General features: G+C 63.2%; 56 protein-coding genes and 2 pseudogenes (1 of these 58 running past the window's edge). 19 read left to right on the top strand and 39 right to left on the bottom strand.

What is annotated here, in order from left to right:
* Window positions 1–1,169 (bottom strand): annotated as a pseudogene (locus tag BM118_RS33035) (hypothetical protein); the annotation flags it as partial.
* 512 nt (window positions 1,170–1,681) lie between these two features.
* Between BM118_RS33035 and BM118_RS33040 the strand changes: the two are divergent.
* Both BM118_RS33040 and BM118_RS41880 read left to right on the top strand, forming a co-directional pair.
* Window positions 1,682–2,773, top strand: coding sequence for a helix-turn-helix domain-containing protein (locus BM118_RS33040; protein ID WP_092191164.1), 1,092 nt, complete (start codon window positions 1,682–1,684; stop codon window positions 2,771–2,773).
* A 42-nt stretch (window positions 2,774–2,815) separates the two neighbouring features.
* Window positions 2,816–3,259: a hypothetical protein gene (locus tag BM118_RS41880; RefSeq protein WP_244550290.1), complete on the top strand. Its 444-nt coding sequence runs from the start codon at window positions 2,816–2,818 to the stop codon at window positions 3,257–3,259.
* Window positions 3,260–3,311: 52 nt separating this feature from the next.
* Here the strand turns inward: BM118_RS41880 and BM118_RS33050 are convergent, their stop codons facing one another.
* The gene (locus tag BM118_RS33050) at window positions 3,312–3,569 is read right to left on the bottom strand and encodes a hypothetical protein (RefSeq protein ID WP_092191582.1); all 258 of its coding nucleotides are present in this window, start codon (window positions 3,567–3,569) and stop codon (window positions 3,312–3,314) included.
* 147 nt (window positions 3,570–3,716) lie between these two features.
* Here BM118_RS33050 and BM118_RS33055 point away from each other — a divergent pair, with 147 nt between their 5' ends.
* Together BM118_RS33055 and BM118_RS42615 are read left to right on the top strand one after the other, a co-directional pair.
* Window positions 3,717–4,115 (top strand): hypothetical protein, encoded by a 399-nt coding sequence (locus BM118_RS33055; RefSeq protein ID WP_177234915.1) that lies wholly within the window; start codon window positions 3,717–3,719, stop codon window positions 4,113–4,115.
* A gap of 82 nt (window positions 4,116–4,197) precedes the next feature.
* On the top strand, window positions 4,198–4,320 hold the full coding sequence (locus BM118_RS42615; RefSeq protein ID WP_271566199.1) for a hypothetical protein: 123 nt from the start codon (window positions 4,198–4,200) through the stop codon (window positions 4,318–4,320).
* A gap of 17 nt (window positions 4,321–4,337) precedes the next feature.
* Here the strand turns inward: BM118_RS42615 and BM118_RS33060 are convergent, their stop codons facing one another.
* The 10 genes from BM118_RS33060 to BM118_RS33110 all read right to left on the bottom strand — a co-directional run bounded on the left by BM118_RS33060 (window position 4,338) and on the right by BM118_RS33110 (window position 13,637).
* Window positions 4,338–5,351: a formate dehydrogenase subunit gamma gene (locus BM118_RS33060; RefSeq protein WP_092191170.1), complete on the bottom strand. Its 1,014-nt coding sequence runs from the start codon at window positions 5,349–5,351 to the stop codon at window positions 4,338–4,340.
* 43 nt (window positions 5,352–5,394) lie between these two features.
* A complete protein-coding gene (gene fdh3B, locus BM118_RS33065; RefSeq protein ID WP_011088224.1) occupies window positions 5,395–5,991 on the bottom strand; it encodes a formate dehydrogenase FDH3 subunit beta in 597 nt (198 codons plus the stop codon).
* 12 nt (window positions 5,992–6,003) lie between these two features.
* Entirely contained in the window at window positions 6,004–8,946 is a 2,943-nt protein-coding gene (locus BM118_RS41885; RefSeq protein ID WP_177234916.1) for a formate dehydrogenase subunit alpha, read from the bottom strand.
* Window positions 8,947–8,948: 2 nt separating this feature from the next.
* Window positions 8,949–9,167 (bottom strand): twin-arginine translocation signal domain-containing protein, encoded by a 219-nt coding sequence (locus tag BM118_RS33080; protein WP_092191174.1) that lies wholly within the window; start codon window positions 9,165–9,167, stop codon window positions 8,949–8,951.
* A gap of 29 nt (window positions 9,168–9,196) precedes the next feature.
* Complete coding sequence (locus BM118_RS33085) at window positions 9,197–9,976, bottom strand: molecular chaperone TorD family protein (protein ID WP_092191176.1); 780 nt, start codon at window positions 9,974–9,976, stop codon at window positions 9,197–9,199.
* 131 nt (window positions 9,977–10,107) lie between these two features.
* The gene (locus BM118_RS33090; protein ID WP_092191178.1) at window positions 10,108–10,734 is read right to left on the bottom strand and encodes a DUF3306 domain-containing protein; all 627 of its coding nucleotides are present in this window, start codon (window positions 10,732–10,734) and stop codon (window positions 10,108–10,110) included.
* The gene (locus tag BM118_RS33095) at window positions 10,731–11,246 is read right to left on the bottom strand and encodes a DUF3305 domain-containing protein (RefSeq protein ID WP_092191180.1); all 516 of its coding nucleotides are present in this window, start codon (window positions 11,244–11,246) and stop codon (window positions 10,731–10,733) included. Before BM118_RS33095 ends, BM118_RS33090 begins: the two co-directional genes overlap by 4 nt.
* Window positions 11,243–12,250, bottom strand: a complete 1,008-nt coding sequence (locus tag BM118_RS33100; RefSeq protein WP_092191182.1) for a DUF6352 family protein — start codon at window positions 12,248–12,250, stop codon at window positions 11,243–11,245. Before BM118_RS33100 ends, BM118_RS33095 begins: the two co-directional genes overlap by 4 nt.
* On the bottom strand, window positions 12,247–12,786 hold the full coding sequence (locus tag BM118_RS33105) for a DUF6505 family protein (RefSeq protein WP_092191184.1): 540 nt from the start codon (window positions 12,784–12,786) through the stop codon (window positions 12,247–12,249). The genes BM118_RS33100 and BM118_RS33105 overlap by 4 nt, the downstream gene beginning before the upstream one ends.
* Window positions 12,787–12,794: 8 nt before the next feature.
* Window positions 12,795–13,637 (bottom strand): biotin/lipoate--protein ligase family protein, encoded by an 843-nt coding sequence (locus BM118_RS33110; RefSeq protein WP_092191186.1) that lies wholly within the window; start codon window positions 13,635–13,637, stop codon window positions 12,795–12,797.
* A 64-nt stretch (window positions 13,638–13,701) separates the two neighbouring features.
* Here BM118_RS33110 and BM118_RS33115 point away from each other — a divergent pair, with 64 nt between their 5' ends.
* Window positions 13,702–15,672, top strand: a complete 1,971-nt coding sequence (locus BM118_RS33115; protein ID WP_092191188.1) for a 4Fe-4S binding protein — start codon at window positions 13,702–13,704, stop codon at window positions 15,670–15,672.
* 4 nt (window positions 15,673–15,676) lie between these two features.
* On the top strand, window positions 15,677–15,970 hold the full coding sequence (locus BM118_RS33120) for a hypothetical protein (protein WP_244550291.1): 294 nt from the start codon (window positions 15,677–15,679) through the stop codon (window positions 15,968–15,970).
* A gap of 59 nt (window positions 15,971–16,029) precedes the next feature.
* Here the strand turns inward: BM118_RS33120 and BM118_RS33125 are convergent, their stop codons facing one another.
* Complete coding sequence (locus tag BM118_RS33125; protein WP_092191190.1) at window positions 16,030–17,322, bottom strand: c-type cytochrome; 1,293 nt, start codon at window positions 17,320–17,322, stop codon at window positions 16,030–16,032.
* A 282-nt stretch (window positions 17,323–17,604) separates the two neighbouring features.
* Here BM118_RS33125 and BM118_RS33130 point away from each other — a divergent pair, with 282 nt between their 5' ends.
* A complete protein-coding gene (locus BM118_RS33130; RefSeq protein WP_092191192.1) occupies window positions 17,605–17,844 on the top strand; it encodes a hypothetical protein in 240 nt (79 codons plus the stop codon).
* Window positions 17,845–17,935: 91 nt separating this feature from the next.
* Here BM118_RS33130 and BM118_RS33135 read toward each other — a convergent pair whose 3' ends face one another.
* The 15 genes from BM118_RS33135 to madL all read right to left on the bottom strand — a co-directional run bounded on the left by BM118_RS33135 (window position 17,936) and on the right by madL (window position 33,140).
* Window positions 17,936–18,148, bottom strand: coding sequence for a hypothetical protein (locus tag BM118_RS33135; protein WP_092191194.1), 213 nt, complete (start codon window positions 18,146–18,148; stop codon window positions 17,936–17,938).
* 199 nt (window positions 18,149–18,347) lie between these two features.
* Entirely contained in the window at window positions 18,348–19,049 is a 702-nt protein-coding gene (locus BM118_RS33140; protein ID WP_092191196.1) for an HpcH/HpaI aldolase family protein, read from the bottom strand.
* 15 nt (window positions 19,050–19,064) lie between these two features.
* Window positions 19,065–19,868 (bottom strand): SDR family NAD(P)-dependent oxidoreductase, encoded by an 804-nt coding sequence (locus tag BM118_RS33145; RefSeq protein ID WP_092191198.1) that lies wholly within the window; start codon window positions 19,866–19,868, stop codon window positions 19,065–19,067.
* Window positions 19,869–19,875: 7 nt separating this feature from the next.
* The gene (locus tag BM118_RS33150; protein WP_092191200.1) at window positions 19,876–21,558 is read right to left on the bottom strand and encodes a hydantoinase B/oxoprolinase family protein; all 1,683 of its coding nucleotides are present in this window, start codon (window positions 21,556–21,558) and stop codon (window positions 19,876–19,878) included.
* A gap of 12 nt (window positions 21,559–21,570) precedes the next feature.
* Window positions 21,571–23,637, bottom strand: coding sequence for a hydantoinase/oxoprolinase family protein (locus BM118_RS33155; protein WP_177234917.1), 2,067 nt, complete (start codon window positions 23,635–23,637; stop codon window positions 21,571–21,573).
* Window positions 23,638–23,799: 162 nt separating this feature from the next.
* Window positions 23,800–24,738: a nitrogen assimilation transcriptional regulator NAC gene (nac, locus tag BM118_RS33160; protein ID WP_092191204.1), complete on the bottom strand. Its 939-nt coding sequence runs from the start codon at window positions 24,736–24,738 to the stop codon at window positions 23,800–23,802.
* A gap of 155 nt (window positions 24,739–24,893) precedes the next feature.
* Entirely contained in the window at window positions 24,894–26,102 is a 1,209-nt protein-coding gene (locus BM118_RS33165) for an aspartate transaminase (RefSeq protein ID WP_092191206.1), read from the bottom strand.
* A gap of 67 nt (window positions 26,103–26,169) precedes the next feature.
* Entirely contained in the window at window positions 26,170–26,910 is a 741-nt protein-coding gene (locus BM118_RS33170; protein ID WP_092191208.1) for a branched-chain amino acid ABC transporter ATP-binding protein, read from the bottom strand.
* Entirely contained in the window at window positions 26,903–27,673 is a 771-nt protein-coding gene (locus BM118_RS33175; protein WP_092191210.1) for an ABC transporter ATP-binding protein, read from the bottom strand. The genes BM118_RS33170 and BM118_RS33175 overlap by 8 nt, the downstream gene beginning before the upstream one ends.
* Entirely contained in the window at window positions 27,670–28,653 is a 984-nt protein-coding gene (locus BM118_RS33180; protein ID WP_177234918.1) for a branched-chain amino acid ABC transporter permease, read from the bottom strand. The genes BM118_RS33175 and BM118_RS33180 overlap by 4 nt, the downstream gene beginning before the upstream one ends.
* A gap of 46 nt (window positions 28,654–28,699) precedes the next feature.
* Window positions 28,700–29,572, bottom strand: coding sequence for a branched-chain amino acid ABC transporter permease (locus BM118_RS33185; RefSeq protein ID WP_092191214.1), 873 nt, complete (start codon window positions 29,570–29,572; stop codon window positions 28,700–28,702).
* Window positions 29,573–29,584: 12 nt separating this feature from the next.
* Window positions 29,585–30,772: an ABC transporter substrate-binding protein gene (locus BM118_RS33190; protein ID WP_092191216.1), complete on the bottom strand. Its 1,188-nt coding sequence runs from the start codon at window positions 30,770–30,772 to the stop codon at window positions 29,585–29,587.
* A 485-nt stretch (window positions 30,773–31,257) separates the two neighbouring features.
* The gene (locus BM118_RS33195; protein ID WP_049824014.1) at window positions 31,258–31,944 is read right to left on the bottom strand and encodes a GntR family transcriptional regulator; all 687 of its coding nucleotides are present in this window, start codon (window positions 31,942–31,944) and stop codon (window positions 31,258–31,260) included.
* Window positions 31,945–32,709, bottom strand: coding sequence for a malonate transporter subunit MadM (gene madM / locus BM118_RS33200; RefSeq protein WP_092191218.1), 765 nt, complete (start codon window positions 32,707–32,709; stop codon window positions 31,945–31,947).
* Window positions 32,706–33,140, bottom strand: coding sequence for a malonate transporter subunit MadL (gene madL / locus BM118_RS33205; RefSeq protein ID WP_092191220.1), 435 nt, complete (start codon window positions 33,138–33,140; stop codon window positions 32,706–32,708). The genes madM and madL overlap by 4 nt, the downstream gene beginning before the upstream one ends.
* Window positions 33,141–33,334: 194 nt before the next feature.
* Between madL and mdcA the strand changes: the two genes are divergently transcribed.
* Genes mdcA through BM118_RS33240 form a run of 7 tightly spaced genes read left to right on the top strand, consistent with a single transcriptional unit; the run spans window position 33,335 to window position 39,343 of the window.
* Entirely contained in the window at window positions 33,335–34,981 is a 1,647-nt protein-coding gene (mdcA, locus tag BM118_RS33210) for a malonate decarboxylase subunit alpha (protein WP_092191586.1), read from the top strand.
* 10 nt (window positions 34,982–34,991) lie between these two features.
* On the top strand, window positions 34,992–35,309 hold the full coding sequence (gene mdcC, locus BM118_RS33215; RefSeq protein ID WP_092191222.1) for a malonate decarboxylase acyl carrier protein: 318 nt from the start codon (window positions 34,992–34,994) through the stop codon (window positions 35,307–35,309).
* Window positions 35,306–36,220, top strand: coding sequence for a biotin-independent malonate decarboxylase subunit beta (locus tag BM118_RS33220; RefSeq protein ID WP_092191224.1), 915 nt, complete (start codon window positions 35,306–35,308; stop codon window positions 36,218–36,220). Before mdcC ends, BM118_RS33220 begins: the two co-directional genes overlap by 4 nt.
* The gene (gene mdcE / locus BM118_RS33225) at window positions 36,207–36,947 is read left to right on the top strand and encodes a biotin-independent malonate decarboxylase subunit gamma (RefSeq protein WP_092191226.1); all 741 of its coding nucleotides are present in this window, start codon (window positions 36,207–36,209) and stop codon (window positions 36,945–36,947) included. Before BM118_RS33220 ends, mdcE begins: the two co-directional genes overlap by 14 nt.
* Entirely contained in the window at window positions 36,940–37,587 is a 648-nt protein-coding gene (gene mdcG / locus BM118_RS33230) for a malonate decarboxylase holo-[acyl-carrier-protein] synthase (protein WP_092191228.1), read from the top strand. Before mdcE ends, mdcG begins: the two co-directional genes overlap by 8 nt.
* On the top strand, window positions 37,584–38,432 hold the full coding sequence (gene mdcB, locus BM118_RS33235) for a triphosphoribosyl-dephospho-CoA synthase MdcB (protein ID WP_092191230.1): 849 nt from the start codon (window positions 37,584–37,586) through the stop codon (window positions 38,430–38,432). Before mdcG ends, mdcB begins: the two co-directional genes overlap by 4 nt.
* Complete coding sequence (locus BM118_RS33240) at window positions 38,432–39,343, top strand: acyltransferase domain-containing protein (RefSeq protein ID WP_092191232.1); 912 nt, start codon at window positions 38,432–38,434, stop codon at window positions 39,341–39,343. Before mdcB ends, BM118_RS33240 begins: the two co-directional genes overlap by 1 nt.
* Before the next feature lie 137 nt (window positions 39,344–39,480).
* Here BM118_RS33240 and BM118_RS33245 read toward each other — a convergent pair whose 3' ends face one another.
* Genes BM118_RS33245 through BM118_RS33270 form a run of 6 tightly spaced genes read right to left on the bottom strand, consistent with a single transcriptional unit; the run spans window position 39,481 to window position 46,070 of the window.
* A complete protein-coding gene (locus BM118_RS33245) occupies window positions 39,481–40,572 on the bottom strand; it encodes an ABC transporter ATP-binding protein (RefSeq protein WP_092191234.1) in 1,092 nt (363 codons plus the stop codon).
* A 16-nt stretch (window positions 40,573–40,588) separates the two neighbouring features.
* A complete protein-coding gene (locus BM118_RS33250; RefSeq protein WP_092191236.1) occupies window positions 40,589–42,349 on the bottom strand; it encodes an ABC transporter permease in 1,761 nt (586 codons plus the stop codon).
* 11 nt (window positions 42,350–42,360) lie between these two features.
* The gene (locus tag BM118_RS33255) at window positions 42,361–43,371 is read right to left on the bottom strand and encodes an ABC transporter substrate-binding protein (protein WP_092191587.1); all 1,011 of its coding nucleotides are present in this window, start codon (window positions 43,369–43,371) and stop codon (window positions 42,361–42,363) included.
* 58 nt (window positions 43,372–43,429) lie between these two features.
* Window positions 43,430–43,843, bottom strand: coding sequence for a Rieske (2Fe-2S) protein (locus BM118_RS33260; RefSeq protein WP_092191238.1), 414 nt, complete (start codon window positions 43,841–43,843; stop codon window positions 43,430–43,432).
* A complete protein-coding gene (locus BM118_RS33265; protein WP_092191240.1) occupies window positions 43,843–44,946 on the bottom strand; it encodes an amidohydrolase family protein in 1,104 nt (367 codons plus the stop codon). The genes BM118_RS33260 and BM118_RS33265 overlap by 1 nt, the downstream gene beginning before the upstream one ends.
* Entirely contained in the window at window positions 44,943–46,070 is a 1,128-nt protein-coding gene (locus tag BM118_RS33270; RefSeq protein ID WP_092191242.1) for an amidohydrolase family protein, read from the bottom strand. Before BM118_RS33270 ends, BM118_RS33265 begins: the two co-directional genes overlap by 4 nt.
* A gap of 160 nt (window positions 46,071–46,230) precedes the next feature.
* Between BM118_RS33270 and BM118_RS33275 the strand changes: the two genes are divergently transcribed.
* Together BM118_RS33275 and BM118_RS33280 are read left to right on the top strand one after the other, a co-directional pair.
* Window positions 46,231–46,734, top strand: a complete 504-nt coding sequence (locus BM118_RS33275; RefSeq protein ID WP_092191244.1) for a MarR family winged helix-turn-helix transcriptional regulator — start codon at window positions 46,231–46,233, stop codon at window positions 46,732–46,734.
* Window positions 46,735–46,936: 202 nt separating this feature from the next.
* A complete protein-coding gene (locus BM118_RS33280) occupies window positions 46,937–47,287 on the top strand; it encodes a type II secretion system protein GspG (RefSeq protein ID WP_092191246.1) in 351 nt (116 codons plus the stop codon).
* 25 nt (window positions 47,288–47,312) lie between these two features.
* Here BM118_RS33280 and BM118_RS33285 read toward each other — a convergent pair whose 3' ends face one another.
* The 5 genes and pseudogenes from BM118_RS33285 to BM118_RS33305 form a co-directional block, all read right to left on the bottom strand.
* Window positions 47,313–48,533: an allantoate amidohydrolase gene (locus BM118_RS33285; protein WP_092191248.1), complete on the bottom strand. Its 1,221-nt coding sequence runs from the start codon at window positions 48,531–48,533 to the stop codon at window positions 47,313–47,315.
* The gene (locus tag BM118_RS33290) at window positions 48,530–49,702 is read right to left on the bottom strand and encodes an iron-containing alcohol dehydrogenase (RefSeq protein ID WP_092191250.1); all 1,173 of its coding nucleotides are present in this window, start codon (window positions 49,700–49,702) and stop codon (window positions 48,530–48,532) included. Before BM118_RS33290 ends, BM118_RS33285 begins: the two co-directional genes overlap by 4 nt.
* Before the next feature lie 9 nt (window positions 49,703–49,711).
* Window positions 49,712–51,098: pseudogene (locus tag BM118_RS33295) on the bottom strand (aldehyde dehydrogenase family protein).
* A 35-nt stretch (window positions 51,099–51,133) separates the two neighbouring features.
* The gene (locus BM118_RS33300; RefSeq protein WP_244550292.1) at window positions 51,134–52,441 is read right to left on the bottom strand and encodes a glutamine synthetase family protein; all 1,308 of its coding nucleotides are present in this window, start codon (window positions 52,439–52,441) and stop codon (window positions 51,134–51,136) included.
* 77 nt (window positions 52,442–52,518) lie between these two features.
* On the bottom strand, window positions 52,519–53,862 hold the full coding sequence (locus BM118_RS33305) for an aspartate aminotransferase family protein (protein ID WP_092191254.1): 1,344 nt from the start codon (window positions 53,860–53,862) through the stop codon (window positions 52,519–52,521).
* Between the two features lie 339 nt (window positions 53,863–54,201).
* On the opposite strand from BM118_RS33305, the gene BM118_RS33310 reads away from it, so the two are divergent.
* The 3 genes from BM118_RS33310 to BM118_RS33320 all read left to right on the top strand — a co-directional run.
* A complete protein-coding gene (locus tag BM118_RS33310) occupies window positions 54,202–55,038 on the top strand; it encodes a DeoR/GlpR family DNA-binding transcription regulator (RefSeq protein WP_092191256.1) in 837 nt (278 codons plus the stop codon).
* Between the two features lie 13 nt (window positions 55,039–55,051).
* Window positions 55,052–56,077, top strand: coding sequence for a helix-turn-helix domain-containing protein (locus tag BM118_RS33315; protein ID WP_092191258.1), 1,026 nt, complete (start codon window positions 55,052–55,054; stop codon window positions 56,075–56,077).
* A 65-nt stretch (window positions 56,078–56,142) separates the two neighbouring features.
* Window positions 56,143–56,762, top strand: the 5' portion of a protein-coding gene (locus BM118_RS33320) for an inositol monophosphatase family protein (RefSeq protein ID WP_092191260.1). Its footprint extends 172 nt past the window's final position; 620 of the gene's 792 nt are visible here — the first part of the coding sequence; it begins with the start codon at window positions 56,143–56,145; its stop codon lies off the right edge, out of view.

Genomic DNA, 56,762 nt, shown 5'->3' on the forward strand with positions numbered 1-56,762 from the left:
TTCTCCGCAACCGAGGCCTGGTTGCTGACGCCGAGCGAGGCCGGCTGCTCGTTCACGTCGGTGACGTTGATTGTCACGTCGGTCGTGGCTTCCTTGAAGCCGTCGCTGGCGTGAACGGTAATCTTGTAGGCATTGTCGTGATTTTGGTCGGCCGCGGCCTCGAAGTTGGGCGAGGCCTTGAAGGTCACGGCGCCGGTCGCGGAAATATCGAAAAGGGCGGCATCATCGCCGGTCAATGTAAAGTGAAGCGTATCATTCTCGGGATCTGTGGCGAGTGTCTGATACACGACGTTCGCAGCAACAGTGTTTTCCTTTTCGGACCCGGAAGACCCCGACGTGATGATCGGCGCAGAGTTATCCCTGACACCATTCACATCGCCCAGCGCAGCGTTGTCGATCTGGATCTTGATATCCGCTTTGCCGTCGCCAGTCGTGTCGACATAGAGGAAATGCGTGTTGCCGTTACTGTCTGCCTTGTCGGTCCAGACGCTGTGCGCGAGAGCGGAATTGGCCACACCCGACTGCGCATCACTCTGAACCGCCCCTCGCCAGACCAGATGATTCGGACCAGATCCGGTGAGCTGTGTCGTCCCGCCGGCCCCAACCTGGGTGTCCGCGAGCACCGTGAAATCGATCTTGTCCTTGCCGTGCTCGAAGTTCTGGATGATGTCCCAACCATTCGGCGAACTCACCGGAGCGGGCCCACCAGCTGCGTAGGGAGAATCGACCGCACCGCGGTAAAGGAAAATATCGGTGCCGACGAGCTTGTTGCCATCGATTCCACCGTACAGCACGTCGCCACCGTTGCCGCCGACGAGCGTCGTTGTGCCCTTGCCGCCGTGCAGAATGTCGGAACCGTTGTTTCCGTCCAGGTAGACGTTTCCGCTACCGGCCCACAGAATATCCTTGCCGTTGCCGCCGAAGTAGGCGTCGTTGCCCGAGCCCTTGCTGCCGTCGATCGTGTCTCCGGCATTGTTCGCGTAGACGATCGTGGCCTTGTCGTCGTTGTCTGCGATGGCCTGGCTTTGATTGCCCGTGATGGTCTTCGTGGTAACGCCGGCATCGTAGTTGGAGACTGTTTCGGTGCCGTCGCTGTACACGGTGATCAGAACAGTGCCGACATTGTAGGAATAAAGTATGGCCTTGTTGCCGGGGTTGTTGCTGGGCATATCAAAAGACTCCGCTAAAATAAGGTCGCGTCAGACGCAACAGCGACGTTCCAAAGTCATTCCAATTGCAAAGAAGGCAGTTCGGTCATCGACCAGCGGGCGCGCCATTGCGCCAGCGGCGTTTCACGCCGTTGGGACTACGTGATGGATGGATGCGAGTGACGCCCGGGAGCGGGTGGCCTGCAAATCAGGCCTCCAGGACGTCTCGATTCAAAAAACACTCAGCCCCTCAGCAAAGCGCCTTAACCAATTATTAGGCAAAGGCTATCGTGCACGTTCGCGTTGAGGCAATAGTTTGAAAGTCGGACGTCGCGATTTTGTTCGCTCAAAAAGACACGCTTCGCTCAACGCTGAGCGGCTCATTGCAGCACCCCAATACCAATTTCTGTTAAACCGCATTATGGTACCGCCGTGATTCTGGCTCGAAAAAAACGCACTTATTCCCTCGTCCGCATCGCGATTCACGCAGAGCGTGCGCCAGGCAGGCGCGCAAAGAGAAGCAGCGCGCCGACATGAGCAAGCCGGAGAATCTCGACGGAATGCCAAGATTGCTGCTGGATGGGATCTCGATCGGCGCCCTGCTGTTCGACCCTCATTCAGGCCGCATCGCATGTGCAAACGACGCAGTGCAAAAAACTCTGAATTATGGTGCGGAGGAACTACCTCAGCTTTCGCTGCACAATCTCGTACATCCCGAACACCGCGACGTGTGGTTCGCGAGCCTGAGAAGCCTGTTGAACAGGATGTCCGATCAATGCCGCTTCGATGCCAGGTACCTGACGAAGGACGGTCGTTTCGTGCGCATGAGGACTGTGCAGTCCGGCATCAGGGGTGAATGCGGTGCAGTGGAGTGGATCAGTTGTCTGCTCGAGGAAGCCCCTGCGAAACCGGACGAAGCCGCCTGCACCCCGGCAGGCGTCACGATCTGGCGCTGGCGCGTTCCCGAGCAGCCCGATGGAGCGGGTGCATATAGCGTGCTGGCTGGACCGGTGCCGGCCTCGCCCGAGGCCACCATCGAAACGCTGACCAAGATGATCCATCCCGACGATCTCGATCAGGTGCGAGGCCTGCTGCGGCGCGGGCTCAGCGGGGCGGCAGGCATGCTCGCATGCCGGCAGCTCGACGGCGATGGCCGTGTGCGCTGGACCCAGCAGGCGGTGAACCCGGTGAGCGAAAGCCGCGGGCAGGTGACGCACTTGATCGGAATAAGCGTCGATATCACCGAAAGACGAGGACGCAACGAGACGTCCGAGAACATGCTTCGCTTCATCCAGCACCTGCAAACCCATTGGAACAGGCCGCTGGTCATCGCCGACGTCGCCCGCCAGCACGGCGTCAGCCTGCGCACCGTTCAGAAGCATTTTGCTTTGCGCGGGATTACGGCTGCTGATTTTCTGAAGCGCATCCGCCTCGTTCATGCCTACGACATGCTGGAAGAGGCCGGTTCGCGGACGACCGTCACCAAGGTCTGCGCGAAATGCGGCTTTGGCAATCTCGGTCACTTTGCGCGTGACTACCGCAGCGAGTTCGGCGAATTGCCCTCCGACACGCTGCTGCGGGCCAAGATGCACCACCGCACCCTGTCACGGGAAAGCAACAGATGAGCGCCAAGCACGCCCCGACGGCATCGTGGGAGACACTGCGGTTTGACGCTGTTGGTGATTTTTGCTCTGTTAGCCGGTGATTTTAAGAATCCATTGGGGGCAACGATGCGCAATTTGATGGCCAAGGGTCTCGCGGCAGCCATTGTCATGGGAGGCGGCTTGGCCGGCAATCCTGGCGCGGCCGCCGCCGCCGACATGGCGCTGCGGGCTTCACCGGGCGCGATCGGCAGCTGCTCGGAACTCGTCTTCAGCTGCGAAAACGGCAGGCAATACCCCCTGTGCCCGATCGCGGTGTCCGTTGCCGGTGAGGTTGTGACGGCATCGCTGCATACGGGCCACTCCGGCGGCGTGCGTGTGCGTCTGGTCCCGATGGGAGTCGGATATCGCTATGCCGGTCCCGGCGTCTGGGTCGACGGCTTCCGCGGCAATGCCTTGCTCAATTTCGGCAAGCACAGCCAGATCGCCTGCACGATCGAGAACTACTGATCGACAGGACCGAGCGGCGCCTCCGCAAGGCGCCGCGCATCGGCCCCGCCCGTCACCCCTTCGCGCGAACGACCACTGCCCGCGCTCGCGGGTACATGTAAGCCTTGGGACGGACGTAGACCGGACAATAATTGTCCCACTGGTATTGCTGCCAATTCCATTTCCAGCAGCCGGCCGCGATCTCGGGATCGGGATACCAGTTCAGGCGATACGGTTCATCGCCGAAAGGGTACGGCCTCACCTGCGCGCTGGCGGGCAATGCATACAAACAGACGGCAGTTGCGATCGCAACAAGACATGACTTGTACATGACTTTCTCCGAATATGTCGGCATAGTGTCAAACCGATAGGTCGGGATCAAGCTCGGAAACCTCGGTCAGTCCCGGCACTCCCCTCCTCGGCCAGCGGCCAGCCACGAGGCCATTCGCCTGGTGCCCGGGCCTCTTTTGGAAGTTTGTTGACCGGACGCGCCGATCGCGAGCGTTCGGAGCATTGCATTCGAAGTGATTTACCCGCCAGCCCTACGACACAAGCATTGTTCATGAAACAATCTATTTCCCTCAATGCGAAGCTTCGGTGGCCGGACGTCAAGGACCACTACGTCGTCATCTATGAGGGGCATGTGATCGGCAACGTCCATCGGTCCGGAGACAGCTGGGCCTGGTCGATCAGCGTCCCCATGGGCTTGCCTGACTGGTCGGTCGGGAACGCTTCCAGTCTGCACGAAGGCATCAAGACACTCGGTAACGCCTGGGCCGGCATATTGAAGTCGACAAGCGCCGAGCGCCTGCAGCGGGCGTGGGATCTGGAACGAGCTGCGGAAAGCCGAAACACCGGCTTCGCATCCAACATCTAGCTGCGGCCCGCGTTGACCTGCCTAAGCGCAGCGTTTATTCGCGGCCAGAAGTCCTGTATAACGCTCGTGAGGAGGAATCGCGATGAAAGCTTTCATCCTTGCCTGTGTTGCGACGATCGTAATCACGGTGGCTGGAGTTGCCGTGCTCGACAGCGTACAGCAACCCGTCGCAGAAGCGTTTGCGACGACGGGCGTGCGTCTTTAAGCAAGGCTCCGTCGGCTCTATTCGGCTGCGGACGCAGCCTGGCGAGGCCGCGGCTGAGAATCGTTCGGGCCGCTCCGTGCCAACTCCTGGTCGAGCCACAGGCTATGGTGCTCGCGCGCCCAGTTGACATCCACTTCACCTGATCCCATCGCCTCGAAAGCCCCCTCCATCCCGATTGTGCCGATGTAGATGTGAGCGAGCATCGCGGCGATAAACAGCACGGCCACGACGGAGTGAACGATCTGGGCAATCTGCATGCCCTCGATTCCCGTCGCGTAGAATGGGAACATCAGCTGATACCCGGTCGCGGCGACGAGGCCACCGCCGATCACAACAATCCAGTAGATCCCCTTTTGCCCCGCGTTGAAGCGGCGAGCCGGCGGATGATCGTGACCGATCAGGCCGCCTCCGCGCTTGATCCACTCCAGATCCACCTTGTCGGGGAAATTGCCGCCGATCCACATCAGAAAGATCAGCACGACGCCAATCGTGAAGGGAAAGCTCAGGTAATTGTGCGCGAATTTCGCCCATTGCGACCATTCAGAGAAGGCGTCAAATCCGATCAGCGGAAGCAGCAGCGGCCGCCCGAACGTGATGTTCAGTCCCGAGATCGCCAGGATCACGAAGCAGGTCGCGGTCATCCAGTGCACGCCGCGCTCAAAGGTGTTAAACCGTACGATGGTGCGGCCGGATCGTCCGCTTTCGAGGCGGATCATGCCGCGTGTCAAATAGAAGATCACCAGCACCGCCAGCATGCCGAGCACGGCAACGCCGCCGATCCACCGCAGCACGACGTTGCGGAATTCACGCCACTCGCGGCCAGCAGGTTGCATCAGCACGCTGGAGCGCTGGTCGGGGATGCTGACGCGTCCCTGGATCCGGTCCATCTCCTGCAGCAACTGGCGCTCGTTGACCGAGCTCGCCGTCGGATTGATCTGCTGGGCCAGCGACGGTGCCGGAGCCGCCATGATCAACAAAAGCAACGCCCACGCGCCGATGGCTGGTCGAATGAACCTTGCAAATGAGGACATGGACTCCTCCCCGGCATTTGTGCCGCGTCGCCCGCGGCCTGCTTCAGGACTCGATCGTCTCGCGATATGCAGTCTTCCAGCCCCAGGCTCCTGAGCCGTAGCCACGCTTCAGCACACGCTCCTTATAGATCTGGGCGATGATCTCGCCGTCGCCGGCGAGCAGCGACTTGGTCGAGCACATCTCGGCACACAGCGGCAGCTTGCCCTCGGCCAGGCGGTTCGCACCGTATTTCTCGTACTCCTCCTTGCTGCCATCGGCCTCGGGGCCGCCGGCGCAATAGGTACATTTGTCCATTTTTCCGCGCGAGCCGAAATTGCCGACCTTCGGATATTGCGGCGCGCCAAACGGACAGGCGTAGAAGCAGTAGCCGCAGCCGATGCAGAGATCCTTGGAGTGCAGGACCACGCCATCGGCGGTGGTATAGAAGCAGTTCACCGGGCACACCGCCGCGCACGGCGCATCCGTGCAGTGCATGCAGGCCATCGAGACCGATCGTTCGCCCGGCTTGCCATCGGCGATGGTGACGACCCTGCGGCGGTTGATGCCCCAGGGGACCTCGTGCTCGTTCTTGCAGGCCGTGACGCAGGCGTTGCACTCGATGCAACGGTCGGCGTCGCAGAGAAACTTCATACGTGCCATCGTCGTTGCTCCTTATGCCGCCGCGATCTGGCAGAGAGTGACCTTGGCCTCCTGCATATTCGTCGCGGGATCGTATCCGTAGGTGGTGATCGTGTTGGCGCTTTCACCGAGCACGATCGGGTCGGTGCCCTTCGGGTAGTTGCCGCGGAGATCCTTGCCCGCAAGCCAGCCACCGAAGTGGAAGGGCATCCAGGCAACCCCCTTGCCGACGCGCTCGGTGACGAGCGCCTTCATCCTCGCCCGGGAATTGTTCTCGGCACCCGTGACCCAGACCCAGCCGCCGTCCTTGACGCCGCGCTCGGCGGCGTCGGCAGGATTGATCTCGATAAACATGTCCTGCTGCAATTCGGCGAGCCACGGGTTGGTCCGGGTCTCCTCGCCGCCGCCCTCATATTCGACCAGCCGGCCGGACGACAGGATGAGCGGGAACTGTTTTGCAATTCCCTTCTCCACCGCAGCCTTCTGCACGGAGAAGCCGATATTGGGCATCCGGAACTGCTTGGCGTCGGGCAGCGTCGGGTATTTGGCGACGAGATCGACGCGCGGCGTGTAGATCGGCTCGCGGTGAACCGGGATGGGATCGGGCAAGCCGAAGGCATTCATGCGCGCCTTGCCGTTGCCATAGGGAACGCAGCCATGCGCCAGTGCGACGCGCTGGATGCCGCCCGACAGGTCGAGCGACCACGACACCGCGTCCGGAGTGGCGGGGTTGACCCTGTTGATCACGGCCATTTCCGCTTCGGTGAGCTCGGTGTCCCAGCCGAGCTTCTTCAAGCTCGCGAGCGTGAATTCCGGATAGCCGTCCTGGATGCCCGACCCCAGCGAGTATGAGCCGTCCGCGAGCAGGCTCACCTTACGCGTCGTGCCGTCCGGCAGCTTCTCCTCGCGCTCGATGCCGAACCGCGGCCGGAACGTGCCGCCGCCATCCATCACATGCAGATTGGTATTGTAGAGTAGCGGCGTTCCGGGATGCTTGACCTCCGGTGATCCCCAGCATGGCCAGGGCAGGCCGTAATAGTCGCCGCCGACCTCGGGATCGTCCTTCGGCGCGCGCATGGTCAGCATGTCGAACTTCGCCTGGTTCTTCATGTGCGCCTTGAGGCGCTCGGGCGATTGCCCGCAATAGCCGGTCGACCAGCTGCCGCGGTTCATCTCGCGAAGCACATCCTCCGCTTCAGGAAGATTGTTCTCGACCTTGATCTTCTTGAACATTTGGTCGGCGAAGCCGAACTTCTTGGCCAGGCGGTAGATGATTTCGAGATCATCCTTCGACTCGAACACCGGCTTCACGATCTGCTCGCCCCATTGCAGCGAGCGGTTGGAGGCGACCCGCGAGCCCTTGCACTCGAATTGGGTGGCGACCGGGAGAATGTAGACGCCATCCTTGCGCCCCGCCTCGACTGCGAGCGAGGCCCAGGTCGTCGGATGCGGATCGGCGATGACGAGCAGCTCCAGCGCCTTCAGGCCATTGAGGGATTCAGGGATACGGGTGATGCTGTTGGAGGCGTGTCCCTGCACGAACACCGCCTTCACGCTGTCCTTCTGCGCGACCTGATCCTTCGGCAGCGTCACCGCCTCGAACCAGCGGGTCAGCGGAATGCCGGGGGTTTCCATGATCTGCTTGGAATCGAACCGCGACTTCAGGAAGTCATAGTCGACCTCCCAAACCCGCGACCAATGCTTCCAGGCGCCCTCGGCGAGACCGTAGTAGAACGGCAGCGTGACGATATCGAGCCCGACGTCGGTCGCGCCCTGCACGTTGTCATGGCCGCGGAAGATGTTGGCTCCCATGCCCGCGCCGCCGACATTGCCGGTCATCAGCAGCAGGATGCAACTGGCACGCACGTTGGCGGTGCCGACGGTCTTCTGGGTCTGGCCCATGGCCCAGATCAGCGTGGCCGGCTTCTCGGTGGCAAACATCTTGGCGACGCGCTTGAGCTGCTCGCCGGGAATGCCGGTGACGCGCTCGACTTCTTCCGGATTCCACTTTTCCACTTCCTTGCGGAGATCGTCGAACCCGTAGACCCGCTGCCGGATGAACTCCCTGTCCTCCCAGCCGTTCTGGAGGATGTGCCACATCATGCCGTAAAGCACGGGGATGTCGGTGCCCGGCCGCATCCGCACGTACTCCGTCGCGTGCGCGGCGGTGCGCGTCAGGCGCGGATCGATGACGACGAAGTTGGCCTTTTGCAGTTCCTTGCCCTCGAGCAGGTGCTGCAGCGAGACCGGATGCGCCTCTGCCGGATTGCCGCCCAGGATGACCTGCGTCTTCGCATTGCGGATATCATTGTAGCTGTTGGTCATCGCGCCGTAGCCCCAGGTGTTGGCGACGCCGGTGACGGTGGTCGAATGGCAGATGCGGGCCTGGTGATCGGTGTTGTTGGTTCCCCAGAATGCGCCAAGCTTGCGGAACAGGTAGGCGCCTTCATTGGTCATCTTGGCCGAGCCAAGCCAATAGACGGAATCGGGGCCCGACTTCTCACGTACGGTTTGAAGTTTGTCGCCGATCTCGTTGATTGCGGTATCCCAGGACACGCGGGTCCACTGCCCTCCGACGAGCTTCATCGGATAGCGCAGCCGTCGCTCGCTGTGCACGAGCTCGCGCACGGATGCGCCCTTGGCACAATGCGAGCCGCGATTGATCGGAGAATCCCAGCTCGGTTCCTGGCCGATCCATACCCCGTTCAGGACCTCGGCCGTCACCGTGCACCCAACCGAGCAATGCGTGCAGATGCTCTTGCGGACGCTCGCACCTGCGGTGAGCGGACCGGCCATCGCCGCCGCCGCCTTGCGCACGCCGCCGACCGGCAGCGTGCCGAGCGCGGCAAGCGCGCCACCGGCGAGACCGGATTTGCGCAAGAAGCTGCGGCGGTCGAGACCGCCGGCCTGCCCCGCAAGGGACTCGGCAACGGAACCATGGCGCAGGGAACGGTGGTTTGCTCGCTTGATCAGCACGGTCAACCTCCCTTAGCCGGATAACGATTGACGCGATAGAAGGCCTTGACGTGATCGGTTTCCTTGTAGCGCGCCTTGCGCTTCTCATCGTTGGTTTCGCTATCAGCCTGCGCAGACCCGACCAGCGGTGTCGCGAGCGTCGCACCGGCGCCCACCGTGCCGGCGCCGACCTTGCGCAGGAAATCGCGGCGCCCGACTGTGGCTTTCCTGTCTTCACTCATCGCATCTCTCCTGGACCCGCCGGTGCAGGTCAGTTGGCGAACGTGAATGCCTCCGTCTCGATCTCGATAAAGGCGCGACCGAGCGCGCCGACCGCACGATAGAAGACGGCACTCTCCGCGCCCTCGATGTCGGCGAACAGCCGCCCTATCCAGGGCCCGACGTGTTTGTCAAAGAATGCGCGCTGCGCCTCGAACGACGCAGGGAAGCGGCCTCCCGCGAAACCTGCCATGATCTCGCACAGGATGGCGGCGTGATCTTCCGGCTCCGAATTATTCGCGGCGCGCTCGATCCCGGACGCGGCGAGATCGGCGCGCAGGCGCGACAGCGGCCGCTCGTTGAGAAATCCCGTCAGATAGTAGGAGGCATAGGGCAAGAGCTCGCCGCGGCCGAGACCGACGAACAGATCGAAATATTCGCGTTCGGCCTCTGCTGCGTCTGCATTGGCGGCGGCCGCGGCCAGCTCAGCATGCGCGCGCCCGAGTGGCGTCGCATCACCGGTCAATGCGGCCAGTTGATCGAGCAGCCTTCTTGACGGTGCTGCGGACAAGAGGGTCGCGAGCAGCAGATATTCCTGCGCACGCGCCGCATCGACGGGTTCAATCAGCCCTTCGGACAGAAGCGGCTCGCCGTACAGATCAGGCCGCAGGTCTTTGCGCGATACGCCGGTAGCCGCTTCGACCGCAATCACCCGTTGTGCGGGCACCTGGTTCCAGTTCGAAACGGAGGGTTGGCTGATGCCGATTTTGCGCGCAAGCCCAGCAACGCCGCCAGCGGCGTAAATGGCTCGCTCAAGGCCATCATCACGCACGTGGACCTCCCATCCAAGTCCCAGGTGCTGATTTTGCTTTTGCTACAAAGCACTAGACGAAGCGTAGTCCCGGCCCAACGGAGGGTCAATCGCCTCCCATAGTCCGAGGCTATGGCCTTTCGTCGGGGGCCCTAGCGGGGCAACGCGCCGCCATGCGTGCGGCGGGGAATCGACAGTTGTTCGCTTCCAGTGTTTTCGGCGATCGTTAGTTGCGTTGCAGCAGGAACAGGTGCGGGCTCGGTGGGCGCAGCTTCTTCGGCGACGATCTCGACATTCGGTCTCTCGACCTGGCGCAATTCCCGCGAAGAATCCGTGACTTCAACCGGAGTCTCAGACAGCGTCTCGACTGACTTGCCAAGGCCGCCGACGATTCTGTCCACGAACGCGGCCAGCTCTGCTTCCGAACAATCCAGCGGACCAAAGCCCGGCATCGCGGTCGGATCGTTGAAGTCCCATGCGCTTTCCGCAAGCCCCACGAAGTCGCGAATGGCGGGATCAGCGCTCCAGGCGCGACGAAGCGCCGCACGCGTCAGCTCCTGCGGAATCCCTTTGCGCAGGAACGCCTTGATGTCGGTCGCTGACGTGATCAAGTCGATCGAAGGCAGGCTCGAGAGGTCGAACTCCGCTTCGTCGTCCTTCGCGGCGGGCGGCGGTGCGGACTGCATGTCACCGCGCATTGCCGGATCGGATTGCGTCGGGTTCGCCTTGGCCTCCTGCTTGCGACGGGACCAGCGCGCCAGGAACCTATCCTCACTCATTCGTGTCCGCCTTCATGCTGCCGGCGCGCCAGCGCCTCCGGATCGGCCTTCCGCCGCTTGCGTTTGAAGAACTCCCGTTCGACGTGGTGCTCGGCAACGAAGCTTTCAATCTGCTCACGCAGCAATTCCGGCATGGGGACGGCCTCGACCAGATTCGCACCGGCCTCCGTGAACGCCTCGCCTTCCGCAGGATCGGCGGTGGCGGCAGCCACCGAATAAGGCCAGGCGCCTTCCGCAGGCGACAACACTGTCCAGATGCTCGGACTGCCCGAAGCGAGATTGTCGCGATAGCGCGCCGTCTCGGAACTGTAGAGATCAACCGCAGCACTGCCCGCATAGAACAGCGTACCACCGCCCTCTTCGCGGAGCACCGTCCAAGGCTTCGTGTCGGGCTCGTCCGGCAGCACGGCGACAGCGCGCCAGACAAAGTCGGTCCACGGCGAGTCCGCCTTGTACCGCCCGACCACGATACCGACGGGGATGCGCACAAGCGGCAGCGCAGCCGGGCTCATGTCACCCTCTCCAGGTGTTTGATCGGCAGCCCCGTCAGCAAATTCTGCGGCTTCATCCGGAGCTTCTGTTCGGAGTTCATCGACAGGAAGAGATAGACCGGCTCGCCCTGCATCTCGTCCGCGGCAACACTCGGGTCTGCAAACGTCAGACGGAACAATGAAAGCACGCGGCCGGCGCTGCGGTCGTCGAGTTGCTCGCCATGCCAGAGACGGTCGCCGAGCCTGGTCGCATCGGCGTCGAGCCCAACATACCAGGTGAGCCGCGCATCACGCAGTTCGCGCAGCGGCTCAATGCTGACGTCGATCCCGAGCAGATGGGAGATCCAGCGCGCCATCGCCTGCGCCAGCGCCCTCGGCCCGCGCCCGCCCGCGGTGAGATCGAAAGCCATGTCGAAATGGTCGCTTCGGTGCCAATAGTCGTCGGCGTTGCCCTCGCTCAAGACGTCCAGTTCGGCATCGGTCACGGCCCCCAGCATCGACATCAGCGAGAGCACCGGGGTCGGGCTCTGCCCACCGACGACCTCCTCATCGCCGAGCAGCAAGGCCCGTTCATGCGGCAGGATGCGCTGCGGGCGGAAGAACAGCTCGGCTGCGCGCAGCACGAACGGGTCATCGCAGCCGTCCAGCGCATTGCGCAGGATGACATGCACGAGTTGATTGACGAACAGCGGCGGCAATCCGTTTCCCCCCGACCGCACGGTTGCAAGATAGGCGGCCTCCAGGGTCGGATGCCGCACCAGGAGATCGCGAACGGCAAGCACGAGCCGCCAGTTCTCCCGGGCATCCGCATCGACAATCGCTGCGATCTCGTCCGCACTGACCGCCCGGCGGGGAGCGGCAAGCAGCTCGCGGTGCAGCCGCCGCTCGACCGGGCATGCTTCGTCCGGCGGAATCAGCTCGGGCCGGACAAAATAGACCTTCAGGAACTCGTCGGTGACGCAAAGCCCGCCGCCCGCCTCGCGATCGAGCAGATGGTGGCCGCACGCGATCCAGAAATCATTCATCGATGCCGCGGCTCCTGGCTCATGTCGGCAAGCCTGACATTGCTGTCGGGTTCGACATCATCCTCGACTTCCATGAACGAGAACGCTTTGCTGTGCCCCTGCCCTTGCCGCAGCTGCAGCCTGCGGAACGTCTCGCGGACTTCGCCGTCACTCACCGAGCGGTGGACGGCAATGAGCGAACTGATCGGATGCGTGCACAGCGACCGCACGAAGGCGACCTCCTCTTCGGCGGCCGTCCGCGCGGTTGCCGGATCCGGCGCGCCGAAACGATCGATGAGTTGCCCGGCGAGGAGCTCGACCAGCGCCCGGCAATCGCTCTCCGTTGCCGGCACAATCTGCACCAGCGTCGACCAGCCCCAGGACTGCACCCCGAGGAAGCCGCCGCGGAACGCCGCGCGCGCCTTGCCGCTCAACGTCGCCGGATCCTGGTCGCAGAAGCGGAACGCGCCGGAGACGGCCCATTCGCCGGGCTCTGCCGCCGCCTCGAACACGAAGGTGTCTGAGGGATCGAGCGCGATGGCGCGCAGCAGTTTCACGGCACTTGTCACGTCCTTGGCCCTCCGAGCTTCGGATCGAACCAGGATGGCTTGGCGAGCGCCTTGACGAGCTCGCTCCGCTCAACCTTGCCGGTACCGACGCGGCGCGTGAGGAGATCGCCGCTTTCGTCGATGCTCAGGACGGTTCGCCGCTCGCGGGGAACCCGGCTGAGATAATCGCGTGCGACGCTGTCAAAGCCATCGACCTGCCAACGATCAATCACCCGCATCAGGTGCCGTGCAAAACTCTCGGTCACCTGCGCGGCGCCCGCTTCGCCGAACCCCTCCTCATCCAGCGCGGACGCGAGCAGATGAACGCCGCCCCCTTGATCGGCCATTGCGACCGTCCGGATCATGGCGCCAAACACCAGCCACGCGGGCGGCTCATTCTCGCGCGCGGACGATGGCCACCCCATCCGCCCCCCGCCGACCAGTCCGCCGTCGATCTCGACGGAGCCGGGCCAGCCGATCGCAACCGTCTTGTTGGGCGGCGCATAGGCGCGAAGCGCGTCGGTGAGCGCGACCATGCCGGCGTAGAAAGCGCGCCGCGCGGTGCTCAAGAGTTCACCTGGCTCGAGCACCACGGCGAATTCGGCGAGATCGAACCGCCCGACGCACACCAGCGTGCCGGCGCCGCGCTCGGGTGCAATGCGGCAAGCGTGGGCAAAGGCGTCTCCGCTCTCACGCAACCGGACCAGCGTGAAGGGCGGCGGCAGTTGGATCGGTTCCACCAGGGAGACGTGGCTGGTTTGGGTCGACCGCAAGGCCTTCTTCCACTTTCCTTTTCTTCCCGATAGTGAAAATCTATATGAGGTGCAGGAATAGCGCGAGTCCGTAGACTGGCGCCGCACCGGCGGAGGGATTCACCTGGAGCAGCCAGCGAAGACCGTCCTGATCTGCTCGTGTGAAGACACGATGCGCCTCGACACGGCCGCGATCCGGCGTGGGTGCCCCAACTGTGAGATCAGAATCTTTCGCCATCTCTGCGGCGCGGAGCTCGACCATTTTCGCAACGCAGCAAAGGCGGATGGCCCGCTGACAGTCGCCTGCACGCAGCAGGCTGCGCAATTCACCCATGAGATCGGCGAACGCCCTGGCGGGATCACCTTTGTCAACATCCGCGAGACGGCAGGCTGGTCGCGCGACGGTGCGAATGCGGGCGCGAAGATGGCGGCGCTGCTTGCGGCGGCTGCAATTCCCGCACCGGACTTTCCGCTGGTCACATTGTCGAGTGACGGCATCATCCTGATCTATGGGCGCGACGAGGCCGCAACCGAAGCCGGGCGGCTGCTCGCAGACCATCTCGATGTCACGGTCATGCTCAAGCCGCCGACAGACGTTACGCCGCCTGCCGCGACAGTGTTCCCGATCGTAAAGGGCAAGATCCGCAACGCGCGGGGACATTTCGGTGCCTTCGAGCTCACGATCGACGACTACGCTCAACCGCGCCCCTCTTCGCGCGACCGCTTCGTGTTCGAGGCCCCGCGCAACGGGGTGACCTCGCGCTGCGATCTGGTGCTCGACCTCTCCGGCGAGCCACCGCTGTTTCCGGCGCACGACCTCAGGGACGGCTATCTCCGCGCCGATCCGAGAGATCCGGCGGCGGTGCTGCGCGCGGTGCTTGCCGCTCGCGATCTCGTCGGAAGTTTCGACAAGCCGAGATATGTCGACTTCACGCCCAGCCTCTGCGCGCATTCGCGCTCGAAGCTGACCGGATGCCATCGCTGCCTGGATCTTTGCCCGACCGGCGCGATTACGCCGGACGGCGACCATGTCGCCGTCAACGCAGAAGTCTGCGCAGGTTGTGGGCAATGCGCGGCCGCCTGCCCCACAGGAGCTGCATCCTATGCGCTGCCGCCCGCCGACACCCAGTTGCAGATCCTTCGCGCCATGCTGCTCGCCTATCGCGAAGCTGGCGGCACGCATCCGGTGCTGCTGCTGCATGACGGCCAGCACGGCACGCCGCTGATCGATGCGCTCGCCCGTCACGGCGACGGATTGCCAGCCAACGTGCTTCCCCTCGCCGTCAACGAGTTGACGCAGGTCGGCCTGGAGGCCGTTATCGGCGCATTCGCGTATGGCGCGGCGGCCGTGCGGTTTCTCCTGCGCGCCAAGCCGCGACACGGCGTGACCGGATTGTTGCAGACGATCGTCATGGCCAAGACCATTCTCGCCGGGCTCGGATTTGAGGGCCACCGCGTGACCGCGATCGAAACCGACGATCCCGACACGCTGGCTGACCAACTCACGGGGATTGGCCCCCTCGCCGGCCTCGAGATTCCTGCGACTTTCCGGACGGTCGGCAAGCGCGGCGATCTGCTTCGCTTTGGCCTGAGTGAATTGCATCGCCTTGCGCCCAAGCCGGTCGACGTGATCGCCTTGCCCGAGGGCGCACCGATCGGCGCGATCACCGTTGACGCCGGCGGTTGCACGCTGTGCCTGTCCTGTGTTTCGGCCTGCCCGACCGGCGCGCTTCGCGCCGATCCCGAGCGTCCCGTCCTCAAATTCGTGGAGGACGCCTGCGTGCAGTGCGGTCTGTGCCAGAGCACCTGTCCTGAGAAGGTCATCACGCTCACCCCGCAGATCGACTTCCGGGCAAGACGCGCGCAGGCGCAAGTGATCAAGGAAGAAGAACCGGCCCTGTGTGTCCGCTGCGGCACGCCCTTCGGCGTGAAGAGCACGATCGATCGGATCGCGACGAAGCTCGAGGGGCGCCATTGGATGTATCCCGCCGGGGACCGCCGGACCGAGGCCTTGCGGATGTGCGCCGATTGTCGCGTCATTGTCATGAGCGAACAGCAGTTCGATCCGATCCAGGACGTTCCGGAACGCGCGCCACCACGGACGACGGATGACTATCTGCGCCAACGCGAGAACAAGGAATAGCCGCATGCCTCGTTTCATGATGGTTTCTTCGACATGCCTTGCCGTCACGGTTCTCGCCGGCACAGCGGTCGGAGCTGCCACCCTCACCAAGGCGGAGAAGGTCGCGCTCAAACAGGCGATCGTCGCCTGCAAGGCCGAGGCAAAGGGCAAGAAGATCAAGTGGCTGTCACGCCGGAAATACGTCAACCAGTGTGTCGTGACGGCGCTCAAGGAACGTCCCAGCATCGACGTGGCTCGCATGCTCGACGAGAACCCGGAGCTAACGAATATTCCCGTGGAGCGATGGCCGGGGTATTAGGGCGTCGCCATTGGGACCTCGCCGGCTTCGCTTGAGGACGCGCAAGGCGTTGCTGCCGGCTACTTCGACGTCGCACGCGCCAGAAAGTCCGTGAGCGCACGGCGATCCTCGGCCGAGCCGATCTTCTGCTCCGGCATCTTGGTGCCGGGCGTGTAGGCGTTCGGCCCGATCTCGAACAGTTTTGAGACGGTCTCCGGGGTCCAGACGATATCCATCGCCTTGAGCGCGTCGGTGAAGCGATAGCCCGGCAGCGAGGCGATCTTCCGGCCAAAGAGTCCCGCAAGCGTCGGCCCGGCACGCTGTACCTCGCTCTCCGACAATGTATGGCAAGCGACGCAGGCCCTGAACATTTCGGCGCCGTGATCGCCGACATAGGCAGCGAGCGGATCCGCCGGCGTGCCCAGCACGTTCGACCCGATCGCCGCGCCGGTCAGAGCATTCCAGCGCCCGATCTTGCCGTCAGCACCGCCAGTCAGGAGCGTCGCGCCATCGGGCAGGAACGCGACCGACCAGACCGGCGCGCCGAGCCCGGCGAGCGTGCGCATCACGCTGCGCGCCTTGCGATCGACGATCGCAACGGTGCCGTCAATTGCCCCCGTGGCGATCAAAGCACCGTCTTGCGAGATCGCCAGGGCCACGACCGGCCTGGCGCCAACCATGACCTCGCCACTCTCCTTGCCATCGGCGGTCATCATGCGCAGCTTCCCGTCTGCCGCGCCGGTGACGATTTCGCCATCAGGCGAAATGGCTACGGCATTCAGCGGCGCCGGCATCACAACGATCTCGGGGCTGCCGCCAGGCAGCGGCCAGATCCACACCGTCAGATCGTAGCCAACGCTCACCAGCGATTTTCCGTCGGGGGCAAAGGCCACACCGTTCACGCCTTGCGAGTGACCTTGCAGCACGCGCGTCCCACCGTCGGACAGGGATGAAATCCGCACGGTGTGGTCCCACGAGGCCGATGCGAGCTTCGATCTATCGGGCGAAACGGCGAGTCCGACAATGGGTCCCGTATGACCTTCGACAACATGGTCTGGTTGCAGCCGGCCCGGCGTCCAGATAGCAATCTGGCCGTCCGCGCCAGCCGTTGCCATTCGTCCGTCTCCGAGGAAGGCGGCCGCGTTCACCGCACCCGAATGGAAGCGAAGGACCTGCTCGGCGGTCTCGGTTGCCAGGGACCATCGGATTGCTGCAGTGTCGAAGCTCCCCGACAGAACTGTCCTGCCATCGACCGAAACGGCGATTGCGCGGACAGGCCCACCGTGCCCCGCCAACTGCGCCTGCGCGGGCCGCAGCGGGAGAAGCAGCGATGCCGTCAGAAGGGCGGTGGCGAGACGCAAGGTCAAATCCATTGGCCGTCGGAGACACTCACAGCGAAGCACTCACCGTGCCATTCTGCCCGGCTTTTGCACCACGGCCAAATGCCGTCCCGTGACGTCAGGCGATCGTTCTGCGGATATCTTCCGTGGCGTGTCTGTGGCCGACAGGCCTAGCCTCTGGGCAAAAACGCACCCATTTGATCTAGCTCAACGAGGGTAGCTCGCATTCGGTTCCAGGTGCGACAAGCGGCGCCTTGATTGGCGATCGACGTGGTCGCAGTCTTGCCAAGGACGCCTCATGGACCGAGGCTGGACATGCAAGTACACCCGAAAACCTATCTGCAGCTCATCTCGCGGTTGTGGCACTTTCGCGCGTCGCCGCCGCGAAACCGCGATCCCGGCAGCCAGGGCGCGTCGCCACTGCTCATCTACATCGCCGTCGTGTTGGCGCTGCTCCTGGCCGTCCTTGAAGTCGACATCCACAGCGCGCGGCTTCAATCCTTGGGACTGCTCGGCGATCCCATCGGAATCAACCCGATTTTCATGGGTCCTTGAGACGGCGCTTGCGACCGTTCGAAGACATACGAGCCGTCCCAAGACGTCCAGCTCGACCACTATTGGTTGAGACGCGACGGCAGTATTCCTTCTACTCCTGTGTTCCCCTTGGAAACACAAGGGATCGATCTACGAAATCTTCAACCGGCAGTTTGCTTTGTTGCGCCTGTCTTTGCATCTCCTGCACCGGGGGCATCCCAGCTACCGATGCGCGACTCGCCGGTAATGGATGCGATCGCTGCATATTCGTCGCGGCCACGAAAACCGCGAGCGCAGCCAGGCCAGAGATCATCAGGAGCTTCATGCGAACCTCCGTTGGTTCTGAGAGAGTCGAAGCTCTGACTAGTGCAGGACTCGAAGTTCCCGTGTGAGATCCCTCACATCTCTCGTTCTCTTGATCATCGCTTGAGCGGTTGCCCCACGCCGCGCGCCGTCAAAGATGCGCCAATCCAACATGGGCAAGTTTGAGCCAGCTTCAGCCACCGAGCTCCAACTCGGTCCCTTCACCGAACGAGCATCTTCTTGACGCCGGCCAGTCCGACGCGAAGGAACGGATCTGAGTGGATGTAGAAATACCGCACGCCGTGATCGAGCCAGGATGGCAATTCGTCTGATGTCACGAGCGTGCCCGCGACCTTTCCGGCCGCCCTGATCTTCTTGACTGCATAAGCCACCCGCTCGACGACGGCCTGCGGCCGAGGCTGCCCGAACGGCGGCGCTGGCGGATAACCCATGTTCTGGGACAAGTCGCCGGGGCCGATGAAGAAGACATCGACGCCTTCGACCGCCAGCAAGGCATCGATATTATCGATGGCCTGCGGCGTTTCGATCATCGCGATGATCAGCCGCTTCTCGTGGTCGGCGGGACATGCATAGCGGACCGCGTCCACAACGGCGCGCGCCTGATCGGCGGTATCGACCATCGGCACCATCAACCCGTCGGCGCCGGCATTGAGATACCGAATCAGGATCGGTCGCTCGTGGGAGTGCGGACGGACGATCGCGGCGCCGCCTGCGCCGCGGATGGCCTGAGCCGTGACCCGCACGTCCTCAAAGCTCCAGGTCCCGTGCTCGCAATCGACGAAGATGGCGTCGGCACCGAGCTCGACCAGACGGACGGCGAGGCCCGATGACGCGTGGTGCGGCGTGAACATGGTGACCGCCTCGTCCTTGGCTAGGCGCGCGCGCAATTTCGCTCCGTTCATGGGAGATCCTTTTCTCTAGCTCTTCGGCTTGTCGGCAAGGCCCGCGGGCGCTCCGACCCAGCGCGCCGTCTCGATATCGGCAGAGGTGTCGCGCATGAAGGTCGGGCAGATATGCAGTTCGGGGATCACCGCGCCCTTTTGCAGGCTGGCGCAGAGCAGTACCGCGCGCGCGACGTCGTGCGGATTGAGCATCACGGCACGTTCGCTATCCAGAGGCGGTCTCGCGCGATTGTCCATGATCGGCGTGTCGGTCTCACCCGGCAGGATCGTCGTCGCGCGGATGCCCTGATTACGAAACGTATTGTGCAGGAAGGTCATGAAGTTCTTCACGCCGGCCTTGGCCGCACCATAAGCGGCGCCGCCGAGCAGGTTCGGATTGACGACCGCGAGCGACGACACGGTGATCACCGTGCCCTCCTTCTTTGCGATCATGTCCTCGAGCACGGCTTGCGTCAGGTTGAACACGGCGGTGAGATTGACGTTCACCGTGGCGTTCCACTCCGCCTCGCTGATGAAGCGCGCGTTCAGCACCCTGCTGGCGCTGCCGGCATTGTTGACGAGAATATCGATCGCCCCGACATTTTGCTTGACCCAGGCAACCGTCTCCAGGATCGCCTCCCGCGAAGCCACGTCCATCGCGCGAGCGACGGCCTTGCCGCCGGCCTTCTCCACGACGCTCACGACCTCCCGTAACGGGTCGATCCGGCGCCCCGTCACGACGACCGTTGCGCCCTCCTGTGCCAGCAGGATCGCGGTCTCACGCCCGATTCCCGTCCCCGCGCCGGTGACGAGCGCAATCTTGCCATCGAGCAAACCCATGCTTCCCCTATTCGGCGGCGGTCGCCGCCACGTTTGAGCGGTGATAGCCGTAAATCTGCCTTGCGGCCGCAGGCGTGATCAAGCCTTCCGCAATGTCGAGCTCGACCGAAGCCGCCGTGCGCTCGGACGTACATCCCCATCCGCCCCCGCCCGGTGTCTCGACCTCCAGGCGGTCACCCATCTTCAGGACAACCTTACCCTTCGGGAATTGCGGTTCGCCATTCTTGTACACCTTGCCGGCACTGCCGGACTTGCCGCCAACGACACCGAAGCACGGATGACGTACGCGCTCCGACGCGAGGTAAATGTTCATCGGATTGCGCCCGAGATTGCGCAGCACGACGCGCTGGCCGAGGCCGCCACGGCTCCTGCCAGCACCGCCCGAGTCCGGAATGAGCTCCTTGCACTCAGTAAGCGCGGGGACGGCAATCTCGAACATCTCGATCGCCGTGACCTTGCAGTTGGACGGAAAGCTCAGGGTATCGAGACCGTCGAATTCGGCGCGCGCGCCCTGCCCGCCGTGAAAATTCTGCACCGAGCCGTATTGCGTGCCGTCGTCGCGCCGGCCGACGCAGTTGGCGGCCCAGATCGGCGCGCCGCCGCTGTCGCCCATCACCTTGTCCGGCACCACGCCCTCCAGTGCCTTGAAGATGAGCGACGGAATGACGTGCCCGATGAGGTTGCGCGAATTGCCCGCGGTCCATTCCTCTGGATTGAGAATCGAGCCGAGCGGCGCCTCGTCCGTGATCGGCGTGATGCAGCCCTCGTTATTCGGAGTATCCGGGTCGAGCAGGCATTTCAATGCATAGACGGAATGGGCGTAGCGATAATTGGTCCGGCAGTTGATCGAGTGAAGAATTTGCTCGGACGTTCCGGCGTAATCGACGTGAATGGAATCGTCGCGCACGATCACGGCCGCCTTGAGCGTCACATCAGTGTCGTAGCCGTCGAGCAGGACCTCGGCGGTGTAGGTCCCGTTCGGCCATTGCCGGATCGCCCGCCGCGTCTGCGCTTCGGATCGCGTGTGGATCGCATCAGCCAGTTCGTCGATGCCATCGAGATCATACTCGTCGAGGAATTTCACCAGTTCGCGGCCCATCACATTGTTGGCTGCAACCATGGATTCGAGATCGCCCATCACTTCGGTCGGCAGCCGAACCGAGGCGGCGATGATATCGAGCACGTCCTGGTTGGGAACGCCTGCTTTATGCAGCTTCACGATCGGGAAGCGGATTCCCTCCTCGAAGATGTCGCTGGCTTCGGAATGCAGGGGAGCGCCGCCGATATCGGGCAGATGCGCGATCGAACCGGCATAGGCCACGACCTTGCCCTTTTTGAAGATCGGCGTGATCATCGTCACATCAGGCAGATGCCCGGTGCCGATCTCCGGATCGTTGGTGGCGAGCACATCGCCTTCTTCCAGGGTCTCAGCCGGAAACCTGGGCAGGAAATATTTTTGCGCGGCCACCGGCAGCGAGGTGATGAACACCGGAATCGACCAGGTGCATTGCGCAAGCGCGCGGCCGCGGCTGTCGAGCAGCACGGTCACATAGTCGTGGTTCTCGCGCACGATCGGCGAGAACGCGGTGCGGCCGAGCACGATGTCGGCCTGGTCGGCGATGAAGATCAATCGATTCCACATCACCTGGAGATTGATCGGGTCGTTGAAATCGGCAGCGTTCACGGACATGGTGCGTCGTCCTCAGGCGATATTGATCACGAGATTGCCGTTGATGTCGACGTGAGCCGTGCCGCTCGGTCCGATGACCGCGGTGGACTCCCGCTGCTCGACGATCGCGGGCCCCTGGATCTCTTCGCCGACCGGCAGCTTGTAGTGGTCATAGACTGGCGTTTCGACGAAACCGCCGCGCTCGCTGAAATAAACCGAGCGCGTGCCCTTTCTGGCCTCGGCGGCATGTCGTGTGTGCGGGCGGGTCACCTGATCCTTCTGGCCGCTGGACCGCAGCCGCCAGGTGATCACCTCGACCGATGAGCCCGCAACGGTGCGGCCGAACAGCTCGCGGTAGAGCTTGTAGAAATTGCCGAGCAATTCCTCGTGGAACTGCTTTGGCGGCAAGCTGCGATCCGGCAGCACGACCGTGATCTCGTGACCCTGGCCGACGTGGCGCATGTCGACCGTGTAGGTGTTGGTGATCGTCTCTGGCACAACGCCAGCGGCACGGACGACCTCGGCGCCCTGGACGACGAGATCGCCGAGCAGGCGATCCATCGCCGCGAAATCCCAATTGTCGACCTGCATCGGGAAGCTTACGGACAGATCGACCGCGACCGGCGCGATCAGCAGGCCGATCGCCGAGGTAACGCCGGCGCCCGTCGGGCAGATGATGCGCTTGATGCCGAGCTTGCGCGCGATTCCATAGGCATGCACCGGACCCGCGCCGCCGAAGGCGACCATCGGCAGGCTGCGCGGATCGACGCCGAGGTCGGTCGCATGCACCGCCGCCGCCTTGCTCATGGATTCGTTGACGAGATCGTGGATACCCCAGGCGCAGCGGGGAACGCTGACGTCAAGCGAGGATGCAAGCTTCGTCATGGCCGTGAGCGCGGCATCTTTCGACACCTTGAACGAGCCGCCGACGAAGGACTCGGTGCCCATATAGCCGAGCAGGATATCCGCGTCCGTCACCGTCGGCTCGGTGCCGCCGCGCTGATAGGCGGCCGGTCCCGGCAGCGCGCCCGCCGAACGCGGTCCGACATCGAGCAGGCCGAGCGGGTTCTTCGCGGCGATCGAGCCACCGCCGGCGCCGATCTCGATCATGCGGATCGACTGGATCTTCAGCGGAAAGCCCGAGCCTTTGCGGAAGCGATGATAGTGCGCGACCTCCAGATCGGTGCCGACTGTCGGCTCGCCGTTCGGGATCAGGCACAGTTTTGCAGTGGTGCCGCCCATATCGAAGGACAGTACGCTGCCCTCGCCGGCGATGCGGCCGAATTCGGCGGCCGCGACCGCGCCCGCGGCTGGCCCCGATTCAATCAGGCGCACCGGCAGCTCGGCGGCGCGGCTGCTCGGCACGAGACCGCCCGACGAGGTCATCCACAGCACCTGTCGATTGATGCCCTTGGCGGCGAATTCGCGTTCGAGATGGGCGACGTGTCCGGACATCTGCGGCCGCGTATAGGCGTTGACGACAGTGGTCGAGGCGCGGTCGAACTCGCGCACCTCCGGGCAGACCTCTGATGACAGCGACACGAAGACGTCCGGGTCCTCTTCACGAAGCAGCGCAGCGATTCGCTGCTCATGATCAGGATATTTGTAGGCGTGCAGCAGGCAGACGGCGACGGATTTGATGCCCTCCTCGCGCAGCCGGCCGGCGATCTCGCGGACCGTCTCCTCCTCCAGCGCGGTGATGACCTCGCCATCGGCCGCGATACGCTCGACCGCACCAAAGCTGTTGGCACGCGTCACCAGCGGATCCGGATATTTCAAATTCAGATCGTAGAGGTCGTAGCGGCCTTCGTTGCGAATGCGCAGCATGTCCTGGAAGCCGGCCGTCGAGATGAAGCCGGTCTTGACACCCTTGCGCTCAAGCACCGCATTGGTGACGACGGTGGTGGCGCCAAGCACCTGCAGCCTGTTGAGATCGACGGCACTACCGAATTGTTCGAGCAGCTCGGACACACCTCGAACCACGGCCTCGGCAGGGTTGATTGGCGTGCTCAGCACCTTGTGGAGATGCAATTCGCCCTTGTCGTCGAGCAGCGCGAAATCGGTGAAGGTCCCCCCGGTATCGAATGCGAGCTTGGCCATATGTATCCTCGAAGCGATTGTCTTCGAGCGTAGAAAATGCGGTTGCGGCCGACCACCACAACTCCCCTCTGCCGCCATAGGTTTTGTTTATGGCCTGGCGAAACCGACGCGCTGCGGCTACCGCGCATGCAGGCAAGTGGCTTTGACGTTCAGCCGTGGCGCCTAGACCGATCGAATGCCCTGCGGATGGCTGCGCATTAGCTTCTCGACCACGGTTAGAAGCACCGATCGCGTGGCGAGCGCAGGCTCCGACAAGGGCAGATGGTCGGAGATGCACAGCGAGACGGTTGCCTCGATCGCGGGGCGAACCAGCCGCCGCACCTCGACACCGCCAAAGCTCGACGCGCTCGCGGCCACCGAGGCCGGCAGGATGGTCGAGCCGAGGCCCTCGGTCACGGCCGCACCGAGCGCGGAGACGGATTCGATCTCGGAGACGACGTTCGGCGCCACCCGGGCCCGCGCCAGCGATTCGTCGATCAGCCGACGCAGGAAGTGCCCCTGGCTCGGCAGCAACAGCTTGACGTTGGCCAGCGCCGACAGTGGCAGCGGCTCGTCCGTCGGCTTCTTCGCACCCGGCCCAGCAGGCGAAACAAGAAACAGCTCCTCGCGGAACAGCGGCTGCAGCTTGACACCCTTGATCGGGCCGGAGCCATAGATCATGGCCATGTCCATTCTGCCGGTCATGATCAGCTCGCTCAGCACATGGCCGAAACTGTCGTTGATATGGACGATGATCTGGGGATGCAGCGTCGACATCTCCTTCAGGATCGGCAGCGACAGAGTGCTTGACGCCGAGTAGGTCGCAAGGCCGATCGAGACGCGGCCGGCCAGCGCCTTGGTCGATTGATCAATGTCGATCTGGGCCTGCTCGATCTGCTTCAGCAGCAATTGCGCGTGACGGTAGAGGATGAGGCCAGCCTCGGTCGGCACGATGCCGTGATTGCTGCGGAGAAGCAGCTTGTGCTTGAAGTGACTCTCGAGCGCTGCGATCTGCTGCGACAGCGCCGGCTGCGCCGTGCGCAACAGGCCGGCGGCGCGCGAGACGCTGCCGGCATCGACCACCTTGACGAAGCTCTTGAGCTTCCTGAAATCGACGCTCATCTGTGTCGAACGCTGGTCCTCAACCGAACGGGCGGCGCCCGCTCAGCCGCTCATGAAAACACGGTCTGGATCGATACTATCCTTTATCTAGCCTATTGATTTCAATCGGTTTCTTCGCTTGCGCGCCGATTTGGCGAGCAAGTCCGGCTTCGCACTCAGCGCAGCGCCCCGCAGGCCCTCTCGATGCGGTCGCAAGCGGCCTTGATCGCCTCCATCGAAGTTGCAATCGAGAGGCGGAAATAAGGTGAAAGCCCGTAGGCCGCGCCCTGCACGGCGGCGACGCCGACATCATCGAGCAGATAGAGTACGAAATCGAGATCGCTGTCGATGACCTTGCCGCCCGGGGTGGTCTTGCCGATCACGCCGGCGCAGCCGGGATAGAGATAGAAGGCACCGTCAGGCACCAGGCAGGACAGGCCGGGGATCGCGTTCAACCGCGCGCAAGCATAGTCGCGGCGTTCCTTGTAGAGCTTGACGCTGTCGCGAACGAACGACTGGTCGCTCGTCAGCGCATGGGCGGCGGCGGCCTGGCTGATCGACGAGGGGCACGAGGACATCTGCGATTGCAGCTTGTTGATGGCGGCGACCAGCGGCGCGGGACCCGCGGCGTAGCCGATCCGCCATCCGGTCATAGCATAGGTCTTCGACACGCCATTGGCGAGCAGAACGCGGTCCTTGAGCTCGGGCACCGCGGCGGCAAGCGTCGTTGCCGGCTCGTCGCGATACCAGATCTGGTCATAGATATCGTCGGACAACACAAGGACGTTGGGATGACGCAGCAGCACGTCGCCGATCGCCTTGAGGTCGGCGCGGGAATAGGCCGCGCCGGTCGGGTTCGAGGGCGCATTGAGGATCAGCCAGCGCGTCTTCGGCGTGATCGCGGCCTCCAGCGCATCCGCGGTCAGCTTGAACCCCTGGTTCTCGGAGCAGCGGACGATGACCGGCTTGCCGTCATTGGCGATGACCATGTCGGGATAGGAGACCCAATAGGGCGCAGGGATGATGACCTCCGCCCCCTCCTCCACGCTCGCCATCAGCGCGAGGAACAGGATCTGCTTGGCGCCGCCGCCGACGCAGATCTCGTTGTCGGCATATTCCAGCCCGAGGCGGCGCTTGTAGTCGGCGATGATCGCCTTGCGCAGGGCGACGGTGCCGTTGACGGCCGTGTATTTCGTCTCGCCGCGGTCTATCGCCTCATGCGCCGCCGCCTTGACCTGATCCGGCGTATCGAAATCAGGCTCGCCGATTGCCATGTCGACGATGTCGCGGCCGGCGGCCTTGAGCTCGCGCACGCGCGCGGAAGCAGCCGTGGTCGGAGATATCTTGATGCGCGAGACGCGCGCGGCCGGCACGAAGATCGTCACTGTGGTCGTCCTTTGCGTTGCGAATGTATCCGCGCCCGCCAAGCGGGTGCCAAGTCAATATTCGAAGTCAATGTTCGACGTCGGTCTCGCCGCGCATGCGGCCGGTAAGGAAGAGCTCGCCGAGCTCGTCGTGGGTGACGTCGGCGGGACGGCCATCCCAGATCACCTTGCCGAGCCGCAGGATGACGGCGCGTTGCGCAACCGCCATCGCCTTCTTGGTGTTCTGCTCGACCAGTAAGATGGTCTGGCCTGCGGCGTTGATGCGCAACAGCTCGTCGAAAACGATGCCGATCGCGGTCGGCGACAGCCCGACCGACGGCTCGTCGACCAGCAGGATCTTTGGCCGCTGCAGCACGGCCATCGCGACCTCAAGCAACTGTTGCTCGCCGCCGGACATATTGCCGGCAAGCGTGTTGCGGCGCGTCTTCAGGATCGGAAAGAGATCATAGACATAGTCGCGCTCCGCCTTCACCCTGCTGTCGCGCAACGTGTAGGCCGCCATCTGCAAATTCTCGTCGACCGTCATGACCGGGAAGTTGCAGCGCCCCTGCGGCACCCAGGAGATGCCCTCGGCCAGGATCGCACGCGACTTCAGCGCCGTGATGTCCCTGCCCTGCCAGTCGATGGTGCCGCCCTTGATCGTCGTCATGCCATAAAGCGTCTTGAGCAGGGTCGACTTGCCGGCGCCGTTCGGCCCCATCAGCGCGACGAACTGTCCCTGCGGCACGTCGAGGTCGACGCCGTTGAGAATGTCGAGCGAGCCGTAGCCCGCCCGCAGACCCTTGATCGAGAGAGAGGGTTCAGCCACCGAGATAAGCCTCCCGCACCGCCTGGTTCTGGACGATTTCGTCCGGTGTTCCCTCAGCGAGCTTGCGTCCCTGATCGAGCACGACCACACGCTTGCAGAGGCTCGTCACCACGTCGATGTTGTGCTCGATGATGAGGAAGCTCACGCCGAAGGAGGTGTTGGCAAGGCGAATACTCTCGACCACGCGCTCGATGAGCTTCGGATTGATGCCGGCCATGGGCTCGTCGAGCAGAACAAGCTTCGGCTCCGGCATCAGCATCGAGGCGAACTGGATCAGCTTCTGCTGGCCGCCGGAGAGCTTGCCGGCGGGCTGGAAGCGCACATCCCAGAGGCCCGCGATCTTGATCAGCTCCCGCGCCCGCTCCCTGAGCGCCGCGACGCGATTGCGCGCGGCCGCCCCGATTCCGAAAGTCGACAGAACCCCGGGGAAGCTGAACATCTGGCCGGCGATGACGAGGTTCTCCTCGATGTCGAGCGCGGAGAACACCACGGTCTTCTGGAACGAGCGCAGCATGCGCCCTTCGCGGGCGATGTGGTTCAGCGACCAGCCCGTGATGTCCTGACCATCGAGCTTCACCGCACCCGCGCTCGGTGTGGCGAGACCGGTCACGCAGTCGAAGAAGGTGGACTTGCCCGATCCGTTGGGACCGATCAGCCCGCAGATCTCGCCGCGGTCGACATGCAAGTCGACACCGTCGACCGCGCGCACGGCGCCGTAGGATTTGCAGAGGCCGGAAATGTCGAGGATCGGCAGCCCGTTCATTTGCGCTTCTCCAGGAAGGACCAGAAGCGCCCGATCAGCGGCGCGAACCCGCTCGGGAACCAGAACACCAGCCCCAGCAGGAAGAAGCCGTAGGCGATCATGCGCAGCTCCGGGGCAACGCGCAGCGCTTCAGTGAGGCCGACGAACAGCAGGCTGCCGAAGATGACGCCCGAGATGGTTCCCGCCCCGCCGCCGAGCACGATGATCAGCATGGTCGTCGAGTAGTACATCTGGAAGGTGAGCGGGCTGACCACGGTCAGGTAATGCGCATACAGACTGCCACCGAGCCCGGCAAAGATCGCGCTGATCATGAAGACGACCAGCTTGTAGTGCCAGGTCGGGATGCCCACGGATTCGGCCAGCGTCTCGTTCTCGCGAATGGCTATCATGTTGCGGCCGGCCGGCGAACGGACGATCAGGTAGACGACGATGGTCGCGAGCACAGCGATGACGAGGACAAGATAATAGAATCCGACCGTTCCGGAGACTGTGAACGAGGCCGGCCCCAGTGCGAAGTAAGGCTTGGGAATTGCCGCCAGCCCCATGTCGCCGCGTGTCAGGCTGATCCAGTTCTTGGCGACGGCCTGGCCGATGATGACGAAACCGAGCGTGCACATGACGAACGACGTGGCCCGCAATCTCAGTGCGGGAATTCCGAGCGGCAGCGCGATGAGGCCGGTCACGACGCCGGCGGCAAGGAAATTGACGTAGAACGGCGTGCCGAAATGCACCGCCAGCAGAGCCGAGGCATAGGCACCGATGCCAAAGAACGCCGCCTGCGCCAGCGACAGCAGTCCGGTATAGCCGAGCAGCAGATTGAGCCCATGCGCCGGCAACAGGAAGATCAGCGCGATGATGATGGCATGTAGCGGATAGTTGCCGAGAAACAGCGGCGCGATGCAGGCCAGCGCGATGAGTGCGACGCCGAACGGAGCGCGAAGATCCCTCCGCGTCACGACCGTGCGTTCGGCTGATGTCATGGGCTGCCCTCGGACGATCTCAGTCAAATGCCAAATCCCATCGCTATCAGAAGCGCGCCTGCGCGGAGAACAACCCGTGCGGGCGCCACATCAACACCAGCATCAGAGTTGCAAAACCAACGGTGTCGCGGAACTGCAGACCGACATAGGTGGCGACCAGGCTCTCGGCGATGCCGAGGATCATCGCCGCGACGAACGTACCGCGGACGTTTCCAAGTCCACCCATGATGATGATCGGCAGCGTCTTGAACGTGATGAGCTCCCCCATGCCGCCGTAGACGCTGACGTTTACCGGTGCGGTCAACACGCCCGAGAGTGCTGCGAGGGCAGCACCGAGGATGAAGGTCCAGAGTGCGACATGGCGGACGTCCATGCCGACAACCGCGCAGCATTCGATATTCTGCGATACCGCACGCATCGCCTTGCCCATCCGGCTATAAGTGACCATCAACTCGAGGCCGACGAACACGATCAGGCCGACGATGATGATCAGGATCCGCTGTTCTGCGAGCGTGAAGCCGAACAGCGTCACCGGCTCGATATAGCCGCCGGAGAAGAACTTGTAGCTGCCCCCGAACGTCAGGATGACGGTGTTCTGGAGGATCAACGCAACGCCGAGGGTTGCGAGCACGCCGGCCTCGGCCGGAGCCCCCACGATCCGCTGCATCACGAAATTGCCAACGACGACGGCGATCACCGCGGTGGCGACCACGCCAATCACGATCGCCACGGGATAGGGCAAATCGAAATAGTCGATCGCGAACCAGGCTCCGAAGGTTCCGAGCATGTAGTATTCGCCGTGGGCGAAATTGATGGCACGCAGCACGCCAAAGATCATGGTCATGCCGACGGCAACGATCGCGTAAACCGATCCGGAGACGATGCCGTTAACAACCTGCTCGATGACCGTGTAGAACATGTGCGCTCGGTCCTATTTCGGATAGTCGATCTCGGCCGAGTAAGCTCCCTTGATGGAAGGCTTGCCATTCTCGATCTCGAGAAGGATCATCGGCAAGCGCGCCTGATTGTGGTCGTCGAAAGTCACTTCGCCGACCGCACTCGCATAATGGATATTGGAAAGCGCGTTACGGACCTTCTCGCGATCAATGCTCTGGGCCTGCTCGATCGCCTTGGCCAGTAGATGCGTCGTTTCCCAGTGCACATAAGCGTGGTTGTTGGGCGCTTCACGGAACTCGGCGGTGAACTTGTCGACGAAGGCCTTGCTTCTCTCGGACTCGTAGGCCGGAAGCCAGGCCGCGGCTTCGATTGCGCCCTCGAGCGCCTTCGGCGCCGCCTTGATGGAGCTCGCTGTATTGAACTCGGCGTTGCCGATCAGGGGGATCTTGCCGGCAATCCCGGTTTCGATCATTTGACGTCCGACGATGGGTGTGGAATCGGCATTGCCATACATGATGATGGCCTGGGCGCCGGAATCGCGGATCTTGGACAGGACGCTGCGGAAATCCACCTCGCCTTCCTTGTAATAGTCTTCCGTCAATATCTGGCTCTTGAAGCGCGGCAGGTACTTCTTGGTAAACTCAATGGCTGCGCGCCCGTAGTCGGTGTCGACCGACAGCACGGCGTATTTGGTGAATCCCTTCTTTTCGGCGGCGTATTGCAGCACGACGAGGGCGCGGTTTTCGTCGGTCGGATAATTGCGATAGGTCCATTTGAACCCGCCGACGCCCGCCTTGTAGGTGATCTTCGGATTCGACGAGGCGGCATTGAGGAGAAGCACACCGGCATCCTCCACGACCGGCTGCATTGCGAGCGTCACCGAGCTCGATACGTCGCCGATGATGAAGTCGACCTGGTCCTGGTCGATGAGGCGCCGGGTTGCCGAGACGCCTTCGACCGGAGTACCTTGGCTGTCGCCAGCCAGGATGTTGATCTTGCGCCCACCGATGCCGCCGGCGCCGTTTATTTCCTTCGCAGCCATCTGGGCACCGCGCATCGAGAAGGCGCCGTAGCGGGCATTCGGGCCGCTCATCGGAGCGACGAGACCGAGCCTGATCGTCCCATCTTCGCTTCGCGCCGCGAAGGCGCTGGAGGAAACGCTCTGTAGTCCAATCAGGGCGGTTCCGATGCAAAATCCTCGTCGGCTCAACTCGATGGTCATTTGCCCGCTCCGTTGCTGCTACAAAATGATGCGCCCGCGAACGCCGCCACTTCTGTGGTCTTGCCCTTGGAATTCTTTGCTGCGGCCGACGGTAAAAAATAGATTTACGTTCGATGACAGGGGAAGCACGACTGTCCTCTGCCGCCATAGCGAATTCTTATGGCGAGCCGCTCACTCGAAATCCGGTCCGTCGAAATAGCCCCCCGCAATCTGGAGCAGATAGCTCTGCGTCGGGCTAACCTTTCCACGACGACCGGAGTTGAGAGCACAGGACGGATCCATCTCGGCCGTAGTGGTTGATGGAATCGGACCATGACTTGAACTGATTGGCGTTCGCCGACAGGCAGCATGGTACATCACGCTCGGCGCGATGCGAGCGCGGCGTGCTCGATCAGACAGAATAGGTACGCGACCTTGCCAATAGTCCATGCCTGCGACCGCCGGATGTGGTCAAGCTATCGGCCCGATCGTTACGATCAGGCGACTCAGCCGAGGCGATCGTCGATGTAGCGCCTGAGCGCGGACGCGGCATTCAGCATGTGCGCACGCATTCGGCGCGCTGCGGTCTCTCCGTCACCTTCTGCGATCGCCTGCATGATGGCATCATGCTCGTCGCGGGACTTGCGAATGCGATCGCCCTGCCGCAATTGGGTGCGGCGGAAGGCGCTGAGCCGCGAACGCACGTCCTGCGCCTGCTCGGCAAGAAATGAGTTGTGCGTTGCCCGGTAGATGCATTCGTGGAATTCCCGGTTGAAAGCGTCATAGGCATCAACGTCGTTCGCCTCGACCATCGCGAGCGAGCCTTCGTGAAGCTCGATCAGGTGGCTGCGTTCGAGCGGGGTCATGCGGTAGGTCGCAAGGCGGACGCACATCGCCTCGACCTCGGCGCTGGTCTCGAACATGTCCATGATGCGCTCCGGCGTCATCCGCGCAACGACGAGGCCGCGGCGGCCGCGCACCTCGACGAGGCCGCTGACCACGAGCTGGCGAAGCGCCTCCCGCACCGGCGTGCGGGAAGCTCCAAAGCGATCGGCAAGCTGCTGCTCTTCCAGGGCGGAACCGGCGACGAGTGCGCCTGAGGCGATCTCGTCGGTGAGCGCGTTGCGGATGCGATCGGAGAGCAGCCCGCCATCGTCTTCCGCGCCGACTGCGACCTTCAGTACTTCTGCCATTCAGCCTCCCGTGATCGCACGCACCGCGAAGTAAAGGATCGAGGGGGCGACCAGGCACCCGAGCCCGGTGTGAAATGTCGCCGTCAGCGCACCGTAGGGCACCAGACGCCGGTCCGTCGCCGCCAGCCCCCCGGACACGCCGCTGACCGTTCCCATCAAGCCGCCAAACACCATTGCACTGCGCGGATTGTCGAGGCCGATCATCTTCGCCACGAAGGGCGTTCCGATCATGACGATCACCGCCTTGAATACACCGGTCGCGATCGAGAGCGCAATAACCGGCGAAGATGCGCCGATCGCAGCCCCCGTGACCGGCCCGACGATGTAGGTGACCGCGCCGGCGCCGATCGTCGTCATCGAGACGGCATCGGTGTAGCCGAACGCCGCGGCAACGAACACGCCCAGAATGAACGGGACGACAGTTCCCAGCCCGAGCGCGACCGCACCGATCGCCCCGGCCTTGCGCGCATGAACGACGTCGACCTCGAAGGCGGTGGCGACGATGGCGAAATCCCGCAACATCGCTCCGCCCATCAGGCCGATCCCGGTCAGCGCCGGCAGGTCGGCGACGCCTTTTTCGCCGCCAGTGGCGATGCCGCCGAAAAAGGCCAGCACGAGACCCAGCATGATCGCGATTGCCGAGCCGTGGATGCGTCCGAAGGTGAGGTACTTAGAGATCACTCCGGAGATCCACATCAGGATTCCGACGGCCGCAAAAGCGGTGAGCAGCGAGTTTGCAGCGAGAACATGCGATATCATCGTCATCCGATCCTCCCGGACTTGAAGTGGGGCACAGTCGCCTCGAGCGCCTCTCGCGCCTCGATCTCGTCCATGGTCTCGACACGGCCGCTGAGCCTGCCGATCAGGGCCACCATCGCGAAACACACGGCGACCGCGCCGATCCCCGCAATGACGACGATGGGACCGCCCTTTGCGGCAGCGACGACGTTCTGCTGCGCTGCCATGGCGACCACGATGGGAATGTAGAAGCTGCCCCAGAACTCGACGCCGGTCTTGAGACCGTGGCTGAGCAGGCCGTGCCGCACCAGCCAGAGCCGGGCAGCGATCAGAAACATCATCGCAATGCCGACGCCGCCGACATTGGCCTTAACGCCGAGGGCGATGCCGAGCAGGTCCCCCAGAAAGACCCCCAACAAGGTGCAGATGGAGAGCAGCGCTACGCCGGAAACGGTCACGGGCGCCTCCCCTGAGCGAACGGAGCTCCGGCCACGCGACTTGGGTAATTTGTATGCATTCGCATCGTAAATCTCCTCCTGTGTATGCGAACATCTATCGCTTATGAAGCTGTGCATACACTAATTGACATTAAGACGCAATACGCATACATTCGGCACCAATGAAGCTAATCCCGCATGCCAAGGAGCCCGAGATGAGCGATTGGGGTATGCAAAAGGCCGCCCTGAGAGAGCGCCTGGCGGCCGGCCAGCGGTACGCCAACGGCAAGGTCGTCCCGATCCCGAGTCTGCCGGCGTTTCTGAAGGCGGTGGTCCGGTCAGGCGACCGGGTGTGCCTCGAGGGCGACAACCAGAAGCAGGCCGACCTCCTCGCCGCGGCGCTCGCCAACCTCGACCCCGCTGAGATCAGCGACCTGCACATGGTCCAGTCCGGCGTGGTCCTGCCCGCCCATCTCGACATCTTCGAGAAAGGCATCGCGCGGCGGCTCGACTTCTCCTATTCGGGCCCGCAATCGGCGCGCATCGCGCGCATGCTGTTCGGCCGCAAGATCGAGCTCGGCGCGGTCCATACCTATCTCGAGCTGTTCGCGCGCTACTTCATCGACCTCACGCCGAACGTCGCCCTGATCGCCGCGGTGAGCGCCGACAAGGACGGTAACCTCTATACGGGGCCGAACACCGAAGACACGCCGACCGTCGTCGAGGCAACCAGCTACAAGAACGGTCTCGTGGTGGCGCAGGTCACCGAGATCGTCGACAAGGTGCCGCGCGTCGATATTCCCGGCGACCTCGTGCATTTCGTGGTCGAAGCCGGCAGGCCGTTCTACGTCGAGCCGCTCTTCACCCGCGACCCCGCCGCCATCACCGAGACCCAGATCCTGACGGCGATGCTCGCCATCAAGGGCATCTATGCGCCCTATGGCGTGCGCCGGCTCAATCACGGCATCGGATTCAACACTGCCGCGATCGAGCTGTTGCTGCCGACCTATGGCGAGAAGCTCGGCCTCAAGGGCAAGGTCTGCACGCATTTTGCGCTCAATCCGCATCCGACGCTGATTCCGGCGATCGAATCCGGCTGGGTCGACCAGATCCATTGCTTCGGGTCGGAAGTCGGCATGGAGGACTATGTCGCCGCGCGCTCCGACATCTTCTTCACGGGGCCCGACGGCTCGCTGCGATCCAATCGCGCCTTCTGCCAGACGGCCGGCCTCTATGCCTGCGACATGTTCATCGGATCGACACTGCAGATCGATCTCGAGGGCCACAGCTCGACGGTGACGACGAGCCGCATCGCGGGGTTCGGCGGCGCGCCCAACATGGGATCCGATCCGCGCGGCCGCCGCCACCCGAGCGAACCCTGGCTCAAGGCCGGTGCCGAGGCGGCGCCCGATGCCGCCCCCGCCCTGCGCCGCGGCCGCAAACTCGTCGTGCAGATCGGCGAGACCTTCGGCGAGCGCAATGCTCCACTCTTCGTCGAGCGGCTGGATGCGCTCGAGCTGGCGCGCGAGCTCAAGCTCGATCTCGCGCCGGTGATGGTCTACTCGGACGACGTGACCCACATCGTCACCGAGGAAGGCATCGCCAACCTCCTGATGTGCCGCAGCAAGGACGAGCGCGAGCAGGCGATCCGCGGCATCGCCGGATACACCGACATCGGCCGCGCGCGCGATGCGAAGCTGGTCGAGCAGCTCAGGCAACGCGGCGTGATCCGGCGTCCCGAGGATCTCGGCATCGATCCGCTCGATGCCGACCGCCGCCTGCTGGCGGCACGTTCGATCAAGGGCCTCATGCTGGCCTCCGGCGGGCTCTATCGTCCGCCCAGCCGCTTCCGCAACTGGTGAGGAGTTTTGCATGGAAAAGCTCAGCTTCAGACTGACCGCAGCCAGATCCGCCGGCGGCACCCGCACGCAGGCGATCGTCGGCGTCGTCGCCTCCGGCAATCTCGAGGTGCTGCTGGAACGCACCTCGCCAGCCGACAAGTGCACGATCGACATCGCAACCGCAGCCCATGGCTTCGGCGCAGTGTGGGACGCCGTGGTCCGCGACTTCGTCGCCCGCCGCCCTGCCGGCGGCCTGCGCATCTCCATCAATGACGGCGGAGCCCGGCCGGACACGGTCGCGCTGCGCCTTGCGCAAGGCGTCCGCAAGATCGAGGAGCCGGAACGATGACACAGGCGGCAACCAACAATGCTTCGCTGAGCTGGTACGAGGCGAGCGCCCGGCAGCGCATCGACGCGCTGGTCGATGCCGGCAGCTTTTGCGAATACATCGGTCCCGAACTGCGCGAGATCAGCCCGCATCTTTCGATCTTCGACCTGCCGGAACAGTTCGACGACGGTATCGTCATCGGGCATGGCCGCCTGGACGGCACGCCGGTGCTCGTCGCCGCCCAGGAGGGACGCTTCATGGGCGGCGCCTTCGGCGAGGTCCACGGCGCCAAGCTCACGGGGCTATTGCTCGCGGCTCGTGCGCATCATCAGGACGTGCTGATCCTGTTCGACACCGGCGGCGTGCGGCTTCAGGAAGCCAATGCCGGCGAGCTCGCGATCGCAGAAATCATGCGCGCGGTGATCGAGGTGCGGCGCGCGGGCGTCAGCGTCGTCGGACTGATCGGCGGCCGCGCCGGATGCTATGGCGGCGGCAGCCTGATCGCAGGCACCTGCTCGCGCCTGATCGTGTCCGAGCAGGGGCGGATCAGCGTCAGCGGCCCCGAGGTGATCGAGACCAACAGAGGCATCGAGGAGTTCGACTCGCGCGACCGCGCGCTGGTGTGGCGCACCATGGGCGGCAAGCACCGCTATCTCATCGGCGGCGCCGACATGTTCGTCGACGACGAGGCGCTGGCGTTTCGCCAGGCGGCGATCGACGCGCTCAAGATCAAGCGTGGCTGCGACACCACCGTTCTCGAGGCCGAGCAGAATCGCCTGGAGCGTCGGCTGCGGCGTTTCGGCGAAGCCGAGGACGCCGTCGATATCTGGCAGACGCTTGGGATCGACGCGCCGACCGAGATCCCCGCGCTTCCGACCGACGCGTTTCTACGCGAGGCAAAGACAAGGGAGAACGCCGATGACGCTCGATGACATCCTGACCGGCTTGTTCCCGAACGGCAGCAAGATCGAAACGACCGGCGCGATGATCGCGGGACATGCGACCCTGCCTGACGGCGGGCCGATCCACGTGCTCGGCATCACGCAAGGACAGCCGCTCGGCGTGGACGAGGCGATCGCGCTCGCAGGGCGCGTGATCGAGATCATCAAATCGAAGGATGGGGCGCCGATCCTGTTCCTGGTGGATTCCGCCAGCCAGCGCATGAGCAAGCGCGACGAATTGCTCGGCCTCAGCGAATATCTGTCGCATCTCGCCAAGGTGCTGCTGCTCGCGGAAGCGGAAGGACACCACACGGTCGGCCTGCTCTACGGCGGCAGCGCGGCGGGCGCGTTTATCGCCACGGCTCTTGCCACCGGCACGCTGGTGGCACTCCCCGGCGCGCATCCCGCGGTGATGGATCTGCCGTCGATGGCGCGGGTCACCAAGCTTCCGATCGACGCGCTGAAGGCCAAGGCGGAAGCAACGCCCGTTTTCGCGCCCGGGCTCGACAATATGGTGCAGACCGGCGGCATTCACGTCGTCTGGGATGAAACTGCGCCCCTGGCGCCGCAGCTTGCGGCCGTGCTGGAGCGGCCGGCAGGACGGGATGATCGCAGCCGGCTGGGTGCAGAGCGGGGCGGACGCCGAAAGGCGGCCGAGATCGCCGATCGGGTCGTCGCGCTCGCCGCGGTCGCGCAGCAGGGAGCGCAACATGGCTGAAGCGCTCGCGCGTCACACCATGGTGAAGGCTTCGGCAGCCGGATGGGCTGTCGTGATGAGCCGCCATCCCGAACTCGCCAGCGAACCGATCATCGACGGCTGGGCGCGTGCCGGCCATCCCCTTATCGTTCGCCGGCCAGCGTGCAGCGATGCCGCCGGCATGATTCCGCTCGGCCTGCCGCTGCCGCCCAGCCACGGCAAACGGCGCATCGCGCTCGCGCTCGCGCCCGGCGATATCATCGCATCTGCTGCGCCGCCAACCTTGGCCGATGCGGCCGCCGCGGCGCCTGCACACTGGCAGGAGACGATCGGCCTGCTGCTCCAGCTTCTGCCCGAGACCCGCACTTTCGGCAGCCTGGCCTGGCAGCACCTCACCGGCCTGCCCTATCTCTCCGACAGTTCGGACCTCGATCTGCTCTGGCCGCTGTCGTCGGCGAAGCAGGCCGACACCCTGCCGTCGGACATCGGCCGGATCGCGAAGCAGGCTCCGATGCGGCTGGACGGCGAGATCGTTGGTCGCGCGGGAGGGGTCCAATGGCGCGAGCTCATCGGAGCTGACGACGATGAAGTCCTCGTGAAAGGCCCCGCCGGCGTCATCAACACGACGCGCGCCGCATTTCTGTCGGGGAAGCTGTCGTGAACGTCGCGCTGAGATGGCAATCGACACCTGCCAACGCGCCCGATGCGGAGCAGCTCGGTGATCTGGCGTCGCTTTGCCTGAAGCTCGAGGTTGAAACCCATCCGAAACCGGGGCTCGTCAGCCACGTCGACAATGGCGCGCACTGCGACATGGACGCCGAGCTGCTGTGCCGCAGCGCCGACACGTTGAGGCCATTCCTCCGTGATCTGGCGCTTGCTGGAGCCGAGGGCGCCGGCATGAGCCGGTTGCGCGCGATCGGGGTCGCCGCCGAGCGCGCCATGCTCGCGGAAACCGGAGGCGTCAACACGCATCGCGGCGCGATCTTCGGATTGGGTCTGCTCTGCGCCGCGGCCGGATATCGCGGCGCGCTCGGCATTCGCAAGTCGCTCGGCGATCTGGTGTCGCAGCGCTGGGGCGAAGACATCCTCTCGGGTCCCATATCCTTGCGCAGCCATGGCGCCATGGCCTCGCGGCGATACGGTGCCGGCGGCGCCAGGGCGGAAGCGGCTTGCGGCTTTCCATCGGTCTACGAGATCGCCCTGCCCGCCCTGCATGCTGCACGAAAGCTTGCTCCTTGCGATGAGGAAGCAATCCGCGTTCAGACCTGCATGACGCTCATCGCCGACGTCACCGACACCAACCTCCTGCATCGCGGCGGAGCGGAGGGCTTGCGCTACGCCCAAGACAGCGCATCTGCATTCCTTGCCGCCGGGGGCGTCGGACGTCGCGGCTGGCGCGAGCGAGCCATCGAGATTCATCAGGCATTCGTGGCACGCAATCTCAGTCCCGGCGGCTCGGCGGATCTGCTGGCCATGGCCCTCTTCGTCGATCGGCTGGACCTCTGATGCTCGCCCTGCTCTGCGGTGGACAAGGCACCCTCTCGGACAGGATCTTCGATCTGGCCGCCGGTCAGCCTGCCGCAGAGCCCGTTTTCACCGCGGCAACCGCGCATCTCGGCGAGGATCCACGGGAGTTCGTCCGGACGCACAGCGCAGACGAGCTGTCCGCCAACCATGTCAGCCAGATCCTGACCGTCACATCGACGCTCGCGATCCATGCCTGCATTGCCGACCTCCTGACCGAACCTACGGCCGTCACCGGCTACAGCGTCGGCGAGATGACCGCCTGGAGCATTGCAGGGATATGGACCGCCGATGAAGCCTTGCGACTGACGGCTGTTCGCGCGCGCCTGATGGACAGCGTCGCCGGACCCGACGGCCGCCTCGGCTATGTCCGCGGGCTCGACCCGGCCGCGCTCGAACGCCTGCTCAGAAAGCATCGCTGCGAGATCGCGATCAGGAACCCCGATCGTCTCGTTGTCGTCGGAGGCGCCGAGCAGGACGTGATCGACCTCTGCCAGGAAGCGACCCGACAAGGCGCCACGCGCACAGGTCTTCTCGCCGTGAGAATCGCGTCGCACACGCGGCAGCTCGAACAGGCCTGCCGCCCCTTTCAACTGACGCTCGACGCCAGCACACGCTCCGCTATCGCAAATCAGCGAGTCCTGCTCGCCGGAGGCGACGGCGAGCGCATCTTCTCTGCCAGCAATGCAACAGCAAAGCTCGCCTGCCAGGTGGCGCGCCCGATCGACTGGTCGGCGACCCTGGAAGCGCTTGCGGAGCTCGGCGTCAGCAGGGTGCTGGATCTCGGTCCAGGACACGCGCTCGCCGAGATGATGCAGGCTTTCCTTCCCTCAGTCCGCTGCTACGCGGCGGACGGATTTCGCACGATAGGTGGTTTGCGAGATTGGTTATAGAGCCGCCACGGCCGTGGCACTCGCGCTTCCTGACGCAATTAAGGAGCTGCGTCCGACTGGGGGGCTGATGTTGCGGCGAGATGGCAGCAGTGCACCGGGGCGGATAGACGTCGCAATCGCGTCCGTCTTGAACATGATTACCCGACGGCCCAGGCCGCGTGCCGAGGAACGACCACCGTCACATTGTCGCCGACCGAATAGCCGCCAAAGGCGGGAGCATCGACATTGAGGCGACCGTTCTCGATCTCCACCACGATCGACCTTGTCGGGCCACGGAAGATCGTGTGAGCGATCCGTCCCGACCATCGCAGCCCATCCTTGTCGGTGCCGGCGGGCGCAATCCTGATGTCTTCCGGCCGCACCATGACCGTGACGGTTTGTCCTGGCGGCACTTCGGTTGCAGCCTCGCATCGGCCCTGCCAACCGTGCCCGACGACATCAAGCTGAACCCGACCTCCCTCCAGGCGCGCGCATGCCTCCACACTGGCGTCAAGGAGATTTGGGTTGCCGAAGAATCCCGCGACCGTGCGATTGGCCGGGTAGCGATAAATGTCCTCGGGTGCACCAACCTGCTGGATTCGTCCCTGATCCATCACGACCACGCGGTCGGACAACGCCATCGCCTCCGACTGATCATGCGTGACATACAGGGTCGTCATGCCGAGCCGCCGCTGGATCGCACGGAACTCGTCGCCCATCTGTAACCGCAACTTGGCGTCGAGATTACTCAGCGGCTCGTCGAGAAGAAGCACCTTCGGCTCGAACACCAGCGCCCGCGCAATGGCTACGCGTTGTTGCTGACCGCCCGACAGAGCCGGCGCAGGGCGCTCGGAGAAGCCTTCCATTTCGACGAGACGCAACGACTTTGAAACCAGATCCCTGATTTCGGCCAAGGGACGACGGCGCACCCGCAATGGATATGCAACGTTCTCGAAAACCGTCATATGCGGCCAGATCGCGTAGGACTGGAAAACCATGCCGAGGCGTCGCCGCTCCGATGGAACAAACACGCCCGAAGCCGCATCGCTGACCACCTCGTTCCCGAGGCTGATCCGGCCACTGGTATTCTGTTCAAGGCCTGCGACCATCCGCAAAGTGGTTGTCTTGCCGCAGCCGGACGGCCCGAGCAGCGTCACGAACTCGCCTTCAGCGATGCGAAGATCAATTTCGTTCACGGCCGCGAACTCGCCGAACTTCCGGCTGACTTTCTCCAGGACGACATTTGACATCAGACACCCAATCCAGTCACAAGGCGCCAATCCATCGCTTGATGACGCGGAGCTGCACCCATCTGAAAGCGATCACCATAGCCATCATGATGAGACCGATCACGCTCACCTGTTCCGCGCTGCCGTTGGCCCAGAGTTTCAGAAGCACGACCGACAGAACTTCCGAGCCAACGGAATAGAGCAACACCGAGGCGCTCAACTCGCGCATGATTCCGAAGAAGATCAGGACCCAGCCCACCGCAAAGGAGGGCCAGACCAGCGCGATCATGATGCGCCACATCGTCTGCAGCCAACCCGCCCCGTGCACGCGCGAGCATTCCTCGAGGTCGTAGGACAACTGACCGTAGGCGCTGGACATGACGCGCACCGAAAGCGGCGTTCCCAGCGAGATGTAGGCGAGCAGCAGTGCCCAGATCGTCCCATAGATAGGAATGGCATGAGGCAGCAACGCGAATCCCCACAGGAAACCCACGCCCAGCACAATGCCCGGCATCATCCACGGCAACCACGCCATTGCGTCGATCAGACGACGTCCGCGCCATTTGGTCCTGACCGAGACATAGGCGACGATACCGCCGAGCAGCATGGTTAGCGTAGCGCCGGCAAAACCCAACAGCATGGTATTGCCAAAGGCCCGCCAGAACTCACTGCTGCCCGCGACCGCCTGATAATGCTCGAGCGTCAGCATCTCCCATTCGTAGAAGCCGAAGAACTTGAAGAAGGATCCGATCAGAAGCTGGCTCACCGGCAGCACCACCGTGACGGCGAAGAACAGCGCGCAAAAGGCGAACGTCGCCCAGCGCCATCTGCCGAGCTTCATGACCGCGGGCGAATAGCCCTTCCCCGTCACGGTCTGGAAACTGCGGCCGCGCAGGATGCGCCACTGCATCAAGATGACCAGGAACATCAACGCCATGATCACGAAGCTTATCGCGGTGGCATATTGATATTGCGGTGGCGAGCGCTGGTTAATGGAGTCGTAGATATCAGTCGTGATGACGTGGATGCCGGCAGGCGAGCCGAAGAACAGCGGCGATTCGAAATTCTCGATTCCCCTGATGAAGCTGAGGATCGCGGCCCCGGTCAGCGCCGGCAGCATCAGTTGAAGCGTAACGGTGTAGAAGGTCCGCAATCGGGTGGCGCCGCACATCCGCGCGGCCTCCTCAAGGCTCGGGTCCATCGCCCGAAAGGCGTCGACGATCAGGAGGAAGAGAAACGGCACCGAATATTGCATCATGTGCCAGACGACGCCGCCATAGGAATAGACGTTGATCGGCGACGCGGTCGATCCGGTGATCCACTGGTAGAGCTGGTTCAACAGTCCGACCTGCGGATTGCCCAGCATGCCCCAGGCCATCGCGGTGAGGATCGGCGGAATGAAGAACGGCAGCGTGACCAGCACCTCCAGCGTTCCGCGAAACGGTGTGTCAGTCCTCGCCAGAATCCAGGCGAGCAGGACGGCCAGGATCAGCGACGGGATCGTCTTGGCCAGCGCGATGCCGACGGTATTGAGCAGCGTGAGCAACTTTTGCTGCGAAACGATGTCGCGGTAGCCGTCGAGCGTGAAGACGCCGGCAACGCCCGGCGGCGTCGAATGCAGGCTCCCATAGAGCAGCATCGACAGCGGGTAGACCGACAGGAAGGCGAGCACGAGCGCAAGCAGCGTCAGCCCGACGACGCGGCTGGCCGGCGCGCCGTTCAGGAATCGCCGCGCGTGAGGTAGCCGCGGCCGCGCTGTTACGATATCGGCTATGCGGTCGTCGGCCGAAAGAGCCATCTGCCAGCGCCTCAGGGGTAAAGTTTCTTGGCCAGCGACATCATGTCCGGCCGTTCGGACAATTTCGCCATGCCCATCAGCTTGGCGTTGGCATAAGGCTGCGCGTCAGGATCGGCGCGCTCGGCCGCGCCCTTCACGACCGGAAGCATCCAGGCGTTGGCGTAAAGCGCCTGGGAGTCGAGGTTGAGGAAATGCTGCATGAAGACGCGTGCCGCATTGGCATGCGGGGCGTTCTTCAGGATCGCGAGATCCATCTGGGCATAGGGCGCTCCCTCCTGCGGCACGATCACCTTGACCGGCAGGCCCTTGAGATCGGAGGCAAAGGCGAACACCTGGGTGATGTAGATCGGATATTCCCCCCGGGCGACGCGACGAGCGTCGTTGCGCATATCGCGGCTGAAGACGGGTTTCTGCTCGGCCAGCTTTTCGTTGAACTCGGCGCCCATGTTGTTCTGGAGCACCGCGAACAAGGTGTTGCCGCTGCCGAGCGGACGCATGTCGTCGGAAAGCAGCTTGCCCTTCCACTTCGGCGAATTCAGATCGTTCCAGCTCTTGGGAACGTCGTCGCCCTTGACAAGCCGCGTGTTGATCAGAATTCCCAACGGCTGGACATAGGCGGGGATGCTGTGCTCGTTGGCCTTGAACGGCGGCCGCAGGTTCGCGGCATTCGGGACCGGCAGCAGTTTCTGGATGAAGTCGCCGTTCTTGAGCTGCTCCTCGATCATGGTCGTCGTGACCATTTCCACGTCGCCAAGATAACGTCCCGCCGATTGCTCGGTTCGGATGCGTTCGACGAGTTCGCTGGCGCGCAAATCGAGGCTCTCGACGGCGATGCCGTACTCCTTTTCGAACGACTTGACGACAGCTGTGAAGTAAGGCGCGCCGAGCGCCATATTGTAGACGACGACCTTGCCCTCTTTCTTGGCGGCGGCGACGACGGAATCCCAGGATGCATCCTGAGCCGCCGCCGGGAATGCGAAACCGGCCGCCAGGGCAGCGAGGGCAATTCTCTTCAGCTTCAAGAACAATCTATCCTCCACGCGGTTTCTTATTTTGCCGATCGACCGCATCGATCAGGTGTCAGACTTCGATCACCACATATTGCTTCTCGATCACGACCGGGAACGTTTCGGCCTGAAGCTCGCCTTCGACGAGGGCCCCGCCCGATTCCACCTTGAGGTCGTAGCTGCGAACCTTGGTGCGGTCGGGTTCGCACCAGGATTTGCCGGTCCTTAGGTCGAACTCCCAGCCGTGCCAGGGGCAGCGCAACAGTTCGCCGCGCCGGCTGAACCGGTAGGACCCTGGCTCGCTGGATTCCACCAGACCGACGATGCGCCCCTTGCACAGCGATGCGCCCTCATGCGGACAACGGTTGCTGACGGCGAAATACTCCCCACCGACATTGAAGATGCCAATTTCCCGCCCTCCCACCTTCACCAGCATGCGCTGACCGGGAGGGATGTCGTCGACGGTTGCAACGACGTGCCGCGCCATCACGGCAGCCCGTAGAACGCCTGCGCGTTCCTGTAGAGAATCTGGTCGCGCTGCGCTTCGCTGAGGTTGGCGCGGAAGGCGTAGCGCGGATCGTCAAAGTCCCAATGCGGGTAGTCGGTCGAGAACAGCAGGCGATCCCAGCCGATCCGGTCGAACAGATCGATCAGTTGCGCGGCCGTTCCCGGCTCTTCCATCGGCTGGGTCGTGAACCACACCTGTTCCCGGATATATTCCGACGGCGGCCGCTTCAGGTGCGGCACCTCGCTGCGCAGGCGCGACCAGTGCTTGTCCATGCGCGCGGTCAGCGACGGGATCCAGCCGAGCCCGCCTTCCATGATCACGACGCGAAGCTGCGGAAAGCGTTCGAATACGCCTTCGAACACCAGGCTGGTCAGGATCGCCTGCATGGTTTCCGCCACCGTATGGTGCTCTTCCATGTAGTAGGACGCCCAGCCTCCGCCGGTGGAAGGATGGCCATTGGTGCCGCCGACATGGATGGCGATCGGCAGATTGCTGCGCACCGCCGCCTCGAAAATCGGCCAGTAGCGGCGGCGGCCGAAGGGTTCATCGGTCTTCGGCAACACCAGAATCTGGGTGAAATTCGGATCGCCCGCCCGCGCGTCGATCTCGGCGACCGAAGCGCTGGTGTCCTCCTGCGCGATCAGGACCGATGCCCGCAGACGCGGCTCGTTCTTCACCCAGCGTTCGACCTGCCAGGTGTTCATGGCCTGCGTCAGCGCCACGCCGAAATCCAGATTGCGCTGGCTGCCGGGGTTCCAGCGCAGCGGGATCAACATGCCGGTCTCGACCCCGTTGGGATCGAGATGCTGCGTGCGCATCAGCTCGAGGCTTGAGCCCGGCGGACCGCCCTCCTCGGGATAGGCATCGACCCGCGCCGCATCCGGCGACATCCGCGGATGCGACAGCGCTTCGGAAAACGCGTGGCGCAAATGGCTGCCATAGACCGAGAGGTGGTCGATCCATTGTTTGGCGAGATACGGATGAACCTCGGTCCAGGCGGTCATCGCGGGATGGATATCGCAATCGATGATCCGAAGCCTGGATCTGGCGGCGCTGCTTCGCTCGAGTTCGACGATGCTCATACGGCAATCTCCATGGCTCGATCGGCCTTCACCAGCCGCGGATAGGTCGCAAGCGCATTATCACTGACGATCTTGCGCAACAGCCCAGCAGAAAGCCCATCCGGCAACACCGCATCGCCGTCGAACTGCCAGTGCGGATAATCCGTCGAGAACAGGAACAGCTCGTCCGATCGCAGGTGATCGATCAGCCGCAGGATCGCCGCCGCCTCGTCGGTTGCGTCGATCGGCTGGACCGTGAAGCGAACGTGCTCGCGAACGATCTCCGATGGCGCGCGCGTCACCCAGGGAACTTCGGCGCGAACCCCTTTCCAGGTCTTGTCGGCGCGCCAAGCAAAGCCGCTCAGCCAGGTCAGTCCGGATTCGATCGCGACCACCTTGAGTCCGGGGAATTTGGCGAACACGCCTTCGGAGATCATGCTCTGCAACTGATTCTCGAAGGCGGCTGATTGCGACACATAGTCTTCGACGAAATAGGACGGCCATCCAACCGCGGTCGGCGCATAGCGGTAGGCGCTGCCGGCGTGAATTCCGACCGGCAGGCCAAGCTTCTCTGCCAGACGATAGATCGGCCACAGTTGCCGCCGGCCGAGCGTAACCTCGCCCGATACCAGCATCAGCACCTGCACGAACCGCATGTCGTCCGCGCGCCGTTCGATCTCGGCGACGGCGAGTTCGGTGCTATGGGCCGCAATCACGATGGAAGCGCGCAACCGGGGATCGCGGCTCAGCCATTCATCGCGAATCCAGTCGTTGGTCGCCCGGCAGAACACCGCCGCCATGTCCTCGCTATGCATGACCTGGACGCCGTAGAGGCAGTTGAGGATTCCAAACCGCTGCTGGTAGCGGTCCAGCACATGTTCCTGCATCGCCTGCAGCGAGGCACCCGGCTTCTCGCCATCCGCGAGCTTCCAGTCGGGACGGCACGACAACGGCGCGTTCTGCGGATAGCTGGTGAGAGCGAGGTTGAGCCGATCAAGCGCGCGAACGGACACCATTTCGCGCCAATATTCGTCGAGATACGGCAGCAGCACATTCATGGCAGGCACGGCCGGATGAAGATCGCAGTCGATCGCACCCGCGTACCTGGCCGAGGCCGTTGCATTGGCCATCTCGCCGTCTGTCATGAATACCACCCTGATGCGTCGCCGGTTCTTGGTCAGCTCTTGTGCCGGCGTCGGTATTATGTTGATGCATCAATAAATGACATGTCAAGCAATTTGAGGTAGATCAATGCGGCGGGAACCGCGGCATTGAGGTTGGCCGAGTTGCCGGGAGAATCCATTGATGCCTTCGACCAAGCCCCTGATGGTCAACGATGCGCCGCCGAAACGTACGCAACACTACGGCATCCTGGCGCAGGAACACGTTGCAATGCTGGTATCAAATATCGGCGCGCGACTGCTCCGCGGCACCACGGCCTATTATCGCAACGCCTTTGACCTGAGCCTGACGGAATGGCGCATATTGATGGTGCTCAACAGCACCCAGTCGCTCAATGTCAGTGAGTTGTCGGGGGCGGCCGATCTGGACAAGGCGGCCGTGAGCCGCAGCCTCGTCTTGCTCGAGGAACGCAAACTGATTTCGGTCGAGCAGACGCGAACCCGTGGCCGCGCCGCGTTCGCCAAGCTGACGGCCGAAGGACGGAAGCTGTCCGAAAAATTGCTGGAGGTCTCGCGTGAGCGCGAAACGCGGCTATTGAAGAGCTTCAGCCCTGCCGACAGAGAGCATTTGAAAGCGCTGCTTCAGCAGTTATCGCAGGCCTTGGCCGGCGTCGATTGGGATCGCTAGTTCACGACCAGTCGCGACGTCGTCCCGAGCCAGCCTCACGCTCCAATCCATCGCGATGCTGGACTGAAAACGGGCGAATTCAAATCCGCCGTCGATCCCAACCGGTCACTTCATCGACCGATTTTCGTGTTGGACGTTTTGTCGGGCGTTTCATTCGCCGACCAACCCGGCGCGTGTGCCGCTCAAAACTCGTTCTGCTTCCATGGAAATCCGTGAAGTATCGGCAGCGGCGCCTGCATCAGTGACGGGCGCCCAACACGCTGGCACCGACGACGAGCAGAGACAGGACACCTCCCCGAACGGTATTACCCGACTGCACGGCAACCTGCGATCCGTGCAGGCCAGATTTTCCGATTCAAAGACCAAGGCGGCCAGGATCCAGAGCGAGGGCTTTGCCCAGGCGCTCGACCTATATTATCTCGACCACGGCTCATATCCGGCGACTAATGTTGGATTAGCGGCGCTCGTACAGAAGTTCAGTCGTGTCGAACGATGGAACGGGCGAAGGGCAACGTGGTTCCGAACGCTCCTTGGGGCGCATGCGATTAAGTAGAAGATACCGCGAGCCCGTTCGCGCGTCACGCAGTGACCATGCGCCACAACGTCTCCACCAGCACGGCATAGCCCTTGTCGAGAGCTTCAGGTGCCGTGAATTCACGCGGATTGTGGCTGAGTCCGCCCTGGCTCGGCACGAATATGAGCGAAGCCGGGATGCGTTTCTGGATCGCCAAGGCATCATGCCCCGTGATGGTCTTGACTGTCATGGCCTTGCAGCCGAGATCGCTCGCAACGGCCAGGATCAACTCGACACCAGCCGGGTCGAGCAAGGGGGCCGATCGTCTGTCGTCGGCGGCGATCGAGATGCCGACGCCGATCTCGCGAGCCTCACGTTCGATCCGCTCTAGAAAGCGGTCACTGATGGCGACGACCACGGCTTCTTCTTCGTGTCGGATCTCGAACCAGACTCTGGCTCGGCCTGCCACCACATTCGGCGAATTCGGGTAAACGCTGATGCGCGCCGCTGAAGCGTGCGCGCCGGCTTCTTCGCGCGCGACTTCGACGTAGAGAGCTTCAATCGCGCGGGCCGCAGCGCGCAGGGCATCCCGGCGCATAGGCATAGGCATCGGCCCCGTATGCGAGTAATCCCCCTCGAAGACGACCGATATCTTGCGGGTCATCCAGGCGCCGGAAACCGCAGCAATGTCCCCTGAGACCCGCTCGAGCCGATCGCCCTGCTCGACGTGAAGTTCCACATAACGTACGGGACGATACTCAAGCGGCGTGACACCGCGGTAGCCGATTGCGGCCAGCGCAGCGCCGAGCGTGACGCCGTCGCCGTCCGCACAGGCATAGGCGTCCGGCAAGCTCAAGCTGCCGGCGAAAACGGAGCTGCCGGTCAGGCTGGGCTGAAAACGGGCTCCTTCCTCATTGGTCCAGTTCGCGACGGCCAGATTGCGTCGTGCAGCGCCGGGGTTCGCCAAACAGCGCTCCCTGATCGCTTCGACCGCGAGGAGCCCCGCCAATACACCGTAGGCCCCATCATATCGCCCGCCCGTCGGCTGGGAATCAAGGTGCGAGCCGGTGATCACAACGTCGTCCAACGCAGGGTCAAGAATTGCGACGCCGAACATGTTACCGACCGCATCGATCCTCGGGACCAGGCCGCGGTTGCCGATCTCGCGCAGGAAAAGGTCTCGCGCCTGCTTGTCGAGCGCCGTTGCCGCAAGCCTGCAAACGCCGCCGTCGTCGGTCGCGCCAATCGCCGCGAAATTTGCGAAGAGATCGTGCAGGACGGTCATGTTCCGAGATCGCCGCGAATGGCTGCAAGCGTTAATTGCTCGAACTCTGCTTCAGTCAACTGACGGGGATTGGCGCCCGCGGTCGGATCCTTCACCGCATCGGCGGCGATTGTCCGGGCGTCACTCTCCTTCACACCGAGCTCGGCCAAGGTATGCGGTACGCCAAGCCTCCTTCGGAAGGCCAGGATCCAGGACAAGACCGCATCGAAATCATGGCTCGGCAAATTCAGCGCGCGAGCTATGTGCGGAATCTTGTTGGCGATCGCATCCTTGTTGCAAACCACGACGTAGGGAAAGACCACACCATTGGTCAGCCCATGATGGGTGTCGTAGCGCGCACCGACCGGATGCGACACGGAATGGATCGCGCCCAGTCCCTTTTGGAACGCGGTAGCTCCCATCGACGCCGCCGCGAACATGTAGGATCTGGCTTCGAGATCGCGACCATTCTCGACCGCGCGTGGCAGATAGGTGTCGACGATCTTCATCCCTTCAAGGGCAATGCCGTCGGCGAGCGGGTGGAACGCCTTGACGCAATAAGCCTCGAAGCAGTGGGACAGCGCATCCATGCCGGTCGCCATCGTAAGAAACGGCGAGAGCCCGACCGCAAGCTCGGGATCCTCGATCGCGATCTTCGGCATCATCATGGGATGGAAGATGATCTTCTTCTCATGGGTGTCTTCGCGCGTGATCACGCCGGCACGGCCCACCTCGGAACCCGTGCCGGCCGTGGTCGGCACGGCGATGATAGGCACGATGCCATCCGTGTTGGCGCGGGTCCACCAATCACCGATGTCCTCGAAGTCCCATACCGGCCGCGACTGCGCCACCATAAATGCCACGCATTTTCCGACGTCCAGCGCTGAACCTCCCCCGACCGCGATCACGCCGTCATGGCCGCCCGCCTTGAATGCGCACACTCCAGCGCTCAGGTTCGCCTCGGTCGGATTTGTCTTGACGTCGGAAAATATGCCGAGCGGTATCCCCGCCTCGCGAATGCGGCTGACAATGCCGGCGACCATATCGGTCTTGGCGAGACCGTGGTCGGTGACCAGCAACGGTCTGGCAAGGCCGTATGTCCGGCAGGCCTCGGGAAGTTCGGCGATGCGGCCCGGACCCGTGATGACGCGCGTCGGAAAATTCCAGGCCCCGGTGATTTGGACGTCCATATGCGGCTCTCAGTGCTCGATGCGAAGGTGGAATGATTTTGGTCGGGTCAGCGCCTCAAAGCCGAGGCGCGACATACCGGCGCCGCGGCCGCTGTCCTTGACGCCGGTCCATGCGAGCGAGGGATCGACATGATCACAGCGATTCATGAATACGGTACCTGTGGCGGTCGCATCGCCAATGCGTTCGGCCGCGGCGGCATCTTCGGTCCAGACCGACGCTGTCAGTCCATAAGGGCTGTCGTTCATGAGCGCGACTGCCTCCCGGTCGGACGAGACCCTCATGATACCGACCACGGGACCGAAGCTCTCCTCCATCATCACCCGCATGGAATGGTCGACGTCGACGAGAACCTGGGGCATCAGATACGCCGTCCCCATCTTTTCAGCGGAGAATTGCTTCGGATCGATCAGCGGACGGGCGTTCCTGGCGAGAGCTTCGTCGATGTGCGCGCGGACTATGTCGGCGAAACGTGTCGCCGCCATCGGACCCAAGGTCGTATCTTGCAACAACGGATCGCCGAGCCGGTAGCGAGAGGTCAGATCGGCAAATGCGCCGACGAAGCGATCGTAGATCTGTTCGTGCACGTAGATGCGCTCGATCCCACAACAGCATTGGCCGGAATTGTAGAAAGCACCGTCCACGAGTTGCTCGACGGCAAAGTCAAAGTCGGCGTCGGGCCGCACATAGGCGGGATCCTTCCCGCCCAGCTCCAGCCCGAGACTGATGAAGGTCCCGGCAGCGGCCCGTTCGACCGCCCGCCCCCCCGGCAACCGATCCCGTGAAGCTCACATGATCGACCGAACGGGATGAAATCAGCTTTTCGGTCGCGGCATGGTCGAGAGTCAGCGTCCTGAACAGTCCCTTCGGCAAGCCGACCAGGTCCATGGCCGACTGGAGCCGTTCGCCGACGAGCAAGGTTTGCGCGGCATGCTTCAAGATCACGGCATTGCCGGCCAGCAGCGCCGGGACGATCGCGTTGACAGCCGTCAGGTAGGGATAGTTCCAGGGCGCGATGACCAACACAATGCCCGCGGGCACCCGTTTGATCATGCGCCGGATGCCGGCGCGCTCGCGCGGCACGACGGGGGCCAGGGCCTCATCGCTGAGCTCAACCAGCCCGCGAACGCGCTCCTCGAGACTGCGCAGTTCGCCGCCATAGCGCACAGGGCGCCCCATCTGCATGGCAAGTTCCGGAACGACCTCGTCGTTCTGCGCCCGCATCACGTCAAGGAAGGCAAGCATCCTGGACTTGCGCTCTGCGAGCGGGACCGCCGACCATTGCTGCTGGGCCTGCCGCGCCTGCGCAAGGGCCGCCGCGATCCCCGCGTCAGTCGCGATTGGGCGCCGGGCAACCTCGCTGCCGTCGATCGGTGAAATGCAGACAATATCGTTCACGGAAGGTCACTCGTTCGAGGGAAGGAGTAGCGAGATCAGATGATCTCGAAGTAGCGCGCAAGTTCCCAATCGGTGATGGCTTTGCGGAATTCGCGTTCCTCCCACTGCCGCGTCATGGCGTAGTGATCGACGAAGACGCCTCCGAACAGATCGCGGGCTGCCCGCGAAGCCATCAATCGCTCGGCGGCTTCCGACAGCGTGCGCGGAAACGCCCGCTCGGGCGGGTACGTTCGCTCATAGGCATTCCCGGCGATTGGCTCGCTCGGTTCGATCTTGTGCTCGATCCCCCAGAGCCCCGATCCCAGCGCCGCGGCGATCGCAAGGTACGGATTGATATCGGCGGCAGCGACCCGATATTCCACACGCTGACTCGCCGGTTTTCCGGGAATGACCCGCAGCGCACAGGTGCGATTCTCGATTCCCCAGGTCGCATCCGTCGGCGCCCAGAAGCCCGGTACCAGACGCGAGTAGCTGTTCACGGTGGATGCAACCATCGCCAGCAATTCCGGCAGCAATGCCTGCTGGCCGCCGACAAACCAGCGCATGGTGTCGGACATGTTGCCCGGACGCCCGCTCTGGTAAAATGCCGGATTGCCGTCCCTGTCGCGCAGCGAAAGATGCAGGTGCCCGGATTGTCCAGGATACGCGTTCGACCATTTGGCCATGAAGGTGAGCATCTTGCCCTGACGCTCGGCCCAGACTTTTGAAAAGGTCTTGAACAGCACCGCGCGATCTGCAGCCGCGAGCGCATCGGTGTACAGGATCGCAGCTTCCAGGACTCCGGGGCCGGTCTCGGTGTGCAGACCCTCGATCGGCATATCCATCTGGTCACACAGCTTGAGAAGCGAGCGATGGAATTCCGACTCCACGGAGGCGCGCAGCATGGAATAGCCGAACCAGCCCGGCGTGAGATTCTTCAGCCCGCGAAAGCCCTTTTCTCGCACGCTGTGGGGCGTTTCATCGAACACGAAGAATTCAAACTCAGCAGCCACTGACGGGGCAAATCCCATGCCTTCGGCACGATCGATGACCCGCCGAAGCAACCGGCGCGGGCAGAGCTTTTCCGCCTCGCCCTCGAACTCGCCGAGAAAGAACAGCATGTTCCCTTCCATCGGGATATCGCGGCAGGTCGCCGGATCGATGCGGGCAGTGGCGTCCGGAAAAGCCGTGTGCCACCCGGTAAACTTACCGGCGTCGTACATCTGGTCGTTGGAATCCCAACCGAAGATGATGTCGCAGAAGCTGAGGCCAGCCTCCAATGCGCCAAAGAACTTGTCACGCGCGAGATATTTTCCACGAATGACACCGTCGAGATCGACGACCCCAAGTTTGACGTGGGACAAGCCCCGTTCCTCGACCAGAGCCCTGGCATCAGCGGCGGTTTTTACGTTTCTTGCATCCATGAACTTGAACGAGCCCCTTAGGCCGACGCGATCGCGCGCAGCTCTTCGTCGCAAGCGGTGATGAACATATCCGCGTGATCCGTACCGAGACACAGCGGCGGACGAATCTTGAGCGTACTGCCGAATGGTCCGGCAGCGCCGATCAGGAAGCCGCGCTGGCGCAGGCGGTTGATCAGCATGATTGCGAGTTCCGGCGCCGGCTCCTTGCTGTCACGATCACGTACGAGTTCGAGGCCGATAAACAGACCGGCGCCGCGAACGTCCCCGATCTGGATGTGGCGATTGCCGATCTCGCGCAATCCGTCCATCAGATGACGTCCGACCTCGCGCGCATTCTCCAAGAGGCCCTCATCTTTGATCACGTCGAGCACCGCAAGCCCTGCCGCTGCGGCCACTGGATTGCCGCCGAACGTGTTGAAGTACTTCACTTCCGCCGCAAAACTATCGAGCAGTGGTGCACGCAGAGCGACACCTCCCATGGGAAAGCCGTTGCCCATCGGCTTGCCCATGGTCACGATGTCGGGGACAACCCCATGGCGCGCGAAGCCCCACATGGCTGCGCCGGTGCGTCCGAAGCCCGGCTGCACCTCGTCGGCAATGAACAGGCCCTGACGTTCGCGGACGAGTTTCACGGTCGGAGCCAGGAAACCGGCCGGATCGGCATAGACGCCGTCGCTCGAAAAGATCGTGTCCAGCAGCAGCCCTGCAAACCCGACACCGCTTCGCTCGAGATCGGCAATTGCCGCCGCAACACTGTCGGCGAAACGCCTACCGGGATCGCCGGCGGGATTGCGGAACATCTCGGGCGCCGGCACCACCCGCACATGGGACGGCAATGGCTGGCCGGGACGTGAGGACGGCGAAACGTCCGTCACGGCTGCAGTGTTGCCGTGATACGCCGTCTCCGTGACGATGAAGCCGGCCCGGCCGGTTGCGACCTTCGCGATCCGCAGCGCAAGATCGTTAGCCTCGCTCCCGGTGCACGTCAGCACCAGATGATTGATCTCGGGTGGGAATGTCGCCAGCAGGCGCTCCGCATAGGCATCCACCATGTCGTTGAGATAGCGCGTGTGGGTGTTGAGCACGCCGACCTGGCGGCGGATGGCTTCGACGACGCGAGGGTGCGAATGCCCGACCGACGGGACGTTGTTATAGAGATCGAGATATCGGCGGCCCTCGACGTCGAACATGTAGACGCCTTCGGCGCGCTCCATTCGGATCGGCTCCTGGTAAAACAGGACCGAAGCCTTGCCGAAGGATCGGAGGCGTCGTTGCACCGCCTCCCCGAGTTCGGCGTCCATCGCGGACGCACGGCTCTGGTCGAAGGCGTTCAACGCCAGAATTTCTCGTTCCTTTTGCACCGCACGCCTCCTCTGACCGCGCCTTGCGCAAGTCAAAGCGATCGCTGCAGCGATCGTGCCGCAGCCATTCCACGATCAACTTGGAGAAATGTGCGAATTCCCACAATGACAAGCTGATCGGAGGCAAAAAACATCGGAGCCTCAGGCATACAGCTTCAGGCCATCCGCTATATTCCTTTATTTTCAATGCATTACATCGATGCAGGCAATGACTTGCGGAGATACTAGGCATTCGACTGCTCAAAATTTGAGGGAGTTGCCACATAATTAGTGTATCTTTCCAATCTGCCCTCAGAAAGAATTCCTTGTGCCGACGGCTGGGCAGGTGAGGACACCTCAATGACGAGCGAGCCGCTACAGACCAGCGACGCCTCCGCGGCCGACAAACGGCCGCGAAAGAGCGATGGCGATCGCCTCTCGAAGCTGGCGCGACACAAGCACATCATCGCGCAACTCACCGCCGCCCCTACTCTGCGCGCGTCCGAGATTGCGGCGTCGCTCGGCGTATCCGGCGAAACCATACGCCGGGACCTCGTGGAGCTTCAGGAACAGAAGCTCATCAACCGAACCTATGGCGGCGCTTCCCGCCCATTTGCGCTCGAGCCGGCTCTCACCGATCGCAAGGCGCTCATGATCGCCGAACGCGAAGCGATCGCCGCCGTGATCGCCGACCTCGTTCTACCAAACGAAGTCCTGATGCTGGCCGCCGGCGCAACGACGTTTCATATCGCGAGACGATTGGCTTTGCGCGCGCGCGACATCACGGTCATCACGCACGACTATGCGATTGCCGGCGCGCTGGCGGTCAATTCGTCCATCCGGGTGCTGTGCTGCCCGGGCCGCTATCACCCGACCGAAGGCTACGTGTTCGGCACACAGACGATCGCCAGCATCAACAGCTACGAGGCCAACCGCGCCATCGTGAGTGCGACAGGCATCAGCGCCCGGGGCGCGAACGATGCGGATGACGAGGCCGGCGCGATCTATGGCGCGATGGTGAAGCGCGCTGCGGAAGCGATCCTTGTCGCCGATCACAGCAAGTTCGACCAGCGCGCTCTGACCGTGTTTGCGCATTGGACCGATATCGACCGTCTGGTTACCGATCGGCAACCGGAAGGATCTCTGGCAACGGCACTTCGTGAAGCCGGAACGGAGTTGATTGTTGCCCAACCCTGAGAAAGACCAAACCATGGCAAGCCTCACATCTCTTGCTTCTCGCGAGGAGTATACCGGCCTTGATGGTGACGGAGACAAGGGTCCTGCACTACACCAGCGAACCAGGATTGGACGCCTGGATCTTGAACTCGTCGAGCCGCATCGAGTCTTCACCTGTAGTTCGAAACGCACCTCCAGCATCCACGATGCTTCCTATGTGCTTGTCTTTCCCCTGACGGGATGTGTGGCATTCAGCCAGGACGGTCGCGTCGGTATTGCGCGGTCTGGCGAATATGTCCTGCTCAGTGAACTTGCCTTCTACGAATTGTCGTCCGACAAGGCCGCCCGCTTTCTGGTGCTTCGGATCCCGGCCGCGGAGCTGCGCGGACGCCTCGTCTCGATCGAGGATCACATCAGCCGACGTTTCAAGCCAAACGAACAGATGACCCGCCTTCTGGCCGGAATGATCGGAAACGTGGCCGAGCTGTTCATTGAGTTTCCGGCGCCGAATCCACAGGCGCTTGCGACCGAAGTCATCAGCTTCGTGGCGCTCACGATCGGCTCGGAGGATCGGGGCGCCGCTACAGACGTCCGCAACGCGCGCTATCATCTGCGTCGCAGGATCGTTGATTTCATCGAAAGCCATCTCGGCGACCAGTCGCTGTCACCGAAGAAAATTGCGGCCAGCAGCCGAATCTCGCTGAGCTATCTGTACAGTCTGTTCACGGACAACGAGACCACCGTCAGCCAGTTCGTGCAGACCAAGCGGCTGCAACGAGCCTACGAAATCCTGGTTGCTGATCCCAAGGGCCACCGTACCGTGTCAGAGGTCGCCTACGAAGTGGGCTTCAAGAACGTCTCGCATTTCTCGCGCTGCTTCAGCCGTCATTTCAAGGTGGCCCCGCGTGACGTTCGCCAGGCGCCGGAAGCCACACCGCAGCCGGGTACGCGCGCTGCTGAACCGAACGGATCGTCGTCGCCACGAATGGCCTCTTCACGCAAGGCTTTCGGATCCCCGTATTGGGACGTCCACAAGCAAGAGCTTCACGAAAGGGCCTAGAGCCGAATTCCCAAGGCCAGCCGTTGCGCCGCTCATGCACGACGTGCTTTCCCCTGGAGCAAGCATTGGACGACATTCAAGGCACGATTTCTGCGAACGAACTCGCTTCGTTCTTCCATGAACTCGCCGACGTGGCCGGCCGGATCGCGTTGACCCACTTTCGTTCCAGCGTCGATTTCGAACGCAAGCAGGATTTGACGCCGGTGACGATCGCCGATCGCGCGATCGAAGTGGAATTACGGCGCTTGATCAGCTCGCGCTTCCCCAATCACGGCATTCTCGGTGAGGAGATGGGATCAACCTTGGGCGATCGCTACACTTGGTATCTCGATCCGATCGACGGAACGAAGAGCTTCATCTCCGGAATGCCGCTGTTCGGTACGCTTGTCGCGCTCGCCGACGAGCGCGACGGGTCGGTTGTCGCCGGCATGATCGACATGCCGGCGCTGGCCGAACGGTGGTACGGCACACCCCGTGGGGTCACGTTCAACGGCAAGCCGGCCAAGGTGAGCCGCACGGCAAGACTGGAAGACGCACAGATCTATACGTCCTCGCCGGACTTCTTTACGTCGCAGGATTGGGCTCGCTATGACTTGCTGAGCAAGAAAGCCATGTTCCGACGATTTGGCGGCGATTGCTATCAGTATGGCCTGCTGGCGTCCGGCCATTGCGATCTCGTCGTAGA

The sequence above is a fragment of the Bradyrhizobium sp. cf659 genome, assembly GCF_900113725.1.
Classification (GTDB): domain Bacteria; phylum Pseudomonadota; class Alphaproteobacteria; order Rhizobiales; family Xanthobacteraceae; genus Bradyrhizobium.

Bases quoted from the DNA above. Each gene is read 5' to 3' on its own strand.
- BM118_RS33115 (WP_092191188.1), top strand. From the start codon at position 13,702: ATGCGCCTCGACACGGCCGCGATCCGGCGTGGGTGCCCCAACTGTGAG.
- BM118_RS33280 (WP_092191246.1), top strand. From the start codon at position 46,937: ATGGAAATCCGTGAAGTATCGGCAGCGGCGCCTGCATCAGTGACGGGC.
- BM118_RS33145 (WP_092191198.1), bottom strand. From the start codon at position 19,868: ATGGGTTTGCTCGATGGCAAGATTGCGCTCGTCACCGGCGCGGGGACG.
- nac (WP_092191204.1), bottom strand. From the start codon at position 24,738: ATGAGCGTCGATTTCAGGAAGCTCAAGAGCTTCGTCAAGGTGGTCGAT.
- BM118_RS33135 (WP_092191194.1), bottom strand. From the start codon at position 18,148: ATGAAGCTCCTGATGATCTCTGGCCTGGCTGCGCTCGCGGTTTTCGTG.
- BM118_RS33095 (WP_092191180.1), bottom strand. From the start codon at position 11,246: ATGAGCCCGGCTGCGCTGCCGCTTGTGCGCATCCCCGTCGGTATCGTG.
- BM118_RS33185 (WP_092191214.1), bottom strand. From the start codon at position 29,572: ATGTTCTACACGGTCATCGAGCAGGTTGTTAACGGCATCGTCTCCGGA.
- mdcA (WP_092191586.1), top strand. From the start codon at position 33,335: ATGAGCGATTGGGGTATGCAAAAGGCCGCCCTGAGAGAGCGCCTGGCG.
- BM118_RS33180 (WP_177234918.1), bottom strand. From the start codon at position 28,653: ATGACATCAGCCGAACGCACGGTCGTGACGCGGAGGGATCTTCGCGCT.
- BM118_RS33260 (WP_092191238.1), bottom strand. From the start codon at position 43,843: ATGGCGCGGCACGTCGTTGCAACCGTCGACGACATCCCTCCCGGTCAG.
- BM118_RS42615 (WP_271566199.1), top strand. From the start codon at position 4,198: ATGAAAGCTTTCATCCTTGCCTGTGTTGCGACGATCGTAATCACGGTG.
- mdcE (WP_092191226.1), top strand. From the start codon at position 36,207: ATGACGCTCGATGACATCCTGACCGGCTTGTTCCCGAACGGCAGCAAG.
- BM118_RS33315 (WP_092191258.1), top strand. From the start codon at position 55,052: ATGGCAAGCCTCACATCTCTTGCTTCTCGCGAGGAGTATACCGGCCTT.
- BM118_RS33140 (WP_092191196.1), bottom strand. From the start codon at position 19,049: ATGAACGGAGCGAAATTGCGCGCGCGCCTAGCCAAGGACGAGGCGGTC.
- BM118_RS33310 (WP_092191256.1), top strand. From the start codon at position 54,202: ATGACGAGCGAGCCGCTACAGACCAGCGACGCCTCCGCGGCCGACAAA.
- BM118_RS33265 (WP_092191240.1), bottom strand. From the start codon at position 44,946: ATGAGCATCGTCGAACTCGAGCGAAGCAGCGCCGCCAGATCCAGGCTT.
- BM118_RS33270 (WP_092191242.1), bottom strand. From the start codon at position 46,070: ATGACAGACGGCGAGATGGCCAATGCAACGGCCTCGGCCAGGTACGCG.
- madM (WP_092191218.1), bottom strand. From the start codon at position 32,709: ATGACGATGATATCGCATGTTCTCGCTGCAAACTCGCTGCTCACCGCT.
- BM118_RS33155 (WP_177234917.1), bottom strand. From the start codon at position 23,637: ATGGCCAAGCTCGCATTCGATACCGGGGGGACCTTCACCGATTTCGCG.
- BM118_RS33220 (WP_092191224.1), top strand. From the start codon at position 35,306: ATGACACAGGCGGCAACCAACAATGCTTCGCTGAGCTGGTACGAGGCG.
- BM118_RS33195 (WP_049824014.1), bottom strand. From the start codon at position 31,944: ATGGCAGAAGTACTGAAGGTCGCAGTCGGCGCGGAAGACGATGGCGGG.
- mdcC (WP_092191222.1), top strand. From the start codon at position 34,992: ATGGAAAAGCTCAGCTTCAGACTGACCGCAGCCAGATCCGCCGGCGGC.
- BM118_RS33040 (WP_092191164.1), top strand. From the start codon at position 1,682: ATGAGCAAGCCGGAGAATCTCGACGGAATGCCAAGATTGCTGCTGGAT.
- BM118_RS33250 (WP_092191236.1), bottom strand. From the start codon at position 42,349: ATGGCTCTTTCGGCCGACGACCGCATAGCCGATATCGTAACAGCGCGG.
- BM118_RS33150 (WP_092191200.1), bottom strand. From the start codon at position 21,558: ATGTCCGTGAACGCTGCCGATTTCAACGACCCGATCAATCTCCAGGTG.
- BM118_RS33240 (WP_092191232.1), top strand. From the start codon at position 38,432: ATGCTCGCCCTGCTCTGCGGTGGACAAGGCACCCTCTCGGACAGGATC.
- BM118_RS33090 (WP_092191178.1), bottom strand. From the start codon at position 10,734: ATGAGTGAGGATAGGTTCCTGGCGCGCTGGTCCCGTCGCAAGCAGGAG.
- BM118_RS33100 (WP_092191182.1), bottom strand. From the start codon at position 12,250: ATGAATGATTTCTGGATCGCGTGCGGCCACCATCTGCTCGATCGCGAG.
- BM118_RS33120 (WP_244550291.1), top strand. From the start codon at position 15,677: ATGCCTCGTTTCATGATGGTTTCTTCGACATGCCTTGCCGTCACGGTT.
- BM118_RS33245 (WP_092191234.1), bottom strand. From the start codon at position 40,572: ATGTCAAATGTCGTCCTGGAGAAAGTCAGCCGGAAGTTCGGCGAGTTC.
- BM118_RS33290 (WP_092191250.1), bottom strand. From the start codon at position 49,702: ATGGACGTCCAAATCACCGGGGCCTGGAATTTTCCGACGCGCGTCATC.
- BM118_RS33125 (WP_092191190.1), bottom strand. From the start codon at position 17,322: ATGGATTTGACCTTGCGTCTCGCCACCGCCCTTCTGACGGCATCGCTG.
- BM118_RS33060 (WP_092191170.1), bottom strand. From the start codon at position 5,351: ATGTCCTCATTTGCAAGGTTCATTCGACCAGCCATCGGCGCGTGGGCG.
- BM118_RS33080 (WP_092191174.1), bottom strand. From the start codon at position 9,167: ATGAGTGAAGACAGGAAAGCCACAGTCGGGCGCCGCGATTTCCTGCGC.
- fdh3B (WP_011088224.1), bottom strand. From the start codon at position 5,991: ATGGCACGTATGAAGTTTCTCTGCGACGCCGACCGTTGCATCGAGTGC.
- BM118_RS33130 (WP_092191192.1), top strand. From the start codon at position 17,605: ATGCAAGTACACCCGAAAACCTATCTGCAGCTCATCTCGCGGTTGTGG.
- mdcG (WP_092191228.1), top strand. From the start codon at position 36,940: ATGGCTGAAGCGCTCGCGCGTCACACCATGGTGAAGGCTTCGGCAGCC.
- BM118_RS33285 (WP_092191248.1), bottom strand. From the start codon at position 48,533: ATGACCGTCCTGCACGATCTCTTCGCAAATTTCGCGGCGATTGGCGCG.
- BM118_RS33275 (WP_092191244.1), top strand. From the start codon at position 46,231: ATGCCTTCGACCAAGCCCCTGATGGTCAACGATGCGCCGCCGAAACGT.
- BM118_RS33175 (WP_092191210.1), bottom strand. From the start codon at position 27,673: ATGAACGGGCTGCCGATCCTCGACATTTCCGGCCTCTGCAAATCCTAC.
- BM118_RS33190 (WP_092191216.1), bottom strand. From the start codon at position 30,772: ATGACCATCGAGTTGAGCCGACGAGGATTTTGCATCGGAACCGCCCTG.
- BM118_RS33050 (WP_092191582.1), bottom strand. From the start codon at position 3,569: ATGTACAAGTCATGTCTTGTTGCGATCGCAACTGCCGTCTGTTTGTAT.